The organism is Levilactobacillus yiduensis (assembly GCF_024718525.1).
GTDB lineage: Bacteria > Bacillota > Bacilli > Lactobacillales > Lactobacillaceae > Levilactobacillus > Levilactobacillus yiduensis.
In genome coordinates this window covers 1-41,420 of record NZ_JAMXAZ010000024.1, presented here as the reverse complement: position 1 = coordinate 41,420, position 41,420 = coordinate 1, and the positions used below count along the sequence as shown (strand labels likewise).

Annotated in this window: 35 protein-coding genes; 7 read left to right on the top strand and 28 right to left on the bottom strand. The window is 48.8% G+C overall.

Going from position 1 to position 41,420, the window contains the following annotated elements; translation table 11 throughout:
• Positions 1–658: 658 nt before the first annotated feature.
• The 16 genes from NGM66_RS11655 to NGM66_RS11580 all read right to left on the bottom strand — a co-directional run bounded on the left by NGM66_RS11655 (position 659) and on the right by NGM66_RS11580 (position 19,217).
• Entirely contained in the window at positions 659–2,284 is a 1,626-nt protein-coding gene (locus tag NGM66_RS11655; RefSeq protein WP_208910980.1) for a glycosyltransferase family protein, read from the bottom strand.
• A gap of 98 nt (positions 2,285–2,382) precedes the next feature.
• Positions 2,383–3,030, bottom strand: coding sequence for a hypothetical protein (locus NGM66_RS11650; RefSeq protein WP_208907994.1), 648 nt, complete (start codon positions 3,028–3,030; stop codon positions 2,383–2,385).
• 1,117 nt (positions 3,031–4,147) lie between these two features.
• Positions 4,148–4,873, bottom strand: a complete 726-nt coding sequence (locus NGM66_RS11645; RefSeq protein WP_208907992.1) for a DUF1129 domain-containing protein — start codon at positions 4,871–4,873, stop codon at positions 4,148–4,150.
• Positions 4,874–4,890: 17 nt separating this feature from the next.
• Positions 4,891–5,991 carry a redox-regulated ATPase YchF gene (gene ychF, locus NGM66_RS11640; RefSeq protein ID WP_208907990.1) on the bottom strand — a complete coding sequence of 367 codons (1,101 nt, stop codon included), beginning with the start codon at positions 5,989–5,991 and terminating at the stop codon, positions 4,891–4,893.
• A gap of 5 nt (positions 5,992–5,996) precedes the next feature.
• Positions 5,997–6,200, bottom strand: coding sequence for a DUF951 domain-containing protein (locus NGM66_RS11635; protein ID WP_011668841.1), 204 nt, complete (start codon positions 6,198–6,200; stop codon positions 5,997–5,999).
• A 20-nt stretch (positions 6,201–6,220) separates the two neighbouring features.
• Complete coding sequence (locus NGM66_RS11630; RefSeq protein WP_208907988.1) at positions 6,221–7,105, bottom strand: ParB/RepB/Spo0J family partition protein; 885 nt, start codon at positions 7,103–7,105, stop codon at positions 6,221–6,223.
• The gene (locus tag NGM66_RS11625; protein WP_208907986.1) at positions 7,095–7,862 is read right to left on the bottom strand and encodes a ParA family protein; all 768 of its coding nucleotides are present in this window, start codon (positions 7,860–7,862) and stop codon (positions 7,095–7,097) included. Before NGM66_RS11625 ends, NGM66_RS11630 begins: the two co-directional genes overlap by 11 nt.
• Before the next feature lie 14 nt (positions 7,863–7,876).
• Positions 7,877–8,710, bottom strand: a complete 834-nt coding sequence (gene noc, locus NGM66_RS11620) for a nucleoid occlusion protein (protein WP_208907978.1) — start codon at positions 8,708–8,710, stop codon at positions 7,877–7,879.
• A 19-nt stretch (positions 8,711–8,729) separates the two neighbouring features.
• Positions 8,730–9,458, bottom strand: coding sequence for a 16S rRNA (guanine(527)-N(7))-methyltransferase RsmG (rsmG, locus tag NGM66_RS11615; protein ID WP_208907976.1), 729 nt, complete (start codon positions 9,456–9,458; stop codon positions 8,730–8,732).
• Between the two features lie 582 nt (positions 9,459–10,040).
• Positions 10,041–10,922 (bottom strand): metallophosphoesterase family protein, encoded by an 882-nt coding sequence (locus NGM66_RS11610; RefSeq protein ID WP_208907974.1) that lies wholly within the window; start codon positions 10,920–10,922, stop codon positions 10,041–10,043.
• Between the two features lie 494 nt (positions 10,923–11,416).
• A complete protein-coding gene (gene rihC, locus NGM66_RS11605; RefSeq protein WP_208907972.1) occupies positions 11,417–12,331 on the bottom strand; it encodes a ribonucleoside hydrolase RihC in 915 nt (304 codons plus the stop codon).
• 82 nt (positions 12,332–12,413) lie between these two features.
• A complete protein-coding gene (locus tag NGM66_RS11600) occupies positions 12,414–13,727 on the bottom strand; it encodes an NCS2 family permease (RefSeq protein ID WP_208907970.1) in 1,314 nt (437 codons plus the stop codon).
• A 229-nt stretch (positions 13,728–13,956) separates the two neighbouring features.
• The gene (locus NGM66_RS11595) at positions 13,957–15,216 is read right to left on the bottom strand and encodes a NupC/NupG family nucleoside CNT transporter (RefSeq protein ID WP_208907968.1); all 1,260 of its coding nucleotides are present in this window, start codon (positions 15,214–15,216) and stop codon (positions 13,957–13,959) included.
• Positions 15,217–15,514: 298 nt separating this feature from the next.
• Positions 15,515–16,342 (bottom strand): alkaline phosphatase family protein, encoded by an 828-nt coding sequence (locus NGM66_RS11590; RefSeq protein ID WP_258115705.1) that lies wholly within the window; start codon positions 16,340–16,342, stop codon positions 15,515–15,517.
• Positions 16,343–17,608: 1,266 nt separating this feature from the next.
• The gene (locus tag NGM66_RS11585; RefSeq protein WP_258115704.1) at positions 17,609–18,253 is read right to left on the bottom strand and encodes an SDR family oxidoreductase; all 645 of its coding nucleotides are present in this window, start codon (positions 18,251–18,253) and stop codon (positions 17,609–17,611) included.
• Positions 18,254–18,950: 697 nt separating this feature from the next.
• The gene (locus NGM66_RS11580) at positions 18,951–19,217 is read right to left on the bottom strand and encodes a hypothetical protein (RefSeq protein WP_208907958.1); all 267 of its coding nucleotides are present in this window, start codon (positions 19,215–19,217) and stop codon (positions 18,951–18,953) included.
• A gap of 510 nt (positions 19,218–19,727) precedes the next feature.
• Between NGM66_RS11580 and NGM66_RS11575 the strand changes: the two genes are divergently transcribed.
• The gene (locus NGM66_RS11575) at positions 19,728–20,312 is read left to right on the top strand and encodes a hypothetical protein (protein WP_258115703.1); all 585 of its coding nucleotides are present in this window, start codon (positions 19,728–19,730) and stop codon (positions 20,310–20,312) included.
• Between the two features lie 133 nt (positions 20,313–20,445).
• A complete protein-coding gene (locus NGM66_RS11570) occupies positions 20,446–20,703 on the top strand; it encodes a hypothetical protein (RefSeq protein WP_208907954.1) in 258 nt (85 codons plus the stop codon).
• Positions 20,704–20,889: 186 nt separating this feature from the next.
• On the opposite strand, the gene NGM66_RS11565 is transcribed toward NGM66_RS11570, so the two are convergent.
• Both NGM66_RS11565 and NGM66_RS11560 read right to left on the bottom strand, forming a co-directional pair.
• A complete protein-coding gene (locus NGM66_RS11565; RefSeq protein ID WP_208907952.1) occupies positions 20,890–21,270 on the bottom strand; it encodes a MarR family winged helix-turn-helix transcriptional regulator in 381 nt (126 codons plus the stop codon).
• A 242-nt stretch (positions 21,271–21,512) separates the two neighbouring features.
• Complete coding sequence (locus NGM66_RS11560; protein WP_258115702.1) at positions 21,513–22,286, bottom strand: hypothetical protein; 774 nt, start codon at positions 22,284–22,286, stop codon at positions 21,513–21,515.
• 298 nt (positions 22,287–22,584) lie between these two features.
• On the opposite strand from NGM66_RS11560, the gene NGM66_RS11555 reads away from it, so the two are divergent.
• The gene (locus tag NGM66_RS11555; RefSeq protein ID WP_258115700.1) at positions 22,585–23,241 is read left to right on the top strand and encodes a hypothetical protein; all 657 of its coding nucleotides are present in this window, start codon (positions 22,585–22,587) and stop codon (positions 23,239–23,241) included.
• A 62-nt stretch (positions 23,242–23,303) separates the two neighbouring features.
• Here NGM66_RS11555 and NGM66_RS11550 read toward each other — a convergent pair whose 3' ends face one another.
• Both NGM66_RS11550 and NGM66_RS11545 read right to left on the bottom strand, forming a co-directional pair.
• Positions 23,304–24,665 carry a hypothetical protein gene (locus NGM66_RS11550; protein WP_258115699.1) on the bottom strand — a complete coding sequence of 454 codons (1,362 nt, stop codon included), beginning with the start codon at positions 24,663–24,665 and terminating at the stop codon, positions 23,304–23,306.
• A 209-nt stretch (positions 24,666–24,874) separates the two neighbouring features.
• On the bottom strand, positions 24,875–26,311 hold the full coding sequence (locus tag NGM66_RS11545; protein WP_258115698.1) for an S-layer protein: 1,437 nt from the start codon (positions 26,309–26,311) through the stop codon (positions 24,875–24,877).
• 777 nt (positions 26,312–27,088) lie between these two features.
• On the opposite strand from NGM66_RS11545, the gene NGM66_RS11540 reads away from it, so the two are divergent.
• Entirely contained in the window at positions 27,089–27,445 is a 357-nt protein-coding gene (locus tag NGM66_RS11540) for a hypothetical protein (RefSeq protein ID WP_258115697.1), read from the top strand.
• 29 nt (positions 27,446–27,474) lie between these two features.
• Here NGM66_RS11540 and NGM66_RS11535 read toward each other — a convergent pair whose 3' ends face one another.
• Positions 27,475–28,860 (bottom strand): AAA family ATPase, encoded by a 1,386-nt coding sequence (locus NGM66_RS11535; RefSeq protein WP_258115696.1) that lies wholly within the window; start codon positions 28,858–28,860, stop codon positions 27,475–27,477.
• 163 nt (positions 28,861–29,023) lie between these two features.
• Between NGM66_RS11535 and NGM66_RS11530 the strand changes: the two genes are divergently transcribed.
• Positions 29,024–29,302 (top strand): hypothetical protein, encoded by a 279-nt coding sequence (locus NGM66_RS11530; RefSeq protein ID WP_258115695.1) that lies wholly within the window; start codon positions 29,024–29,026, stop codon positions 29,300–29,302.
• 46 nt (positions 29,303–29,348) lie between these two features.
• Here NGM66_RS11530 and NGM66_RS11525 read toward each other — a convergent pair whose 3' ends face one another.
• Together NGM66_RS11525 and NGM66_RS11520 are read right to left on the bottom strand one after the other, a co-directional pair.
• The gene (locus NGM66_RS11525) at positions 29,349–30,050 is read right to left on the bottom strand and encodes a Panacea domain-containing protein (RefSeq protein WP_258115694.1); all 702 of its coding nucleotides are present in this window, start codon (positions 30,048–30,050) and stop codon (positions 29,349–29,351) included.
• A gap of 18 nt (positions 30,051–30,068) precedes the next feature.
• Entirely contained in the window at positions 30,069–30,659 is a 591-nt protein-coding gene (locus tag NGM66_RS11520) for a RelA/SpoT-related domain-containing protein (RefSeq protein WP_258115693.1), read from the bottom strand.
• A gap of 401 nt (positions 30,660–31,060) precedes the next feature.
• Between NGM66_RS11520 and NGM66_RS11515 the strand changes: the two genes are divergently transcribed.
• The gene (locus NGM66_RS11515) at positions 31,061–32,395 is read left to right on the top strand and encodes a tyrosine-protein phosphatase (RefSeq protein ID WP_258115692.1); all 1,335 of its coding nucleotides are present in this window, start codon (positions 31,061–31,063) and stop codon (positions 32,393–32,395) included.
• Positions 32,396–32,451: 56 nt separating this feature from the next.
• Here NGM66_RS11515 and NGM66_RS11510 read toward each other — a convergent pair whose 3' ends face one another.
• Entirely contained in the window at positions 32,452–32,967 is a 516-nt protein-coding gene (locus NGM66_RS11510) for a hypothetical protein (RefSeq protein WP_258115691.1), read from the bottom strand.
• A gap of 432 nt (positions 32,968–33,399) precedes the next feature.
• On the opposite strand from NGM66_RS11510, the gene NGM66_RS11505 reads away from it, so the two are divergent.
• Complete coding sequence (locus NGM66_RS11505) at positions 33,400–34,761, top strand: S-layer protein (protein WP_308707583.1); 1,362 nt, start codon at positions 33,400–33,402, stop codon at positions 34,759–34,761.
• A 137-nt stretch (positions 34,762–34,898) separates the two neighbouring features.
• Here the strand turns inward: NGM66_RS11505 and NGM66_RS11500 are convergent, their stop codons facing one another.
• The 4 genes from NGM66_RS11500 to NGM66_RS11485 all read right to left on the bottom strand — a co-directional run bounded on the left by NGM66_RS11500 (position 34,899) and on the right by NGM66_RS11485 (position 41,105).
• Positions 34,899–35,741: a DUF8370 family protein gene (locus tag NGM66_RS11500; protein WP_258115690.1), complete on the bottom strand. Its 843-nt coding sequence runs from the start codon at positions 35,739–35,741 to the stop codon at positions 34,899–34,901.
• 650 nt (positions 35,742–36,391) lie between these two features.
• Positions 36,392–38,611: a S8 family peptidase gene (locus NGM66_RS11495; RefSeq protein WP_258115689.1), complete on the bottom strand. Its 2,220-nt coding sequence runs from the start codon at positions 38,609–38,611 to the stop codon at positions 36,392–36,394.
• A complete protein-coding gene (locus tag NGM66_RS11490; RefSeq protein WP_258115688.1) occupies positions 38,604–39,656 on the bottom strand; it encodes an AAA family ATPase in 1,053 nt (350 codons plus the stop codon). The genes NGM66_RS11495 and NGM66_RS11490 overlap by 8 nt, the downstream gene beginning before the upstream one ends.
• A 294-nt stretch (positions 39,657–39,950) precedes the next feature.
• A complete protein-coding gene (locus NGM66_RS11485) occupies positions 39,951–41,105 on the bottom strand; it encodes an ImmA/IrrE family metallo-endopeptidase (protein ID WP_258115687.1) in 1,155 nt (384 codons plus the stop codon).
• Between the last annotated feature and the right edge of the window lie 315 nt (positions 41,106–41,420).

Below are 41,420 nucleotides of genomic sequence, written 5' to 3'. Positions count from 1 at the left end.
AAAACGTAAAATTCCCATCAAGCACTTGAATCATGTGTTTGATGGGGATTTTGGAGTTTCTGGTGAATAATTCAGGATAGTATTCTAACTATTAAAATTAGCAAAACCAGCATGCCTCCGCCAGCCAGCAGTTCCGCCCGCTATGGGGAACACCTCCAGCCTGGGGAGCGATCTTCCGGTTCGCTTGAAAGCCTGGCAAAATTCGCCAGTCTTCCAAGTCGTCCCACCCAGTAACCTGGCCAAACACGCCAGCTAACTGGGTCGACACAGCTGGCTGCACTGCCGGCTGACTCCGGCGAGGGCGGCACTTATCAGCAACGCTGTGTTAACCCCATTTCACCAGTAAAATCAGGTGACCACTATGGGTTAAACGAATGGTTGACTAGCAGCCACTCTAGTAGCCGAGAGTCCGTCAAATATGGGTTCAGCCGTGGGAGTTACCTTAGCAGCGGTCTTGGCTGGTGAGGTAACTGGCGTCTTTGAGACGTGGTCTTTCGGCTCAAAGGCGAGGTGTCGAGACCGTACTCTGGCTCGACCCGTCCGCCCACCGCGTTCCGACCCATATTTGACGGATGGTAGGCGACCAGCTCAATCCATGCAACTATACAGAACTAACTTCATCGCGCCAATATTACTAGTTGATTAGCATAAGGCTTACTCACTTCCGCTCAAACAGCCAGTAGGTCACGCTGACGCCTTCAAAGACTTGGGTGTGCTGGCCGACTGGCACGTAATTGCGGTACAGCACCTTGGCCAGCTTGCTAGTCCCTGGATTCAGGTTGCCGCTGGTGATACGGCCGCTACCGCCTTGCCACTGCCGGACTGATTTGCCAGCCGGCGTGTTGAGGACGACCCATTCGACCTTGTGCTGGCGGATCTGGTCGACCTGAGAGCGCAAGATCTGGGGCGCCGCGCTCTGCGAGATATTGTAATTCTGGAAGTAGTAACTGGTTGGTACCGCGCCAGACGCCGTGTAGAAGCCCATGTCGATCGACCCGTAATTGAGCAGCGTCAAGGGCTGACCACTTGCGCGCATGTAATTACCGAAGTCGACTTGCGCTGGCTGTTGCGGCCGGCTGGTATTTTCCTCCGTAATCGACGCGTTGTTGGGAAAGACTTTTGAATTCGTCACGTTATTGTTGACGCCAAGCACTAAGAACCAGCTGATGACCAACGCCGCCAACACGACGAAGCTGTCATCCCCCTTGGGCACCGGTAAGTGCTGGCACAAGCAGCGGCAGCCAATGATGAAGGGTAAGACGAAGCCCGCAAAATAAATCAATTCATAATACTGGTACACCGACCCCGCCTGGTACCCGTACAACGCCAGCATGTCGCTACCCAGCATCGCCAGCAGGTACAAGCCCCGGGTGAAGTTGTGCTGGAAAATGCCGGGCCAAAACGTCACGACCAACGTGCCCACGACGCCCAGCAAGAAGAACAGGACGTTACTCAGGTAGAACTGAGAAACCAGCGCCATTGACTGAATCAGGTTGGCAAAGAAGGCCACCGAGGATGTCAGGTAAACCTTGGTGTTGAACAGAATGTAGACGTTGATAAACGCACCCAAACTCTTGGTGGCCAGAAAATACAGCAACCACGGCACTGTCGTTACCGCAAAGCCCAGTGCACTCCAACCGACCAATTGTCCCAGCGCGCGCCACTGACGTTTAGCCAGCCGATAGCCGGCCATGACCAGGTAGAACACGATCCAGGCGCCCAGCAACGTGTATTTCGACAGGAACACGACACCGACCAGCGCGCCTTGGGCCACGTACCACCAGTGACTGACGGCCAAGTGCCGCCGGTCCAGCAAGACGATCAGATAAATCAGCGACAACAGCAACGGCAATGTGAAAAACTCCACCGTATCGCCGTAATCATAGTACGGGTGGTACAGGAACAACGCCGGCGACAACAGCCCCGTCACCAGTGCCGGCAGCTCCCGCGCATTGAACACCTTGGCGATTTGGTACACCAGAAACATGGCCGCCACCAACGTCGCAATTTCGTAAATAAAAATCAACGTGAAGCTCCGCGGACTCAAGAGGTAGGCCAACCCATGCAGGAAGTACACGTACGGCCCCTTTTGCTCAAAAATATCTTTATACGGGACAATGCCGTGCATCATGGCCTTGCCGACCGTGAAGAAGGCGTTGTTATCCGGTGACGTGTCAAAATAAAAGGCGGGGGAGGTGTACGAGCAGAAGGTCATGATGAAGGCCCCGACAATCGCAAAGAGTCCCAGGACTTGCAGATAACGTCGATGTAGCAGTGATTTCATTCGTTCCAAAATGGTTGCCCCTCCCCATTAGTTCGCTTAACAATCAATCTGTCCCCATAAGAAAAGACGCGGTCACCCGCGCCCTTTCACGAATTCAGTTACTTGACCAACTTGACCGAAAGATCAAAGGACTTGTAACCCTTATCCTTGATCCGAATCAAGAAGGACTTTTCACCCTTAGCTAACTTCTTAGCTTGCTTCTTGGTCAACCGAATATCAAATCTGCCAGACTTCTTAACCGTGAACTTCTTGACTAACTTCCCCTTCTTGGTCAAAACGGAAACGCGTTCGCCCTTACGACCCTTTTCCAGGTAAATCGTCCGGCTGTACTTGCGATAGCTCTTACGAACCTTGGCCCGCTTGGACTTGGCCAAGACTTTATCCTTAGCTGGCTTTTGTGGTTTTTGTGGCTTTTGCGTTGAACTAGATGAGCTAGCTGCGCTGGATGAACTGCTGCTGGCAACGGATTCGCTGCTACTAATGGCACTCGTTTCGCCACCGGTCATATCGATATCGCCCGTGCTTGAGATGTTAGCCGCACTGGCAGAATCAGTCCCGGCACCAGAATCGCTATCACTACCGCTGTCGTTGGTCGGGGCGACAACACCACTGGCCACATCACTACTGCCGGCACTGCCGCTCGCTGCATCCGCGCTACTCCCATCAGCGTTAGCAGTGGTGGCAATTGCGCCAGCAAAGGTCAAAGTTGCAATTAAGCCTAAAGCATACCCAAAGATTTTTTTCATAAAAAATCCTCCCCGAAAATGAAATGTTTTCATCGAACTACCCCTAGCTCGATTACTCATCTGCATCATAGGTCCTGCCATTACCCAGGTCAAGCACCGCATTTTCATCAATTGGCGAGAAAATGAAAGTGTGCCTGTAAATGGCGTCAGGCCTTAAGTTCACGGGATTCGTTGTCCCACTTGCACTTGTCTAATCGGGTTAGTCACTAACTGCCTTACCCGGTTTCATTTCCGTCGCTGAAAACTTTTTTCACTTTGATTGTCTGGCTAACTAAGTCGGTCGCCACCGTGGCGTTTTTCTTGCAAACGAAAACGAAACGTTGTGCATGCCAGTGCCTGCGGCTGCCAGGGATTCCGCCTGCTATGGGGGACACCTCCAACCTAGGGAGCGGGCTTCCGGTTCGCTTCAAAGCCTCGCTAAACCCGCGAGTCTTCGAAGTCGCCCCACGCTGTAGGCTGAGAAAGAACCTCAGCCAACACCGTCGACACAGCTGGCTACATCCCTGGCCTCCTCCGGCGGATAGTGTCTTAGCCAATTTCCGGACTAACACCACGACTGACTTAGAGTCAGCGACTAGGCCGCAATGGTTAGCAGAAGCTACTGACCACTTACACCATAGCCGTGAACGACGCGTCAGACACGACTGTGGTTAGCCATTCACAAGCAGTTGACCTGACAACCGCCAAGCTGACAAGTCACACGAGTCAACGACATAGAGGATGGCACCAGCTATAGAAGATGAACACCTTCAACCTAAGGAACGAACTTCCAGTTTACTTCAAAGATTACATAAGGTTGCTGACAGACCAAGCTGCCATTTTAAAAATCATTCAGACATATGAATAGCCAGCAAAGCAGGCAACTGTCCCCACTTTACTGGCTATTTTATACGGTATCTTAGAATTCAACTTTTAAAAACGTTTAATCTCTGACTTTCTTAGCATCCTGGCGTCTTCGGCGGGTAGTGTCTTAGCCAATTTCCAGACTAACACCACGGCCGACTTAGAGTCAGCGACTAGGCCGCAATGGTTAACAGAAGTTGCCAACCACTCACACCGTAGCCGAGAGCGGCGCACCAGCTACCACAACCTCGTCAGCAATCTACAGTCGAAGCGTCTAACCGAAGAAGCCACCGCGGATTTGGTAAGTCCGGCGTAACCAGAACATCAGGGCGATGGAAACCACGCCGAGGATGATGCTTGGCCATGGCATCAGGACTGGGTTGATGACGCCTGGCAGCATTTGGGCTGCGTAGAACAGGATCATCCAGACCAGGAACCCGAGCAGGACAAACAAGGCCCGAATCCAGCCGTTGTATTTGTGCTTGATCTTTGGGTCGAACAGGCGTGGCATGATCGGCAGGATAAACCCGGCGACGACCGCACTGATCGTGATGGCCGTGATCCCAACGGGTTGGCTGCTGGTCATCAGCTTCGGACTGAAGAGGTACATGATCCCAAACATCAAGTTGAAGATCATAAAGAACGTCAGCGCGTTGTAGATCATGTTGGGCCAGTAGTTGGGGCCACCGATGACAGGGGCGTCGGTCACGGGTCCTTCGACCACGTACTTGACGCGGGCGTCAACGTCGCCATACAAGTTCTTGGCCGTCTTCCCACTCTTTTGACCGTCAACCAATTCGTCGACCATATCTTGGACGGCCTTGGCCTTCTTTTCTGGCGTCAACTTGGTCTTGTCGAGCGCCTTGTTAAAGCGGAACATGTAGTCCGCGTTACGTTTGGTCAGCCCGACATTGTCGAAGGCTGCCCGTTCACTGGAAGCCACGTTATTGCGGTCCTGGTGAACACCCGCATTTCGCGGCGTTTGCTTGTTATCACTCATTTATCGTTGTTTCCCTTCTAAACGTTGAATCGGAATTCGACGATGTCGCCGTCTTCCATCACGTAGTCTTTCCCTTCGACTCGCAGCTTGCCGGCTTCCTTCACGGCGGCTTCGGTCTGGTATTGGTCTAAATCATCAAAGGCCATGACTTCGGCACGGATAAACCCACGTTCGAAGTCGGAGTGGATGATACCGGCCGCTTGTGGCGCCTTGGTGCCGGTCTTAAACGTCCAGGCACGGGTTTCCTTACCCCCGGCCGTGAAGAACGTTTGTAAGCCTAACAAATGGTATGAGGCCCGAATCAACCGGTTCAAACCAGGTTCCTCGACACCTTCAGCCTCCAAGAAGTCTTGCTTTTCGTCATCGTCCAATTGGGCAATTTCTTCTTCGGCTTCAGCGGCCACGGCAATGGCTTCGGCGCCTTCCTTGGCGGCGTAGTCCTTGATGACGCCAAAGTACTTGGAGTCTTCAGGGTCAGCCATGTCGTCTTCGGCAATGTTGGCTACGTACAAGACGGGCTTCGAGGTCAGGAGGAACAGGCCCTTCACGATCTTCATTTCGTCTTCGTCAAAGGCAATCGTCCGCACGGCACCACCGGCTTCAAGGACGGGCTTGATCTTTTCCAAGACGGCCAGTTCTGCCTTGGCTTCCTTGTCGCTCCCCTTGGCAGCGCGTTCGACCTTGGCCAGGCGCTTGTCAACGGCGGCTAAGTCGGACAGACCGAGTTCCAAATTGATGGTTTCGATATCATCGATGGGGTCGATCTTCCCAGAAACGTGGGTGATGTTGTCGTCGTCAAAGGCCCGAACAACGTGCACGATGGCGTCGACCTGGCGAATGTTTTCCAGGAATTGGTTCCCGAGACCTTCACCCTTGCTGGCACCCTTCACGATTCCGGCGATATCGGTAAATTCAAACGTCGTCGGCACCACTTTTTTGGCGGGAATTAATTCTTGGATCCGGTCCAAACGGCTATCTGGGACTTCGACCATGCCGACGTTCGGGTCGATCGTGGCAAATGGGTAGTTGGCCATTTCGGCCCCCGCCTTCGTAATCGCGTTAAATAACGTGGACTTCCCAACGTTTGGCAGTCCAACGATCCCTGCAGTTAATGACATAACAATTATTCACTCTTTCCATTATTGGCGTCGGCCTTGACCAGCACCTTTTTTAGCTTCTTCTCAAATTCGCGGCGTGATAGCATGACCACGTGACCGCAATTGGTACACTTAATCTTAATATCTGCGCCCATCCGGGTAATTTCCCAGCGGTTGGTGCCGCACGGGTGGGGCTTTTTCATTTCGACCAAATCACCTAAATCATACATGGCGTTCCCTCCAATGTTGGCTAATCCAAGTGGATGTCTAACAGGTCTAAAATGCGGTTCAAATCATCGTTGGACAGGTACTCGATCTCGATGTGTCCTTGGTGATCCTTGTTGGCCGCTTCGTTGATGGAGACTTGCGTGCCGAAACGTTCCTGGAGTTGGTTCTCCGTGGAACGTAAGAATGGCGACTTCTTCTTGGCCGGCTTCTTCGCCAATTTCTTAGCGGCGCCGTTGAGCTTATTGACCTCGGCTTCGACGGTCCGCACCGTCATCCCCTCGGCCACAGCCTTCTTGGCCAATGCCACCAACTTGGTCTTGTCCTTTAAGGACAGCAACGTCCGCGCTTGGCCCATGGACAGCTCGTTGTGTTGCAGCATATCCTTGACCGCCTTAGGCAAGCCGAGCAAACGCAGGTAGTTGGCGATGTACGGCCGACTCTTGCCCAACCGTTCGGAGACCTGGGCCTGCGTCAAGGTGAGCTTGGTCATCAAGGTATCGTAGGCTTCGGCTTCTTCCAACGGCGTCAGGTCTTCGCGTTGCAAGTTCTCCAACACGGCGATCTCCATCATTTGTTCCTCGGTCACATCGCGAATGATGCCAGGAATCGTGGTCTTACCGGCTAATTTGGACGCCCGGAAGCGCCGTTCACCAGCTAAGATCTCGTAGCGTTCCAACGTCTTGTCGGGTTGGCGCACGATGATGGGTTGGAAGACCCCGGTCTTTTCGATGGAAGCGGCCAAATCATCCAGCCCCTTCTTGTCAAATTTCTGCCGTGGCTGATACGGGTTGGGCCGAATGTCAGCCAGCGTCAGATCAACGACGGTTTCTTCGGCGGTATCCACGCCATTTTCCGCAAACAGCGCGTCAATTCCCCGTCCTAAACTTTTCTCTTTCTTACTTGCCATGGGCAGCTAGCACTTCCTTTGCGAGTTCAGAGTAAACTTCGGCGCCTTTAGACTTCGGCGCGTAATCAATGATCGGCATCCCGTGACTCGGCGCCTCCGCCAACTGCACGTTACGCGGAATAATTGTGGCATAAACCTTGTTTTGGAAATACTTTTTGACTTCTTCATTGACCTGCTTACCCAGATTGGTCCGGGCATCGTACAGTGTCAGGAGGACCCCTTCGATCTTCAGGTCGCGGTTAAAGTGCTTTTGAACCAACTTGACCGTATTCAACAGCTGCGTCAACCCTTCCAGCGCGTAGTATTCACTCTGCACGGGAATCAGGATCGAGTCCGCTGCGGTAAACGCGTTGATCGTCAGCAGTCCTAACGACGGCGGGCAATCGATCAAAATGTAATCGTACTGGTCGCGAACCTCATCCAAGGCCGCCTTCAGCCGGGTCTCGCGGGCCATCATCGGGGTCAGCTCGATTTCGGCCCCAGAAAGCTGGATGGTAGCCGGAACGATGTCTAACCCGGGGTGTTCGGTGTGTAAAATGGCGTCTTGAATGGGAATCTCGTTGACCAAAACGTCATAGATCTCACGTTCAATGGTCGCCTTTTGGACCCCGACGCCACTAGTCGCGTTGCCTTGGGCATCGGTGTCCACCAGTAAGACGTGCTTGCCATCAGTGGCTAATGCGGCGCCCAAATTCACGCCGGTCGTGGTTTTACCCACGCCACCCTTCTGATTGGCTAATGCAATAATGTAACCCATATGTCGTTTCACCTCTAGCTTTCTTTGGGAATATCAATAATAATGCGGTAACCGTCCGCGGTTTCTTCTTCTTTGGTGGTGAGCGTCATACCAGCATCGCTGACCATCTTCACCGACTTGCGAATGGTGTTGACGGCCACGCGGGTGTCGCCCGTGACACTGTGCTTGGTCACCTTGCGCCGGCGCTTCTTAGGGTGCTGGTGCTTGGCAATCAAGGCTTCAGTCTCCTTGACCGTGAGCTTGTCGGCCAGCACGGTCTGGAGCACGGCGGCCTGCTGGTCATCGGCCAACGCCAATAGCGCACGCCCGTGCCGTTCCGAAATCTCACGGTTCAAAATGGCCTGTCGCACGGGTTCGGTCAGCTTCAAGAGCCGCAGCTTGTTGGCCACGAACCCCTGACTCTTGCCGATGCCTTCCGCCAATTGGGCCTGGGTCATGTGATTCAAGTCCATCAGTTTCTGGTAGGCGTGGGCTTCTTCCACGGCCGACAATTCCTCCCGCTGGAGGTTTTCAATCAGCGCCATGGAGGCCGTTTCGTCGTCATCCATCTTTTCCAAAATGGCTGGGACCGTGTCCCATTTGAGACTGGAAACGGCACGGAACCGCCGCTCACCAGCAATGATCTCATAATGATCGGCCTCGTACTCGCGCAACACGATTGGTTGCAGTAAGCCGTGCTCTTGAATGGTCTGCGCCAGTTCGGCGATGGCCGTCTGGTCAAATCGTTGCCGTGGCTGGAACCGGTTCGGAATGATCTGGGCGACCGGAATCATCACCACGTTTTGTTTCACGGGATGGGCCGGATGCGTGGCCTTCTCCCGGTTATTTCCAAATAATGAAAATGGCAATTATCTTACCCCCATCCCATTAATCTTCTAACGGTTCCCGGTTGGGTGTCCCGGCCTTCCGCGGATAACGCTTGGGTGTGTGCTTGACCTTGTCAATGACCACGATGTGCCGCGGATCATTGGACTGTGGCAGGTTGAAGGCGTAATCGGCGTTCACCTGACCACCCAGCGTCGTGATTGCCGTTTGGCTGACTGCCAGCTCATTTTTCGTTTGGGCCGCTTTCAAGGCGACAAATTGGCCACCGACCTTGACCAGTGGCAAGCACAGTTCGCTCAAGACGGACATCCGGGCTACTGCGCGGGCCGTGACCAAATCAAAACCCTCGCGGTAATCCGCGCGCTTGTTGCCGAATTCCTCAGCCCGGGCGTGATGAAAGGCCACGCCGGTCAGGTTCAGCTTGGCTGCCAGTTCATTCAAGAACGTGATCCGCTTATTCAGGGAATCCACGATGGTCACCTGTAACTGCGGGAAGACAATCTTCAGCGGTAACGACGGGAAGCCGGCACCGGCACCCACGTCACACAACGTGAGCGGTTCCGTCTTCATTTCCGGCACGTAAAAAGCGGGGGTCAACGAGTCGTAAAAATGCTTCAGGTAGACTTCGGGCTCCGCCGTAATGGTCGTTAAATTCACGTGTTCGTTCGTTGCCACCAAGAACTGATAGTAGTCAGCAAACTGTTGTTGCTGTGTTGCATTTAATTCGATACCTTGCGCCGACAGCGCGGCACGAAATTCTTCAGGATTCATTCAATTTCTCCCTGTTCAGTTCTTCTGTGAAACACAATTGTTTCACGTTTGAGTATACTTTACCTTACTTACGGGCGAAACGCAACCGAACCGACACGGCCGATTGCCCTTTGTCCTAGCGTCGTTTCCTATTATACCGAAAATCGCCGTCACATGAAACGTCTATTGGGAAACATTCCGGGATTGTTCCGAGGCGGCAACGTTAGTGTTGTGCTGGCCGCCTACCGTCCGCCAAATATGGGCCGTGACGCTGTGGGCGGACGGGTCGAGCCAAAGAGCGGTCTCGACACCTCGCCTTTGAGCCGAAGGTCACGTCTCAAAGACGCCAGTTACCTCACCAGCAAAGACCGCTGCTAAGGTAACTCCCACGGCTGAGCCCATATTTGGCGGACTCTCGGCTACGATAGTGATTGCCCGCAACAATCGGTTCAGCTTCCCAACATTATTTCCCGCTAATTGCAGACACTGTACTACCACTGACAAATAGTCTTCTATCGCTATCCCTCCGGCTGACTTCTAATTCTCCAGACAGCAAAACAGGCACAGTCTCGTCGAAATCACGAAGGCTGTACCTGTTGTCTCTTAAATTAATGGTAATCCTTTACCCATGCGTCGCTGCGGGTTCAGCCGTGGGCGGTGCTTGGCGAAGCCGGTGTTGCCGACCGTGATGGTGTCGATGACCGGCTGGCCCAGGAGTAGCGGGTGGTTGGTCACGCTGGCCATCCCCCGTTGGATCGTGATCACGTTATAGCTGGTTGCGTCGTGGACCTCGTGGCGGTGCGGGTCTTGGCAGTCGATATACGTCGAGGCCGACGCTACCGTCGTGACTGGAATCGTCGTGTCTACCAGGTAGCTGGCGCCAAAGTGGAGATGCCCCGTGAAGATGCCCCCGATATTGTGGCCGTGCAGAATGGCCAGTAGCTCGCGATTATTTTGCAATAAGGCGTAGCGCATCCCCCGTAAGGCCGGCGCATCCAAGGGGTGATGGAGAAACAGAAAGGCCCGCCGTCGTGGCGCTAGATGGAGATTTTTATTCAACCAGTCCAGCTGTTTACGGTCCAACCAGCCGGCCTCCTTGTGTGCCTCCCATTTGGAATCCAGAAAGTAGAAATCCATGTTCTGGTAGACCTGCTTGTAGGCATAGTACGGCTGATGCGGCTCCTCTAAGTAGCCCACATTGAAGGCCTCGCGGTTATCCTGATCGCCCAAGATCACCTGGATAGGCGCTTGTAAGCGGACCGACTGCTGCTGTAGGTATTCTCGCAGCTGTGCGTAATCCTGGCTCGTCCCGTCCGTGAGCAGATCCCCGCTGATCACGATCAGGTCCGGCGCAATCTGCCGCTCTGAGATGTCATCAAAAATATGCTGTAGCTTGGCGGCTGGCGGGAGCTGCTGATTGTACTGCGGTGCCCGCCCTGCCGATAATTGTGGATCAGATAAATGAACGATTGTGAATTTATTCATACCCCCGTGGCCCCCATCAAAAAAGAAAGTCGCAACCACCGGGACACCACCCGGTAACAGTCCCCGACTATCACTAAGTTAGGTCTAGCATACCGAATTGATGTAAAGTTTTGGTGTCGTCCGTGTCAACATCTTGTAAAATTTCTGCCACTGGTGAGCAAGCACTGGTAGCTCGCCGCTGGGCAAAAAAAGACCACGACATACCCACAGCTGCCGTGGCATTTTTACTCAGTCAATCGTCAAGAATCCTTGGGTTTACGGACAAAGAACAGCATCGGCAGCCACGTGACAACCAGCAAAATTAAGGTATCCCACTCCATGACAGACATCTGATCATCCTCTTTCCCTGATTTTCTTTAGCATAACAGAGCGATGTAATGATTCTGTATGGAAAGACCACCTGTTTGTGTAAAGTTTCATTTAGTCGCGGAGCCACCCCAAATAAAAAGAGACCCCCGACTGGCTAGCGTCGAGTGTCTCTTCAGTTAGATTAACTAGTTCTTAATGGCACGAACTTCTTCAAGGAACCACTTGTTGAAGGCTTCAGCGTCGATATCCGTAGATACCTTGGCGTTGGTCTTGCCATCGTGGTAAGCCCCGCGGATGTCGCCGACCGTTTCCCCAATTGCTGGGCCATCGGTCACAACGTCGATCCACATGTCTTCCGTCTTGATAGCTTCTGGGTGCAAGAGGTAAAAGATGGTGTTCACATCATGCATGGCAATCCCCTTGTCGCTGTTGTCACCGTCGTTAACGATGATGTCATGCAGCATCTTCCCAGTTTCGCTGATCTTTGGCAGTTCTTCAATGCTTTCGTGAGTCAGCAAGGCCTTCATGGTGATATCCAAACCAACCATGACGATCGGAATCCCTGACTTGTAAACGATAGCAGCTGCATCTGGGTCGGTGAAGACGTTAAATTCAGCGGCACTGGTCATGTTCCCTTTGCCCAAGGCACCACCCATGGCAACGATCCGGTCGATGTGGCTCTTAACTTCTGGGTATTCAGAGAAGAGCAACGCGATGTTGGTGTATGAACCGGTTGGGACCAAGGTGATTGGGTCTGGACTCGCCATGATTTCGTCATGTAAGGCTTCAACGGCCGTCTTGTGTAATGGCGTTGGTAAGTCCGTTGGGAATTCGTAGCCAGGCATACCGGAAGCCCCGTGAATCCGGGCAGCGTCTTCAAAGTCCTTGAACAATGGTTGTTCAGCACCCGCAGCAACTGGGATGTCTTGGTTGAAGAAACGCACGATCTTCAAAGCGTTGATGGTGGTCTTGTCAACCGTTACGTTACCAGCAACCGTCGTGATCAACTTCAAGTCGATCTTCGGGTCGTTGATGGCCATGGTCAAAGCAGCTGCATCGTCAATACCGGGGTCGGTATCCATAAGAATTTTAATCGTCATAATAAATATCCTCCTAAATGAATTCGTTTTCGTTTAGCTGCGGGACGGACCCGCCGCCAGTGAAACTCTTTGTGACATTTTGCTAGAGCATCGCACTGAAAATGAGGTCTAGCAAGAATAACACGCCTAACAAGTAGACTGGCCAGGAAAGTTCTTTGCCCTTTCCCAAAGCCAATTTCATAACCGGGTAGCACACGAAACCAAAGGCTAACCCAGTGGAGATACTGTTGGTGAATGGAATCAGCACGATGATCAAGAAGGCTGGGAACCATTCAGAGAAGTCGGCCATCTTAATCCCGCCGATGGCAGCCATCATCAAGGCGCCGGTGATGATAATCACGGGTGCAATGGCTGCGGACGGCACGTAGGCCAACAGTGGCACGAAGACCAGGGACAGCGCGAACAGGACGGCGGCAGTCAATGCCATGATCCCGGTCCGGCCCCCACTTTCGATCCCTGAAGCACTTTCGGCGGCAGCCACCGTGGGACTAGTGCCCAGAAAACTGGACAGGAAGGTCGTCACGGAGCTACCCTCGAACGTCTTCTTAAACTTCTTGTGGTTGGGCAATAACCCCTGCAGCAGCCCCATGGATTCGAAGACCAGAATCATGGTCATCGAGAAGGCCGCGAGGATAAAGGGTGTGCTCAGCCAGTGACTGAAGTCGTTTTGGAAGACGATTTTGTGGTACTGCCCTAACCGCGCCAAATCAACGGTTGGGGTGTCAGCATCCTTCACACCAAGGAAGAAGGCCAGCAGGCTGGTGGCGATAATGGCGATGAAGAAGTTGCCTTTGATCTTGCGAATGTACAAGATCAGGCTGAGGACTAAGCCAAACAGGGCCAGTAACGGCGTAGGTTTGGTCAAATCCCCCAACACAATCAGAGACGACTTCCCGGCCACGATCAGGCCCGCCTTTTCCAAGCCGATTTCGACCAGGAAGAGCCCAATGCCGGCGGTAATCCCACTCTTCAACGAATCCGGTATGGCTTCGGAGAGAATCGTGGAAATCTTGGTGAAGGCAATTAACATATAAATGAAACTGGCGACCGCAGCGATCCCTAAAGCTTCTTGCCAACTCAATCCCATGTTCACAACGATCGTGTACGTGAAGAAGGCGTTGACCCCCATCCCTGGGGTGAGAATGACTGGCGCGTTGGCCCACAGGCCCATGATCAGACACCCAATCACCGACGAGAAGATGGTGGCAAAGACGCTGAGGTCGGTCGGAATTCCCGCATCCTTTAAGATCAGCGGGTTAACAATGATGATGTACGAGATGGCGAAAAAGCCAGTCACACCAGCAATCAGTTCGTTGCGGACGACATCCTTATGCCGCAGGGCCTCGCGTAATGTTAAGTTATTGGCGATATCTACCTGCGATTGTTGCTTACTCATAAAAATCCCTATCTTTCGGTACGTCAGTTCGCGACATACAGACTTCCCGGGCTTTGCAACCGGATGGTCTCACGCACCCGGCTGGGTTTCACTCTCATTTCAGAGAGGTCGGCACCCGTTTCGGACTGGCCAGGTTGAATCCCGTCAGTCGTAAGTGACACAGATAGCCCAGGAACAGAAGGCCCCTGGGCTATTGCGTCAGCCCCATACGCAATGAGGCGTTATTTTTTTACCAAACGAACAGACCAACAATTCCGGCTGATAGCAAGGAAACCAGGATCCCGGAAAGTAACATGTAACCAACGTTCTTAGAGATAAGTTCGTTGTTTTCACGGTCAACGATCCCCTTGAAACAACCGATAATCATCCCAGTAGTTGAGAAGTTAGCGAATGAAGTCAAGAAGACAGTCAAGATGGCCCGGTAATGGTCAGAGAAGGCACCCGTGTTAATGGTTGAAGAAATCTTACCCATAACAACGAATTCGTTCGTAACTAACTTAGTCCCCATGTATTGGGCGAATTGGAAGGCGTCTGATACGTTCAGACCCATCAGCCATGCAAATGGGAACATGATGATCCCTAAGATGTGTTCCAGAGATAACCATGGGTTGAATAAACCAAGCAACTTGTCGATCAAGGCAGCTAAGGCAACGAAAGCGATAACGTTAGCGGCAATGATCAAGATCAGACGACCGGCACCCAAGATAGAGTCACCCAAGAAGGAGAAGAAGGCTTCTTTCTTGCCATCGTCTTCGATGTCGCCTTCTTCAGCGGCAGCTGAGCTAGAACCACCGATTTTGGCGATGGTATCTTCTTCAGGGGCCACTTCAACAGGGTTCAACATGTTGGTAACGATGATGGCGTTCAAGATGTTGATTGGAACGGCCGTCAAAACAAATTGACCTGGAACCATTTGGGTATATGCACCCAGAATGGAGGCAGTGATACATGACATGGACATCATGGCAAGGGTCAAGTTACGTTCCTTACGCATGCTCTTTAATTGTAATTGAGAAACGGCTAAGGCTTCAGTGTTCCCTAAGAACATCATTTCAACAGAGAAGAAAGATTCGAACTTAGGTTGGCCAGTAATGAAGGAAAGGCCACGCCCAACCCACTTGATGATCCAAGGCAATACCCCGATGTAAGTCAGGATATCAAACATTGGCACAACTAATAAGATTGGCAGCAATGAACTCGTAACGAAGTTCATTGACTTGGCAGTCCCACCGAATTCTGGGGTAACCCAGTTAGGTAAGGCGAAGACAATCCCTTGGTAGGCCACTTGGACTAACCAGTTGAACCCATCGGCAGCACCCTTAACGATGTCTTGCCCGATGGAGAAACTCGTGAAGAACCAAGCCAAAACCAAGTTAAGCACTAAAACGATCCCGGTTGACTTCCAGTTGATCTTTTTCTTGTTCTTGGAGAACAAGAAGGCGATTGCGAGGTAAACGATTACCCCTAAAATATTGACTGCGACTAGCATTGGTCAAAATACCTCTTTCCGATATTATTCTTTGATGTATGGTCATTTACCATACAAAAGTTGACACGATGTGGCTGCAGAAATTATGTAACGCACGATAAAACGCATAACTTCTGTTACGAACGAACGATAACCCCGTCGCAACAGTTGGATTTCAGTTAGGTACCATTAAATGGTGAAATTAACGGTGAATAATATCTGATACGTGTGATGCCTAACTGACCTTTGCAACCCAACCGTTGTGCAGCAGGTCTTGGTACCTCCTCACCTCCCTTCAAGGTTCGTGCGATTTGATTTTTTATTGCGTAATCTCATTTAAAAAACTATGTCCGGCAGTATGACTCGCCAAACCGAAATTCTCTAAGACAGTGGCGCCGACATCTGCCAGCGTCCGGCGAATGCCTAACGCGTGAACGCTCGGCCGCGACGGTGAGTACGCCAATAATGGTAAATACTCACGCGTGGGCGTGGTGTCGCTGGCCGGATCATCGGCATGGGTCGCCGTAATCAGCAACAAGTCGTTGGCCTCCAAGTCGTGTTGGAACTGCGCTAGATACTTGTCAGCGGCCATCAGCGCCTCGCCAAAGGCTTTTGCGTCTTGCTGTTCACCCGCGAACCGGAAGTCCGGTAACATCGCGTAGGTGAGTCCTGACGCCTTTTGGTTCAACTGTTCAAAGAGCACGCGAAACGCATCTTGGTTGCTGCCAACCTGATGACGGTGCGCCACGCTTTGCGTTTGTAGGTAGCTTTGAAATGGGCCGGCCAACGTCACGGCGTACCCAGCTGCGGGCAACGTCGCGAAGACGGTCTGCGTGCTGTTGGCACCGGGATAATCCCACATCTCGCGGAGTCCCGTTGCCCGGCGGTTCCCCTGGGCTTGCACATGCAAGCGGCCAAAGAAGCCAACCGGATGTTCAACGGGCGCAATTCCCACGAGCGGGTGGTCAACCCGAATGTTTCCGAGTCCCAACCGTTGTAATGTTGGGAGGTTTAGTTTATCCGTCCAACTAACCGCCACATGGCCTAGCGTATCAGCGCCAACCGATTGAAAGCGGTTTGCGTCCGGGGCTTCTCCCAGTCCCAAGCCGGCAAAATCAATCACGAAAATGCGATGAAAGGCCACCATTTCTCACTCCTTAGGTCAACCCTTGGTCAGAAAACCCACCAAGGATTTTTTCGGTCTAGTAATAATATACCTTTTCCCAAGCGCCCTGTAAATGGTCGATTTAAGAAAATCGTATAAAGCCTATTTCCGAACATTATGACCCCGAATCATTAACGGGAACCGGTCTGTTCGGGGGCTAACCGAACGACCCGCATTTTTTGCTAAAAGGATTTACCTTTAACATTTTCCCTAGTTTTCAAAGAACAAAAAGAAGCCAGGCCGCCCGCCTCTATGTCGGGGGCACGCCGATATTACCAAGTAATACCAGTATAACTAAAACCGTAAAGTCTGAGGTACCCGAACTTACTCCCTTTCAGGGTATAAAAAACGGGCTTCAAGTTGGGTGTTAACAAATCACTTGAAGTCCGCTAACTCTCGGAAAGGAGGTTGCGATTACTACTAAATTTCCGTTTCGTAATCATTGTAATTCTTAATCGCCTCATAACTAGAAATTCTCGTCGAGCGGCCGCAGCCAATCAAATCAATTTTGGATTAGTTTCTGGCTGCCGTTTCAACGTCTTACCAGTGGAACTTAATTCCCTCATTACTAACACAAGACACGCTGTAACGATTCTTCTTGAAATCCTCGCATGACCCTTGCTGCCGTAACATTCGAGCTCTAGCTGTTACCTGGAACTGTTTACACGTCTTTAAACATTTACGCTTAACTTACAAGCATTAAGTCTGAAACACTATTCAATTTTCAGTGAAACTTCTGTGAAACTAAAACCTGGATCTGCCAGAGTTCGTTAGAAGGTTTATCGGAGTTGTCATCTATCTTTCAGTATCTCGGAGCTACTTCTTAAAACCTGACTTACGTCAAAACGGAAATCGGTTTCTTGAAACATGATACGTGGTACTTAAAGCATCTAGAACATCACAACTCTTAATTCCTTTCCGCAACATTATAGTATCATAGCCTGTAAGCGTTTGCAACAAAAACACGCTATTTTTTTGTTAATTTTCGCACAAAGAGGATTAAAAAAATACCGTCAGCCGCAGCCAACAGTATTTCCGCAACGTATGAATCAATTCCCGGCAAAATCCATGGGTTCTTGTTTGGAGGAAAAGTTTCACAGAATGAGCTTAGCAAATTGATTCCAAATTAAAAGTGGTTCTAGATCGTGCGGAGCTCTTCTCAACGCACACTTTAGTTATACCGCGAAATGCCCCACATTGCACACTTTTTGAATCGCAATTTTGTTTGGCTGTGGATTAAGGCCGACGCTACTTGATCCAAGCTGGCTTGTCACCGTCCGTGTTGGGCTTGTTGACGCCTAGGGACTCGCGGATGGCCTTGGTTGGGGCCGCCACTAATTTGGCAACCAACGCTGCGATACTCTTGCGAGAAACCTCGGTGCCCTTGAAGGGTTCGCCCTTCTGGGTCGTCTCGTAAGCCACTTCATTCTTATTGGAGAGCCAAGCTGGCCGGACAATCGTGTAATCCAAATCAGAAGCCTCGATGACCTTGGCCGCTGCCGCATAGGTCTGCAGGTAACCGCCGTCGAGCATCTGATGATTCCACTTACCAAAGGCCCCTGGCACTTCGTCATAAATGCCCAGCGTGGAGATCCAGATCAGGCGTTTCAACCCGCTGGCGTCCATAGCTGCGACGACTGCCTTGGCCTCGTCTTCGATATTGCTGCCGGCTAGGTTGGCGTACACGACGTCGATACCTGCCATGGCCGCGGTCAGGTCGGCTTCCGTCGCCGCGTCACCGTCAACCACCTTGACCCGGTCATTGGCCGCATCCGCTAGTCGCTGACTGTTGCGGAGAAACAAGGTCAACCGGTTGTTCTGATCAGCCAGCAATTGAATCGTGGCCAGCTTGGCAATCTTACCGTTAGCACCTAAAACTAATACATTCGTCATCTAATAGAACCCCTTTTCTTTTTCGTCTACGGTTATACTGTAATACTCGTAGTTACATTTAGCAAGTCAAAGGGGTTGGATTTTTTCTGGTCGCCTCCCGTTACGTGAAACTCTAGGCTGGAACGCTGGGGGAGGACGCCCTGAGCCTGAGAACCGGTCTCAGGACTTGCTTTGAGCCGAAGACCACGTCTCAAAGTCACCAATTTAGTAGCCAAAACCGCTACTAAATTCCCCGGCTGAGCCTAGATTTCGCTTCGCACCCGGCTAAGATTGATGTTCCACCACAACATACCGTTGTATCAACAAGTAGTTGTCGTCGCCAAACTATTTGCTTAGGCAATCATATTCCCGTAAACACCATTGAACGGCGGCGAGAGGCAGGGCTCAGTCAGCATACTCAGCGACGGACCACTGTAGCCGTGAGTTCGCTAAATATGAGCTCAGCCGTGGGAGTTTCCTTAGTGGTGGTCTTGGCCGCTTAGGAAACTGGCATCTTGGAGACGCGGTTCATCGGCTCCAAGTGAGGGCCAAGACCGCCTCTCAGGCTCGGCCCGGTCCGCCCACAGCGTTCCAGCTCATATTTAGCGAACGGTAAGGCGGCCAGCCCCAACCAAACCCCATCTGAGACCGAAAAAAAGACCATGGCCCAATGCCATAGTCTCGTTGGTTACGCTAATTGTTGCTAGTCGACAGATGCCTAGATCAGCATCAAGGTTACGCCTTTGATGGGCGTCAAGCTGTCGCCTAGGTCGCCGAAGACCAGTTCTTTTTTGAAAACTGGTTGGTCTAATTCAGTTAAGTTCGTGTTCTTAATGGTCAGATGATAACGGCCATGCCGATCGCGCTTTAATTCATAGTTCACGAATTCTTGTTCAGGGGCGTAGTCAGCGAAACGAACGGCGTAAACGCCAAGCTGATGAGAAATAACCAGCCGAATTCCGTTTTCATCTCTAAAGATATGCAAAATGTGTTCACTCCTATATTGATTAGAACTTCAGCTGCCGCAAGGATGGAAAACAAAAAGGAAGAGTCGCTACCGCGTCCCCTCCCTCGATATCGTCATTCGCTCAATCAAAGATTTTGGAAACCCGCCGCGACTTATTTCGACAATCACGGTCGTTAAACCAATGATCAACCGCCATGCGCACAGTGATGTTAGCCTGGCCAAACCACGTCCAGTTTGGTATCACCAGATAATAATTCCTCTATGTATCCTGATTGTACCATACTTGCCTCAAAAAGATTAGTTTCCGCCGAAATAACCTGGTGGCGGCTAGCGTGATCACTCTTGCGAGACGCATGGCCGTGATGGCGGGGTCAGACGCTGGGGTGTTTTCGATAAATAATCTAATAATCACCACGAATTTCGGTTAACCCCTTGCCAGTGATGGGCTAAAAATGCTTCAATAATTAATAACAACGTCGTTTAATCATTGTTGGATAATTCCAATAATAGGCATATGGAGGCACTGGAATGGCAAATACTAAAAATAGTCAGGCTGCTAAAATTCGGCAGCAAATTATCGCGTGGCTGCAAGATGACCAACAAGCAGAGGTGGTGTCCGCAGAAAAGTTTCCCGGATTACGCGGCATTCGTGCCGTGAAGTTGCGGCAAATGTTGGGCGACCTCGGTTACAAATCTTCCGTCGTGATGGGTGCCATCTCGGCCGCACCATCCGTGGATGAACGGATCAAGAAGGCCGCCGTCAAGCCGCGTGAAGTTTATTATTATTTCGATGCTGGGGAGACCGACACCACCCCAGCCCAGTCGACGGCGCCTGCATCGACTGCCGCCGCGGCCAGTGCACCCGCGACTTCACGGTTCACACAACCAGCTCAGGGACTGGCCAGTACCCCGGCATTTGCTCAGGTAATCGCCACTAACCAGCACTTGAGCAACGCCATCGACGACCTGTTGGCAGCCGCCCAACAACAGCGGCCACTCAGCGACTTAGAACTGAACTTTCTGACCAACTTTGCGGCTCAGGTGGCCAAGCAAGGCGAACTATTGCAAAACTTTGCCACGCAATCCAAGATCGATCAATTACGCCGTGGTTAGTTAAGCTACTAATCGTTGCCTAAGGGAATTCCCCAGTATTTGCGCAAATCCGGCCATTTTGTCGGAAAGTTCTTGACTTTTAGTCATCCAACCATTACTCTGTTATAAATTACTTTTATGGGGGACGACGCCAATGACTTTACATGAAGACAATCGCGTATTTTGTGAAAAGACGGAACTATTTTCCGACGCTTTCTACGGCACGATTACCAAGATCTACGAACATTCCGCACTGGTGAAGGTCGAACCTGACCAACTCTCCAAGAAGGAAACCGACAAAATTGACTCTTTCGGCGACCTGGTCGTGATTCGGATGAGCGAATTGCAACTGGTCGACGCAGCGGGCAAGCCACTTAAGGAACCTGCTGAAGAATTAGAGGCAGCTGAATAGCACACGAAGACCGGGCGTTGTTGCCGGTCTTTTTTGTTTGGCCTAGGATACCATGTGATCAGCCCCGCGCCAAGTCTTTTCGTTTTAACCCACAAACTACCCAGTGACTCATTGTCTAATCGACTAGTGGGATTTACACCGCACAAAAAGGAATGGGCCGCTAAACACACCCACTCCTCTTGGTGATTACTTCAAAATCTCAGCCAACTGCCGCATCAAGACAGGCAAGTCAGCCGACAAGGATTCGTTCACGTGTTCCTCAATCTTCCGGCCCCGCGCCGTAACTTGGAACACGTGATACCGCCGATCAGTCGGTAATGTCTCGTCTTGAATATACCCGCCATTTAATAATCGGCTAATTTGAATCGACACCATCGACTGGCCAACATTTAGCCGGCGGGACAACTCACTGGTGCTGACCTTTTCCGTTACCAATTCATGTAAAATTCGATATTGTTCAAACGTGAGGGCATCCCCGCTACTCGGTCGCTTGATGAACGGTCGTAACAGCGAGTTCAATTGATGAATTCGCTGAACGTCCTCAGCTAATTTATGCGCTTCGATCATGACTCTCTTCCTCCTCGTGACTGTCAGTGACTTATGCCCCACTGACAAGTCCTAACATAGTCCTCATTCGAAATAATTCGTTAGTGGCCAAAAAGGTTGACCCCTAACGCATCTCTTCTAACTATACTAGCATAAATGACTGGCTACATTATAAACAAATTACATCTTAGCTAAAATTCATTATAAATTTGATTGTATTTGCACGTCACTAACCCCTGTCACTCCCCGTCATAACAGTTGTTTCAGCGTTCGTCGGTCAAATGCCAGGAACGCGGGTCACACGCATAAACTTCTCGCAATATTTGATCGACATCGGCCAATCCGACTGGGTAGCCTGCCTTCTTGAATGCCGCCCACAGGAGTTGGTGGTCGCGGTACGCCGGATAATCACGAAGATCCTGATCGTAGCTGCGGCCATAAACTAGGTTGCGTTGCTCCTGAGCCAAGGCCCAACGCCGCTGCTCAAAATCTCGTAGCTGGCAAGCTTCGTCGAGTTTCTTACGTAACCGAGTGGGACTGTCCTTGAAAATGGCGATTGCCCCGTTGTTCAAGATGACCCGAACGTTGCCCAGGTGGACGCCCGATTTGACGTTAGCCACTTCCTGACCCCCGAGCCAGCTGACGTTGTTCGCCCGCATCGGCCGCTCTGTGGAGACTAACATGGTGGACCCAACCACAAAGGGAACGGGCCCACTCAACCGCAGATAACCTAAATCCGTCTTCTGGTCAAACCCACTGACACCACTGATGGCGCTGAGTTCTGCCAGCAAAGCGTTGGGTGTTGCGGGTGTTCGGTAAAAGCCCTCGTTAGCGGTCCAGACGACGGTATCCACTTGCTGATTGACCGTCCGGAAATTCTTGATAAAAATCACCGAAGACCAATCAACATCTAGCGGATGATCGTACGCCACTCGTGCCACGTCGCTTGGTCGCAACTTCGTCAAATCAATCAAATTATCGGTCGCCGCTTGTTCCTGTTGTGCGGTCGTCAACCCTTCCCAATAAATTGGTACCATAGTCATTCACCAAGGGATTATTTATTGGTGTTACTACCTAGGTTTCTCTCGACCCAGCTATAGATTCGCACAAAATCCGAATAATATCAAGAAAGACGCATTGACAAAACGGCTTTATAAATACTGTCATGTCGCAATTTATCTACCATTAAAGTGTTGTGGGGGATGATTAATCGCTTTTAATAATTCGAACTATAATTATTTTTATATCTTGATTATTCGGATATTCTCACGATTTTTTCACAGGGATGTCATAAAAAGTTGGTATACTCGGCAGAGATAATAAAGGAGGGGTTCGATGATCACGACACGGCACAGTTTGGGCACGGTTTTAACGCAAATCCGGTTGGTTCTCGCCAATGGCGCTACGGTCGCAGAAGTCTTGCGCGACGCGGATGTACCGGCTTGGTACCTGGCGGAACTGGAACGCGATAATATTGCGCGACCCAACGAAGATTTGTTGACGTTAATTTGTCAAGCTTACGAACTAAGCCGCCAAACCGTCTGGGAATTGTGTCAGGTCGCCCATCTGACCCCCGCGCTGCTCAAGATCACCCGCGTCCGTGACCACGAACTGGCAACGCGCCGCCGCCAACGCGCGATGATCTGGCCCAACAGTGCAGCGATAGCCGCGGCCACTCCCGTCGTTCACATGAGCGACCCCGCTGCCACATACAGCTACGCCGATATTTTGCGTTGCGTGCGCCAACGGATCGAGTGGTGCTCTGTCTTGGTCTCCGCCGTTTACTACCGCGTCACCCCGATGGCGTACTGGCAAATGGAAGCGGCCCAAATCGCCCTGACGCCAGAGGTCAAACAACTGCTGTGTTACCGACTAGAAAGCGACGACTTGACACCGTTTATTTACGCTGATGACTTGTACACGGCCATTTGCCAGCACTTGGATCTCTGCAAGAAGAGTCTTCCGGTCCAGCTACGGTTGCCGGGTTGTTAAGTGTTTTTTCGCGCAAAAAATCCCCGCCCGATTGGACGAGGATTTTCGTTTAATTTAAGCTATTAAGCAAAGTAGTTGGCGCTTGTTGTGGAAGTCGTTGGTGTATCAACAGGTGAAGCACCATCGACAACCGTAGCCGTGTAGAATGCTTGGGCATTGGTAGTCTTACTGTAAGTACCTGAAACTGCGTTGTTGAACGTGTACTTAGTGTAAACTTGCTTACCATTTGACGTGTAAGAAGGTGTGTACAATGTCGTTAAGTTGTTAGTAGTCAGATACGTTTGTAAGTCACTGGCCGTGTAAGTCGCATCTTTGGCACCGGTGAAGGCTGCACTAACCGTTGGGAATACAACAGTCGTCGCACTTGCAGTCGTGCTGTAAGCTGTTAACTGATCAGCACCTTTAGTTTGATCCGCATTCAATCCGTAAAATTGAATCTTAGTATCCGCATTGGCATTCTTGTTAACAATCAAATTGATTGTGTCACCAGTCTTAGCATCAGCTAAAACAGATTTGTTAACTGAATCAGCAGCGGTGTACGTGTACCCAGTACCTGCTAAAACAGTCTTACCCCAGTCATCAGTAGCTGTCGTGGCAGCACTTGCGCTAACGTCAGTACCCTTAGCAGTGGATACCTTGCCATTACTATCAGTCAAGTTACTCAAGATAGTGGACTTGATAACTGTGCCATCAGCAGACTTCAAGTTAACCTTAACATCTGTCTTTTCGTTATAGGTATCAACAGCTGGCTTAGTTGCAGTTACAGCTTTAGCATAAATCCAACCATTGATTGTTGGGTTTTGTGCATCTTCAACGTAGTAGTAAAGTGAGCCTTCACGCGTCTTAGTTGCTGCCTTAGTAACCTTTAACGTGTCGTTAGCAAATGGCGTCGTGTTCTTAACTTGCTTAGATGCCTTGTATTGCGTGTTCTTTGGCGCAGTCCACGTTACATTGCTAGTACCTGGCTTAGTGAAGTAAACGGTCGTGTCAGCAGGTAAATTAGCCGTCTTAGTCGTATTAGCAGAGGCAACACCGCCAGCGAAAGTACCAGCCTTCTTACCACCGTAGATGTAACCACGGTACTTACCGTTCATAGAAACGATTTTGTAGTAAACGGAGCCCTTGTTCGTAACCTTTTGGTAGTAGGCACGGAAGTAATCAGCTGACTTCTTGGAGCTTGCTAACTTCTTCATCGTCTTCTTGGAAGCAACGACTTTGGCACCCTTAACAGTCCCTGGCTTGGAGTAAAGAGCGTTCTTCCCAGTTACTTCAACGTTACGGGTTTCGCCAGCAGTCTTTAAAGTTGTGCTGGAAGTAACCTTGGCCTTGGAAGCAGCATTAGCAGTCGTCGATACTGAAGCAACGGCGCCTAAACTTAATACGGCTAAACCAACGTAAAGTGATTTTGTTAAACTTGACTTCATTTTGTGTTGTCTCCTCTGAAATATAAGATTGTTTGTTAACAGTCCTAGTATACCAAAGATTATGCGAGATTACGCTTATTTAGATATTCTTAAAGTCATTCATCCACGTTCATGACGGCTGAAAAGCCCCTAATCACGAGAAATTTCGTGATTGGGGGCTTTTTCAGTTACGCACTTCTAAACGCTGATTAATCCAGATTAACTATCGTTTAGTAGTTATTGGTCGTTGAATTGCCTGCATTTACGCCTGCAGCCGGTCCTTCAACGTTAGCTGCTTTCAGTACAACTCTAATAGTTTCACCGAATTTAACGTTGGCATTGACCGCTTTCGTTGTAGTTGCATCGTAGGTGTAAACCTTATGGTATTGTCCACCCTTTGCAACTTCTTTACCACTACCATCTTTAAACGCTTCAGTAGCAGTCAACGTTTTCGAGTTGAATACAATTTTCTTGTCTGTGTTTCCGAAGAAATCAGTAACCGTCTCACCATCACTAACAACGTTCTTAGACGCATCACCAGTCAACTTCGCTGCATCATTCTTATCAATAGCTGGCCGACCATTAACGAAATCAGAATCCTTGATCTCAGTTCCAGCATCAATACCGTTACCAGAAGCCAGGTAGAACGCAATCTTAGAAGTTGCTGCGGCGTAAACCTTAACGCTCACCGTGCCACCATAGACTGCGGAACCGACCGCAGTGGCCATTTCAGCATCTGTAGAAGATAACGCGTATCCAGCCGGCGTATTCGTTGCATCCTTGATAAAGTCAGACAAGGTCTGGTTCTTCACGTTCTTAGAAGTCCCAGCAACCTTATCATTCTTCTTCGTATCAGTCAGCGTCGTGATAAACGTTGACTTGCCAACAGAGTTGCCGTTAGCGGCCAAGTAGTTCACTGTTACGCTGTTGTTTTCAGTTGCTTCTGCTTCAGCCATGGTCATCGACAGGCCACCCAAGTCCTGGGTCGTGGCACTGGCGTTGTAGCCCTTGCCCGCAAAGATCCAACCCGAAACATCCGAGTTCTTATCAGACGTCACGTAGTAATACAGTGAGCCTTCCTTGGTCTTGGTTTCAGCCTTGGATACAGTGAAGGTATCTTCCTTGGTAGTCCCGTACATATTAACCTTGTGGGCCTTGTAAGTCGTGTGTTGTGGTGCCGTCCAAAGCGTATTCTTCTTGACGTTCTTGATGTGGAACCCAGCCGTCCGTGATGGCATGGTTGCTTCCTTGACCGTCTTGGCTTCCTTGATACCGGCACTCATCGTACCCTTTACTTTACCGCCGTAGATGTAGCCGCGGTATTTACCGTTCATGGACACGATCTTGTAGTAGACCGTCCCCTTGTTGGTCACCGCCATGTGGTAAGCACGGAAGTAGTCCTTAGAGTGGTTAGAGTTCGCCAACTTCTTAACGGTCTTCTTGCTAGCGACCAGCTTGGCACCGCGCACCGTCCCTGGCTTGGTGTAAATGGCGTTAGTCCCCGTGACTTCAACGTTCTTACTGTCCTTACCCAAGGCCGACTTGGAAACGATCTTCGCCTTTGAGGCGGCGTCCGCTGACGTGGTGGTCGTGGCCACCGTTGCCACTGCACCCAAGCTCAGTGCAGCTAATCCCAAGTACAATGATTTTGCTAATTGTGATTGCATGTTTTTCTCCCCTAGAAAATGTAATAGTTGTACGCAATCAGTATACCAGGAACTGACTTAAAAATGGAACAGCTTATTGAAAATAATCCATATAAATAATGATATTCAGTATAACAAAATAAATAAAAACAGCGGTACCGCCAGCAGCCCCAGCCTACCAGCACATCGCTACTTTCAGAAAATTTTTCTTTTTATAATGAGAATGGCCTCATTTTTCGAAGCCTAACCAATCAATTTTGATCGTCTGCCCAGCTATCTCGGGTTATGCTTGGATGTCGCAAGCATAACATGGCTGTCCAGTTGGACCAAGTTTTTTCATTTCACCCACTAAGCAACTTATCCGCTCAGTGATTTCCCCAAACGACTCGATGACCCGCAGTGAGAATAGTCGGCACCATCGGTAAACGTGCGACTTGACCACCAACCGTCTGGCTGATTCCACCCGTAGGTTAGTCGCTTTGCCAATAGTTGCGATGCAACAATTTCCAAACGTCAGCCTCGCCACACGCTCCCTGCCGCCGGTGGCCACGGAATGTGCTACGCTACACGTAACGATGGGTGTCAATAATGGAAAGGACACAATAGGGATTTCGCCCACCGCGCCGCAACGTCAGCGATTCGCGTACCTGATGTTGGCGGTAAGTCACTACCCAAAACTCTCGTAATCACCACCACAGTCTGGCTAGACCCCTCAGTCGGCCACCTGTCCGTGGTGTTTGATTGACGGACGACTTGGCGTGGGCTGAGCCGTCTTTCTGTCCTAGTGAGGCGATCTTTATGAAAATGCGCATCCCCGTTTTCCGGCCCACAACCACCATTTTGATTCACTACCGCTTGGAAGAACAGCTCTACTCCGCGCCACAAGTCTTGTCATACTTGCGGCGCTACGGTCTGGTGACCAGCTTCACATACCTGCCACTGGCCCACACCCCCGCGGCCAGTGATGAACGCCACCGGCTGCTCACCTACTTGCGGACGAACCATGTCGCCGCCAGTCTCCGCGGCTACTATGACGATCTGTATCACGCACAAGAAATCTTCTTTCTCTTCGATACCGCCAAGTTGTCCTACCGGGACGCCCTGTTCTTTGTGCAGGAGATTGCCTGGTTTCGGTATGAGTGGTGGGGTGTGTGACGAATCGAGTTGGCAGACACTAATAAGTCTCACTTCTTGTCCAGTGATATCTGTATGTCTTGCAAAATAGCTGCGAAGTCCACGTCACTCACATGCGGTATCCCCGCAAAATAACCATTCAAATACATCTTCTGAATATTATTGTGTGCCGCAATATTTGCTTTGCCGTTCTTAGACAAGCTCACCACCTGCTTATTTCCATCAACATCGCTTTGAATGACATACACAGCAGAAGGCTCTAACTCTTTCATCACCTGTGTATCATGGGTCGTAAAGATTAGCTGGCCCTGAATGTCTTCTGCAACGCTGTCAACTAACCGATCAATCAGCAGGTCGTGGATGCCTTGATCAATCTCATCAATAATCACGGTTTCACCATGAACGGCATTTAAAAATAGCGGAAATAAATCCAACAGTCGCTTCGTCCCATTTGACTCTAAGCGAAATGGGACTTCAATGACCTCACCACCAATACGCTTTTTCTCAAACAACTCATAGGAAATCCTATCCTGACTATTCCCCTGAGTTCGGTAAAACACCTGATAAATATCGCTATATAGCGGTACAAAGTATTTATTTAGCGCTGCTTCGGTCGTCTCCAAAATATGCTGATTATTATCATTATCTAGAATCTGACCATGCAGCATATTCCGCAATAGCAGTCGAAAATTATTAACGCTCACACCGTCATCACCCCGAAAGGCTACGTGGTTAAACCGTTCCAAAACACGCAAAAAATTAGATGAGACATTGTCCTTGAGATACTGACGATTATTATCTGACTGAATACTGTTGAAGATGGCTAGAAAACTATTCTCCCCCCACAACCGCTGCGTTTCATTCTCAACCAGCTCAAGCATGGCGCCTTTTTTGAACAAACTGGGGCTCCACTGTAGCTTCATTTTCCCTTCAGCATCCCCGGTAATCTTGAAAAGTATGCCACTTGAACGTTTAATCAAGTAGTACAAACTTTCTTCGGCCAAGTAAATACCCTGTTCGCTTCGATTGAAGACTAACCGATAATAACCTGTACTGCCATCAATATTAAAATCATACTGAAGAACGACTGGTGCCGTTGAACCAATCATCTCCGCGTCCGCAAAAATCCTCGGAAGATAGGTGTTCGTAATATTTCCAGAGCGTAAAAGCTGTAACCACACATTTTTAGGAGTACTCTGATCAGCATTCTCATCCGAAGAATCCGCAATCTGTTTCTGCAGCTTTGCCAAATTAGCCTGATTATTCACTGTGTCCAACGACTGACTCAAACTAGTGAATGCTGAGACAATGTTGGACTTACCGGAACCATTTTCGCCATAAATTGCAATCATCTTTTTTGGAAGTTTGTTCTTTTTAAGGTCAATATCAACTTTTCTAAATGACTTATAATTTTCAAAATGCAAGCCTGTAAACATGGTAAAGCCCTCCGATTTCATACAAAATGTATGCTATAGGTATAATATCATATTTATTGGTGATTTGCTTTCTATTTGTTTTAACTAAATCCGGCGTAAATCAATACCATTTTCCCGGCAAATACGCTAAACTAGGCCTACTAACTAAAAATGAGGTGCCCACATGTCCATCAAATTAACACTCGCCAACAATCAAGTCCTGACCATCGATGCTACGACTACCCTGAAAGCCTGGAAAGGGACGCACGACAAGGATGAAGCTACCGGCAAACGCGAATACTTCGCCGAATCCATCTTTGACGACGTGCTTGCCAAAGACACCCCCGCTGACTTGTTGGTCGCGCTCCAAGGCCTATTGCGCCATTCCGATTGGTTCGCAGTGGGTCCCGACTTCGACCAAGTTTTCCAGTCACGGACTGTAGTATCACTGAAAGCTGAGTAACTTAAAATGCAGGTGATCGTCGTCGTTGGCGGTCACCTGCAATTTTTTAAATTTTTTCGGCTTGATGGTGTTTTAAAATGTCACTGTCTGTAATGACGGCGTTTTGCCCGTCACGAGCTCGAGCAACTTGCCAAGGTGAATCTGGATTGTGGGTCGGGTTAGGACCATCCCAGTCGAATTCCGCATGGTATTTCTGAACACCACTATCGACTTCTTCAAGAATATTAGAAGCTGCGGTTCCGGCCATAATTTTCTTCTCTAATTCATGTGATTCCTTTAGCTTCGATTGATAATGTTTATATATCCGATAGACATCGCCGTCAACTGGACCTTTGTCATAAGCCAAGAAGTGAGCTTGGAACAGGGGCTTTTGATAATCAATTAAGAAGTCAGCATAAATATAATACAATGTTTTTTGCAACGGAAACGCCAGTAAGTTATATTTTCTTTCCATGTATGAAGCAACATCTTCAGATTTCACTTGTCCTAGTTGTTTAACTACTGAAAAGAATTCATCTAAATCCGTATATTCAATCACATCCCTGAAATACCCGTCCAATGTCTGAACCGAGGCGAATTCTTTACGTTCTGTCTTCAATACATGAATCCCATAAGCTGATGGAAAGACTGGACTAACATCTCTAATTAGTTTTTGCTGTTTTAAAATTTTTTCGGGATCCAAACTAGCAAAGTGATAGGCAATCTCTCTCCCATCAAACTTAGCTAACACGATTAAATGGATAAACATACTGACTACCTTCTTCCTCTATTCAGATTTCTCCTTTTCGTGACGCTCGTGTTCTTTATAATTATTCTCACTATCTTCCAAATCCCAAATCTGAAATTCCCACGGAAAATGCCTATTTGTATCCTGGAAGTAGCAATGAAGGGCGCGATATTTTTTATCATCCCTGTGATAAAATCGAGAAATAATACCTTGCTGTTGTAATGTCCCTAATAACTCATTGATTTCCGTTTCTTGAGAATTTACATTGCTCAAGATAATTCGCGTACCCATAAAATCATTCAATATTTTAGAAACATACCGGTCTTTTTTCAAGTTATGTTCCATTTTCCTATACAAAGAGTCCATTTGCTTTATTCGATAACGAAAATTATAATCCATTCCGACAGCTAACAACTTGCCGCCAATGTTTTCATCATTTCCCAAACTATCGACATACTGTTTAACCAACATTAGCATAAACTCTTGACTATCAAAAGCATCATCAATTTTTAATTTTTTCAAATTATAATTGAACCTACTATCCACGTGTCGATAAAAATTCGTCGTAAAATCAAGATAAACTCCGTGTAATTCTTCTATGATCTCACTAAGTGTACTAATATTATCCACTATTTTCACCATCATACCATCATTCTAGAAAATAACCAGCTCTCAGACTCAGATGAACACTAGTTCCCCTATATTCTATCACAATGACTTCTAATCACCTAGAACAATCGTATTCACCCGAAATTAATCACTACCATGTTCAATTTTATTCCAAAACAAAACCATGCAATTAGACATCTAAGTCTATTATTGCATGGTCTGCACACACTCTATTCAGCCTTACGAGTTGCTAAATCAGCCATAAAAGGAATAATCATCCTCTCAGCCCCCAATAACTTCATCCCCCACCACCATTAACAATGCTTACAAAACAAATACAAAAACCATACGCTATCTAAATATCCCCCTGCTACTCTAATTGATGCAACAGTTACTATATCACCATCAGGAGGAGTCATACTATGCAACGATCCACACTTATTAGGTCACTGAGCATCGCAAGCGTCATCCTTTCCTTACTGAGCGTCGGGGGGCCCAGCGCAGCAGCTGCCACAACGACACCAACATCCGCTCCCACCGTTCGAGCGGATGATTCACACAAATACGACGACCAAATCGCCAAATACGGTGATGTCAAAGATAAACTAATCAAACTGGTTGGTACCCGCAACACGCGTGACTTGGGTGGCTATCAGACCGCCGATGGCAAGTGGGAAATCCGACCAAATCGGCTAATCAGATCAGACAATCTAAACGGGTTAACCAATACAGACAAGACTACCCTGGCGAATGATCACCACGTCACGTCCATCGTTGACTTCCGGACGGATAGCCAGGTTGATTACCTACCCGATCAACCCATTATGGAAGCCACAAACATCGGTCTATCAATCCTTGGAGAAAAGGCTCTCACGGACAGTAGTGCCCTAAGTCCCGACTTTAGTGACGATGGTGGTTTCTACGTCCACCAACTTGAGTTTTCAAAGAGTGCCATTGATGGTTACCACCAATTTCTCAACCTTTTACTAAAAAATCCCCACGCAACGCTTTACCATTGTTCATCGGGTAAAGACCGAACGGGTATCGCCACTGTCCTCATCATGACGATCCTGGGAATGAGCGACCAGACGATCATGAACGACTACATGCAGTCATACCAGACGGGTCGAACCGTCAAGGAATCTTGGTTAAATGAATACTTCCGCGAAATCAAGTCGCGCTACAAAGATATGAACCATTACATTACGAACGTGCTTGGTTTCTCCCGTATTCAGCAGCGCCAGCTCCGGGAAATGTACCTGGTCTCCACTGCCGACCAGCACACCCCTTACACCCAGGCAGACGACCATACTTTCCAAGACACACCCACCCCTGCCAAAGCACAAACCAAGCCACAACCAGCACCTCACCCAACGGTATCATCACCCGCAGTTTCTGCGCCACAAGCACCGCAAGCTACGCCACGTTCAGTTCCTGACACCCCCGTTCCAGCTACCATCACCACGGGGAGTGCCGACGTGGCAGTCAAGCCAGCCAAGGTTAAAGGCAAAATCATTTCCAGCAAAAAGCTGCACACGAAATACATTTACCGGTTAAAGGCCAACAAGAAATGGTTCAAGGATGCCCATTTACAAAAGAAGCTCGGCCACACCGCCAAGCACAAACATACGACTTGGAAGCTGACCAAGGTAGAACGCATCAAGATCAAGGGAAAGACCTACACTTACTATCAGGTTCAGGACCACGCTGGGCACAAAGCTTGGATCCTGAAAAGTTATGTTGTGAAGCAAAAATAAGCTAGAATAAAACAAGTCCCGGGTATCTATGCGATATCCAGGACTTGTTTTGTGGGTTAAAAGTCTAAGCTTTGGTACTTGAACCTAGGATAGTGCTTCATTCCCATCTTCCTAGCAACCTTCTTACTTCTGTAGTAGTGCGCATCAACCCATGGACCGGCACCCTCAGCCACCGTCAGCACTTTATGCTTGCCAAATTTATGTAGGTTATAAAACGTTCCATCACCGGCAGATTGTTGCCATCCGTATGTCCAAATCCAGCGATAGCCATGGATCTTTCCAGTCTGTGTTGCGGTCCAATACTTCATTGTTTTTTCAGCTTTATTAGCATTTTTTCCATAGTATACTTTGTGCTTCTTATACTTGCGCAAATTCTTATTGCTCAACCGCAGTTTATAGAGCTTCTTCTTTCCATAACCAAAGTTTGTATAAGCGTACCACTTACCCATCATCCCCTTAGGCAACCGGCTGTACGAATACCCATTGGGCTTAGCAAACGCAGTCGTACTCAGCGTTCCCACCGTTAGCAGGCATACCGCGACTAGTAAAATCAATCGAACTAGTTTCTTCATGACAACAAATCTCCCCTTAACATAATAGTCATCAGCCAAGCATCTCTCATCAGGTAATTGCGGTGATTAAATATCAGTTGACTATATTATTTTACCACTGTTACAAAGAAACTCACATCCAATATTCCGTTTTCCCTTAACCAAACCGAAAACAAACTTAACCCAACCTAAACGCCACCACCAAAAGCTTTCCACCAGCCACCAAATCATTCACTAACCAAAGCACCCCGAGTACCGACACCCCCACACCAACGCATTTCTCCATCCACTTATAGCCGCGCCGCTTCACCAGCCGCCGCTTACCACACACGCAAATCTCCAGGTCGCGACCCCCGCACAAAACCCAGCCTGCCAGTAAAATCCGTCCAATCCTTTGCTATACTAACGCCAGTTAAGTCAGAACTTAACTTGTACACCAAAGGAGAGAATTCTATGCAAACCAATTTGAAAAAATCACTCTACTTAGGTCTCGCGACCCTCAGCTTGGCTGGGGTTGCGGCGGCCACGACCACGACGGCTTCCGCCAAGTCCTACGCCACGGCGGGGAGCTATACCAAATTAACCACGGCGGCCACCTCACGGAACGTGGCGTCAACCGGGACCAACGCCCTGTACACCAAGCCAGGGACGGTCAAGGGTGCCAAGGTCGTCGCTTCCAAGAAGACCATGGCTAGCCTGGCCTCATCCAAGAAGTCCGCGAGCTACTTCCGCGCTTACGGCCAGAAGACGACCAACCGCGGCTCCGTTTACTACCGAGTCGTTTCCATGGATGGGAAGTACCGCGGCTACATTTACGGCGGGAATACCGCTGGCACGTTTGCGGGTGGCATTGAATCCGCGAACACGACCACGACGGCGACGACGCCAACGACGAAGACTTATTACCTGAAGAACCCCGGGAAGACCAACACGCTGTGGGATGCACCGAAATACACCCAGTACAAGGCGGCTAAGGTCATCAACAGTACGTCCGCACTGGCTTCTGACTCCTTTACCGTCGACTCCGCGGTCACCAAGACCAAGGAAGGTTCCCTGTACTACCACGTCACCGATAACAACAATACCAAGATTTCTGGCTGGATCTACGCTGGTGCCCTCCAGACGGGTGAAAACAGCACCATCACCAGCGCCAAGAGTATCACGGTCAATTACGTGGATAGTAGCACCGGCAAGAGCGTCAAGAGTGGCGTGCTGATCACGGCTAGCGATGCTAAATCAGGCGAAGCACTGTCCAGTACCGACGTCTCCAGCGTCAACAGTGACATCGCCTCCTCGACCTATTTGCCAGCCGGCTATAGCTTGGCCAACGCATCCAATTCCTACGTCACGACCAGCACCACTTGGGGAACTAGCGTGACCGTGCCGGTTACTGCCAACGCGGATGCCGGCATCACCATCGCCTCCTCATACGCGCTGAACGCAACGACCGGGAAGAACGATACCTTGTCGACGGACGGCGCCCTGGCTTCTGACGGGAGTACAACGGTCGCCAAGGCCCAAGCCAACTTTACGGCCGACTACCAAGGCGTAAGCGGCACGGTCGCCACCCAAAGCGGCTTGAGCGATGCCTTGGCCGCAGCTAAATTGAACACGATCTACGTCCCAGCCTATGAATCAGACGGCACGACGCAATCCACCAACTCCGCCGGTGACGCTCTCTACACCAAGTACACCTTGAGCACGTCATCCCTGCCAACCAGCCTCACGTTCGGCAGCACCAGCTTGTCGTTGACCTACAACGCAGCCGGCAGCTACGCCTTAACGTCAGGGAGTAGCACCATGACTGCCCAATGATCAGCAATACCGTTTCAAATTTCCTAACTACCACAAGGGACTGTAGCCCTTTCTTCCAAATGTAAATGAAAGACAGGTAACCCATCAACGGCTACCTGTCTTTCGTTTACATTCAATTGTGTCAAATAGCCTACGATTTAGGCTAAGCGCTTAATGCTTGCTAAATATTCATCAAACAACTTTGGATCTTCATGGATTTGGTACAACGCATATTTTTTAGTCATACCCTTGCCGAATGGCCGAACTTCTTCGTCCCAAAGGACACTCTTACTTTTCTTGATCCCTTGTTCTAACAGTAAGTGCTGGCGTGAAGTTAGCACAACCTGCCGGACAAACTGACCTGCGCTAAAGTTATACTTATTTACGACTAGCGTCCGAGGAATCAAAATAATTGGTCGCCCTTTTCCATCTGCTGGTAAATCGACAGTGGTTACCTCCCACTCTGTTGACTTAAGATCAAAGTAATGAATCGTTTCTTGCGCGATTAATGGGATCCCATGCTTACGGCAGATGTGGTGTGTAAAGCCAACGAGCTGTAGACTAATAACGTTCGTTAGTAAGTCTGACAATCGATCTCGGTCAAAATTCTTGGTAACCAGTGGAATCACTGGTGGCCGATGCTTGGCAATGTCCATATTAATTCCCGACTTAATCAGGCTTTCAAAGACCCCATCTAAGATTTCTTCTGATGGGCCCCGACCAGAAGATGGCTTCTTGCCATACCCAATCCGCGTCTCGTTCATCTCGCAAGGAATCCCCAGCAAAGCGTGCGCCGCCTGCTTATTACCGGTCGAGTAGCAATCCACCACGGCACCAATATACCCCTGGACCAATAAATCAGCATCCTGTGAACCAAACCCTTCTTGCTTACACTTACCAAGCAAGTCCGTGTTCAAAAACTTTCGCTCATCATGATCCAGCCGTGGATCATAGTAACTGTCATCGCTGACATCAAAAAAATCATTAAATCTTTCGACCACAAAAAGGCCTCCATAAATTTTATTTAAAGAGAGCCCCTGGGATTGTCAAAACTCAACATTCCATCTTGCGTACTGCAAAAAGGAATGTTATGATAATCGCGATACATAATTCCATCCAGAATATATAGTATCTTCGTTTTGACGACTCCTGTGATAGCTGCAACTATCACGGGGGTTTTCTTTATGCTTTTTATTCTAGCACTGTTGTTTCAGACAATCAATGTTAAACGCATTTTTTGCTACTTCTAGTGCGTTTTTCATATATCATATGTTATATGTATACGAATCGTATATAACCGCTTAGAAGTCAAAAATATCGTTTAGAAGCCAATATACGAGCTAACGTCTTGCAATATATCAATAACATGCTAGTAATACATTAGGTTAAAAATTACAATACACATATAAAATTAAACGATTTCGTCAATGAATCCAATGTAGACTTGTTCCTAATCTAAAGTCAGTTTCATAACAATAATTAACCTTTGTTATACAAAAATATACTACTTTTTCTGCCACTAATTTTAAATATCAGAAATTAGCGGCCTTTTTCATGGACAATCTGGACTCTTTGCAGTTTTCGGTCGTATCCATTACCCCCTTAAGTATCTCAATTGACTGGTAGCTACTTTTATTGCATCTGATTATTCTTAGTCCCAATGAATATCGGTCTCTGCCTCAGCGTTAACCTGAATCTGAGTCTCAACATTGATATCGCTAACCAGCCAGCCTCGCAACCGACAGTTTTGTTTAAACGTTTCAATTTCGTTGTCTCCAAAGATATTCTTCAGTGTCACCACAATACCAAATGGAATCCTCTCACGCGGAACGTTGCTCATTCTTTGCTTTGTCTTCAGACTAATACCCCATAGTGGTTGTTCGTACTTTTTCCGTGACCTAGCATTTGGCTTAAGTTCTTCACCAATGTGTTTAACATTATCCCACTTGCGAAAATTCTCACGGACACCTTTTTCATCTAGGTCATAGTGCCCCTTCTCGCCTTGCTTATTGTCGTTAATTGCCTTTAAGCTATTCGAATTCAGTCTACCAAAATGAAGATCAAGTTCCGTATTCGTGTAATCCACGCCTTGATTACGAGAGCAACCCGGGAAATAGCACAACGTTGCTTTGGCCAGATAAGGAAATTTATCGTCAGTGATTGGCACAGGAATATTGTAATTGTAGGTGTCATAAGATGTTGACACACCCGTTAAAACAAATCGAATCTCATCATCTTGTGACTGTAAGACTTGTTTGATATCAGTGGGTACCACCCCAAAGCCCAAGAAACGCGGGTCTTGACTGTCCTTCTTCCATCCTATGGCAGAATCAATAATGTAAGCCTTGGCAATTTCTCGGCTAAACCCCATCACGTTGATCAAGAAGGCCATTTTTCGTGTAATCCAAGGTGCCGCAAAAGATGTGCCCATAACGGATGCCTCGCCAAGAGCTGTGCAAGCTCTTAGCGGATGCTTATTATCCCCGCCGAAACAGCTAACATCTGGTTTAGAAAAGAAGGACAGGACTGGCCCACGACGTGCGTAATTAACGACCTTGCCTGTGGCGTCAACGGCATTGACCACTAAGGAGTTGATAGAATCTGCAGGCGCTCCAATAGTCTCAGGAGCTGGCCTCTGTCTACCCTTATTCGTCCCAGCAATTACGAAGATGACATCATACTGATTTTCTAACTCATCTAAAACTGCGGCCTCGGGTGAAATGAAGTTTCGGTTGACCTCTTGCGGTGATCCTAAGGAAAGGTTCCAAACCTTGATATCCGTATTGGTCGACACGATTTCTTTGATTGCCTTTAAAATAGTAAATGAACTAGTTACCCCACCTCTGGTCACCCCAAAGTGCCGCACTTTAAACCGACCACAGCCATCCTCCAGATCAGGGTTAAAGCTGGGGCCGTCAACAATAATTGATGTCACTTCAGTTCCATGAGGACTGTTCACACCTGGGATGTCCGTTGCTACTAAATCATGGTCCTCAACCCAATCACTAAAGTAGACGTCCTTGTCAAATACCGTATCAATAACGCCAACGGTTGGTTCGATGCCGGGCTGCGGAATTATTAGTGGCTCTGATGAAATTGGTTGCTCTTCGTCAGTCAACTTGTAATCCGCCAAATCACTGACAGACATCGAAATTAGATATGGCGCCTTACTCTTCAATAAGTTAAACTGCGCTTCAGTCGCATAAAACGTTGTCTTGCCTAAGAAGCTTCGATTGGCAACGTCTAACCCTAAGCGCTGTAATAGCTCTTGCGTATTTTCGCCAATGTCATAGACACTAACAATACCTGCCTGATTGATTTCTTCAGCCGATTGGTCCAAGTCAAAGCGCTCGACATAAAAGGCATCTACAATTACCTTAGCGAAATTTGATTTAGCAAGTTCCGACGTATCTAGCTGCCTCTGGCCAGCATTGACAGCCTCCAGTGTTTCCTTATTGATTTCTCCAGAAAAATCACGCATTAAGATTCGCGCACACACATCCAATCGGCGAACCGATTCTTTCAAAGCTGCCAGACTAACATTATAAGTAATTATGTGTTTGGGATTCGCATCACTATCAGTGAATTTGGCCCCGATAATATAGTCACTGGGATTCCCTGAAGCATCAAGAAGTAATGCACCGATTCGATTGCTTTTTGCGACTACTTCACGGTAATATGCTGACACGATTACGCCTGACTTCAGAACTTGATTGTCTCTCCAGAATTCGATTAACGCCTTGATATTCTCTTTTAGTTCAAGCAGGTGCTGCGTTATCACTAGCCCTCCTTTAGGTAGTTGTGCAGGACCGGGCTTGCCAGAACTGCTCTTCTGAAAAAAATCTCCCTTTAACCGAATGCTATCATTCAACTGAACTATCCCCTCTCAGTTCGCGTGAGACTGTACTCCGTGACACACCACTCAGCAATTCAATCTCCCGAATAGTAAATCCTTGTTCTTCCAGCTTGGATAAGTCCTTTGGATTCATTTTGGTCACAGTCCGATACAATCGTGGAATATAATCAAACTTTTTCTCCGGATCACTGAACGCTACTGATGTTTCAATCAAATTTTTCAAGTCACCTGGGTAAGGCAATTTTGGCATTAGCGCCATTATCTTCCTGACCAATCGAACATTCCTGCCCGTATTTGGAAAACGTGCCAACGTCTTTTCCAATATTAATTCTGATATATCCAGCAGATCCTGCTGCGTATAACGATTAAAATCAATAATTGAATTAAACCGCCGCAAAAGCGCTTTATCAAATGACTGAATAAGATTGGTAGTCCCAATTAGCGCAACTTGGGGATTCAAACTATCAAGCCCCTTTAAAAAAGCCGTTGTTGCCCGTCCCATTTCACGAACATCATGACTGTTAGTCCGGTCCATTGCCAGTGAATCTAGTTCATCAAACAAAACAATGACCCGACTTGGCTGGGCTACCTGGTTTATTTCCTTGAATAACTGGCTAACATTTTTAGCTGTCTCACCCAGATGACTATCAATCAGCTCGTCGATTGAAACCTGGAATAAGTCCCGCTTCAGGATACGCGCTACCTGTTTAACTGATTCCGTCTTCCCGGTTCCTGGTGCGCCTTCAAATAAGAAACGATTGATTCCCATGTTGTGCCGAATAGCATTTACAACTCCTAGAAGATCATCTTTGATGCTATCTGGTAAGGGTAAAGTTGCGTCATTTTCTAGCTGCACACGCTGAACAAATTGGAATGAATCGGATTCTGCCTGGGGTACAAACGTATTTGTATTGGATAGAGTTGCCATGATATACTCTGCCAATTGCGAATCACCCGCTTTATCAAACTCATCTGCAATTCCATAGGCCGTATCACGAAATCCTGCAGCATTATCCTCCGCGTAATATCTAATTAAGTTTAAAACCTCTTGCTTCTTCATCCCTAAATACCTCCACATAACTCAACCTTTAGGATTAAATAGAGTATAACACGTTATGGGACAATTTGTCTAAATTTTGGGACGCACTTTTGCTAAATAAGGATTTTTATTCAAGTAATGGGAAACGGATTTAGCTATTAGCTTACTTTTCTCTCTATTCCACAACCTCAGCTTCTATTCGCACGTCACCAACTGGGGTAATATATAACAACCTACATTGCCCGGAATGGCCTGTAGCCAAGTTGCCAGTATGTTAAAAGTCTGTGATAGGCTAAGAGACTACTCCCTCAGTCTTCACAGACTTTTAGGTTTACTAATTTCCAACAACGCCCCCACCAAACCATCATAAGCCCGCAACGGCACATCCAACATCGACGCCGCCGAAACAAGTGACAACTCACCACGTGACTCACAATCAATCACTGCCTTAGCGAACCGCCGATCAATCCGTGAGGGGTCCACCTCATAGCGGCGACAACTCGGACCAGCCGCTTCACTTGCCAATCCCCGTCGTTGTTCAGCTCGTGCCCAGTCAACTAGGGCTTGATCACAAGCACCCAGCAACCGTAGCCGCATTGCCGCCGTAACCGGACCAACCGGGTACTTTTGCACCAAGAACTTCAAGTTATCTGCTACGGTACGGTCACTAGTCAACGCCAACCGGATTTCTAGCTCCGGCAGCAACACATTCAGCGTGACCTGATTGATCCACCGCTCACTCGCCACGTCATCTGCCAGTGAGACATTCAGGATTTCACTACGGCCAAGCAAAATATGTACGAACTCATGGATCAGTGAAAATACCTTGGCAGGCCCATTATCAGCGTCATTGATGAAAATCAACGGACTAACCGCATCACTGAGCGCAATCGCTCGGAACTCATCGATTGCCAGTGGCCGCTGGCTATCAGTGCCAACAACGCCATTTTGCATCACCAGAATCCCTAGCTGACTAATGCTCGTTCGCAGGACGGCCAACAGACTATCGGCGCGCCTATCAAACGTGCCTGATAAGTCCAACAAATCTGAAACCCGTTTGGCGGCGGTAACCGGACCCATTTCTTCGCTAATCACGCGCCAAAATCGAAATGGTGGTTGAACACCCTGTGCCAGTATATAATCCTTCATCCACGCCTGCCGTGTTTCCAGCGCGTAGATGGTCTCAATCAGTCGACGGCTGGGCTGCGCTGTGGGGTCATTGACCGTCCTTAGTGCCAAGAACGCAGACGTTTCTTCCGGGATCTGGTCCTCAAAAAAGTAATCGAAGGGCACCCGTGTCTCCCGGCTGAAGCGTTGCAGTTGTTCAAAGGTCGGCAGGTCACTTTCAGTCCGCGGATCTAACCAAGCATCTAGCCGATACGCTCTTCGCAACTCATCTTCTGACCGCTCACCGTGCGTGATTGCCCATTGAATCACTTGGCCACTGACTGGAACTCTTAAAGTGGTCACTACTTCCCACCGCCTCTCATACAACCGGTACTGGCCACAAGCGAAGTCAGGTTTGCTTATCTCCAGTCTACTTTTCAATTCATCTCGGTTATGCTGGTCCCAGCATAACATGCCAATTCCCAATCTCCTAGAACTATCGCTTTAACCCCGAACTCAAGTACGCCCTAAACCACTTTGACCGCTAGTTCGTTCATCGCCAATATGCTTGCGGCTCAGCATAGCTATCCCATGCAAAAAGGGGTTCTATGATATTTGGTGTTGATAGAGAAATCTGTCGACATCATTTTTTGTATAATAAAAGGGGCACATTGCCCC

Bases quoted from the DNA above. Each gene is read 5' to 3' on its own strand.
- NGM66_RS11655 (WP_208910980.1), bottom strand. From the start codon at position 2,284: ATGAAATCACTGCTACATCGACGTTATCTGCAAGTCCTGGGACTCTTT.
- NGM66_RS11650 (WP_208907994.1), bottom strand. From the start codon at position 3,030: ATGAAAAAAATCTTTGGGTATGCTTTAGGCTTAATTGCAACTTTGACC.
- NGM66_RS11645 (WP_208907992.1), bottom strand. From the start codon at position 4,873: ATGAGTGATAACAAGCAAACGCCGCGAAATGCGGGTGTTCACCAGGAC.
- ychF (WP_208907990.1), bottom strand. From the start codon at position 5,991: ATGTCATTAACTGCAGGGATCGTTGGACTGCCAAACGTTGGGAAGTCC.
- NGM66_RS11635 (WP_011668841.1), bottom strand. From the start codon at position 6,200: ATGTATGATTTAGGTGATTTGGTCGAAATGAAAAAGCCCCACCCGTGC.
- NGM66_RS11630 (WP_208907988.1), bottom strand. From the start codon at position 7,105: ATGGCAAGTAAGAAAGAGAAAAGTTTAGGACGGGGAATTGACGCGCTG.
- NGM66_RS11625 (WP_208907986.1), bottom strand. From the start codon at position 7,862: ATGGGTTACATTATTGCATTAGCCAATCAGAAGGGTGGCGTGGGTAAA.
- rsmG (WP_208907976.1), bottom strand. From the start codon at position 9,458: ATGAATCCTGAAGAATTTCGTGCCGCGCTGTCGGCGCAAGGTATCGAA.
- NGM66_RS11610 (WP_208907974.1), bottom strand. From the start codon at position 10,922: ATGAATAAATTCACAATCGTTCATTTATCTGATCCACAATTATCGGCA.
- rihC (WP_208907972.1), bottom strand. From the start codon at position 12,331: ATGACGATTAAAATTCTTATGGATACCGACCCCGGTATTGACGATGCA.
- NGM66_RS11600 (WP_208907970.1), bottom strand. From the start codon at position 13,727: ATGAGTAAGCAACAATCGCAGGTAGATATCGCCAATAACTTAACATTA.
- NGM66_RS11595 (WP_208907968.1), bottom strand. From the start codon at position 15,216: ATGCTAGTCGCAGTCAATATTTTAGGGGTAATCGTTTACCTCGCAATC.
- NGM66_RS11590 (WP_258115705.1), bottom strand. From the start codon at position 16,342: ATGGTGGCCTTTCATCGCATTTTCGTGATTGATTTTGCCGGCTTGGGA.
- NGM66_RS11585 (WP_258115704.1), bottom strand. From the start codon at position 18,253: ATGACGAATGTATTAGTTTTAGGTGCTAACGGTAAGATTGCCAAGCTG.
- NGM66_RS11575 (WP_258115703.1), top strand. From the start codon at position 19,728: ATGGCAAATACTAAAAATAGTCAGGCTGCTAAAATTCGGCAGCAAATT.
- NGM66_RS11570 (WP_208907954.1), top strand. From the start codon at position 20,446: ATGACTTTACATGAAGACAATCGCGTATTTTGTGAAAAGACGGAACTA.
- NGM66_RS11565 (WP_208907952.1), bottom strand. From the start codon at position 21,270: ATGATCGAAGCGCATAAATTAGCTGAGGACGTTCAGCGAATTCATCAA.
- NGM66_RS11560 (WP_258115702.1), bottom strand. From the start codon at position 22,286: ATGGTACCAATTTATTGGGAAGGGTTGACGACCGCACAACAGGAACAA.
- NGM66_RS11555 (WP_258115700.1), top strand. From the start codon at position 22,585: ATGATCACGACACGGCACAGTTTGGGCACGGTTTTAACGCAAATCCGG.
- NGM66_RS11550 (WP_258115699.1), bottom strand. From the start codon at position 24,665: ATGAAGTCAAGTTTAACAAAATCACTTTACGTTGGTTTAGCCGTATTA.
- NGM66_RS11545 (WP_258115698.1), bottom strand. From the start codon at position 26,311: ATGCAATCACAATTAGCAAAATCATTGTACTTGGGATTAGCTGCACTG.
- NGM66_RS11540 (WP_258115697.1), top strand. From the start codon at position 27,089: ATGAAAATGCGCATCCCCGTTTTCCGGCCCACAACCACCATTTTGATT.
- NGM66_RS11535 (WP_258115696.1), bottom strand. From the start codon at position 28,860: ATGTTTACAGGCTTGCATTTTGAAAATTATAAGTCATTTAGAAAAGTT.
- NGM66_RS11530 (WP_258115695.1), top strand. From the start codon at position 29,024: ATGTCCATCAAATTAACACTCGCCAACAATCAAGTCCTGACCATCGAT.
- NGM66_RS11525 (WP_258115694.1), bottom strand. From the start codon at position 30,050: ATGTTTATCCATTTAATCGTGTTAGCTAAGTTTGATGGGAGAGAGATT.
- NGM66_RS11515 (WP_258115692.1), top strand. From the start codon at position 31,061: ATGCAACGATCCACACTTATTAGGTCACTGAGCATCGCAAGCGTCATC.
- NGM66_RS11510 (WP_258115691.1), bottom strand. From the start codon at position 32,967: ATGAAGAAACTAGTTCGATTGATTTTACTAGTCGCGGTATGCCTGCTA.
- NGM66_RS11505 (WP_308707583.1), top strand. From the start codon at position 33,400: ATGCAAACCAATTTGAAAAAATCACTCTACTTAGGTCTCGCGACCCTC.
- NGM66_RS11490 (WP_258115688.1), bottom strand. From the start codon at position 39,656: ATGAAGAAGCAAGAGGTTTTAAACTTAATTAGATATTACGCGGAGGAT.